The organism is Marinimicrobium sp. LS-A18, assembly GCF_000463525.1.
Classification (GTDB): Bacteria; Pseudomonadota; Gammaproteobacteria; order Pseudomonadales; family Cellvibrionaceae; genus Marinimicrobium; species Marinimicrobium koreense.
In genome coordinates, this window is the sequence record NZ_AWEP01000005.1 from 344,327 (window position 1) to 401,997 (window position 57,671).

53 protein-coding genes and 1 riboswitch (2 of these 54 running past the window's edge) are annotated in these 57,671 nt (G+C 59.7%); of the genes, 31 read left to right on the plus strand and 22 right to left on the minus strand.

The window, feature by feature from the left end; all coding sequences use genetic code 11:
• A protein-coding gene (locus N645_RS0109390) for a nitric-oxide reductase large subunit (RefSeq protein ID WP_024461253.1) crosses the window boundary here: on the minus strand, nt 1-1,731 show its 5' portion. Its footprint begins 636 nt before the window's first position; the window shows 1,731 of its 2,367 coding nt (coding positions 1-1,731); the start codon lies at nt 1,729-1,731; its stop codon lies off the left edge, out of view.
• 389 nt (nt 1,732-2,120) lie between these two features.
• On the opposite strand from N645_RS0109390, the gene N645_RS0109395 reads away from it, so the two are divergent.
• Genes N645_RS0109395 through N645_RS0109405 form a run of 3 tightly spaced genes read left to right on the plus strand, consistent with a single transcriptional unit; the run spans nt 2,121 to nt 4,165 of the window.
• Nucleotides 2,121-2,504 (plus strand): YbaN family protein, encoded by a 384-nt coding sequence (locus N645_RS0109395; RefSeq protein WP_036160749.1) that lies wholly within the window; start codon nt 2,121-2,123, stop codon nt 2,502-2,504.
• A gap of 32 nt (nt 2,505-2,536) precedes the next feature.
• The gene (locus N645_RS0109400; RefSeq protein ID WP_036161029.1) at nt 2,537-3,715 is read left to right on the plus strand and encodes an NnrS family protein; all 1,179 of its coding nucleotides are present in this window, start codon (nt 2,537-2,539) and stop codon (nt 3,713-3,715) included.
• A gap of 12 nt (nt 3,716-3,727) precedes the next feature.
• Nucleotides 3,728-4,165, plus strand: coding sequence for an Rrf2 family transcriptional regulator (locus N645_RS0109405; RefSeq protein ID WP_024461256.1), 438 nt, complete (start codon nt 3,728-3,730; stop codon nt 4,163-4,165).
• On the opposite strand, the gene N645_RS0109410 is transcribed toward N645_RS0109405, so the two are convergent.
• From N645_RS0109410 to N645_RS0109425, 4 genes are all read right to left on the minus strand, one after another.
• Nucleotides 4,148-5,044 (minus strand): sterol desaturase family protein, encoded by an 897-nt coding sequence (locus N645_RS0109410; protein WP_024461257.1) that lies wholly within the window; start codon nt 5,042-5,044, stop codon nt 4,148-4,150. The genes N645_RS0109405 and N645_RS0109410 overlap by 18 nt on opposite strands.
• A 25-nt stretch (nt 5,045-5,069) precedes the next feature.
• The gene (locus N645_RS0109415) at nt 5,070-7,277 is read right to left on the minus strand and encodes a TonB-dependent receptor domain-containing protein (RefSeq protein ID WP_024461258.1); all 2,208 of its coding nucleotides are present in this window, start codon (nt 7,275-7,277) and stop codon (nt 5,070-5,072) included.
• A gap of 14 nt (nt 7,278-7,291) precedes the next feature.
• Nucleotides 7,292-8,521 (minus strand): imelysin family protein, encoded by a 1,230-nt coding sequence (locus tag N645_RS0109420; RefSeq protein ID WP_024461259.1) that lies wholly within the window; start codon nt 8,519-8,521, stop codon nt 7,292-7,294.
• 93 nt (nt 8,522-8,614) lie between these two features.
• Nucleotides 8,615-10,153 carry a DUF4856 domain-containing protein gene (locus N645_RS0109425; RefSeq protein WP_024461260.1) on the minus strand — a complete coding sequence of 513 codons (1,539 nt, stop codon included), beginning with the start codon at nt 10,151-10,153 and terminating at the stop codon, nt 8,615-8,617.
• Between the two features lie 201 nt (nt 10,154-10,354).
• On the opposite strand from N645_RS0109425, the gene N645_RS0109430 reads away from it, so the two are divergent.
• From N645_RS0109430 to N645_RS0109455, 6 genes are all read left to right on the plus strand, one after another.
• On the plus strand, nt 10,355-10,771 hold the full coding sequence (locus N645_RS0109430; protein ID WP_024461261.1) for a DUF488 domain-containing protein: 417 nt from the start codon (nt 10,355-10,357) through the stop codon (nt 10,769-10,771).
• A 30-nt stretch (nt 10,772-10,801) separates the two neighbouring features.
• Entirely contained in the window at nt 10,802-11,521 is a 720-nt protein-coding gene (locus N645_RS16870; RefSeq protein ID WP_024461262.1) for a 3-deoxy-D-manno-octulosonic acid kinase, read from the plus strand.
• Between the two features lie 93 nt (nt 11,522-11,614).
• Entirely contained in the window at nt 11,615-12,499 is an 885-nt protein-coding gene (locus N645_RS0109440; RefSeq protein WP_024461263.1) for a glycosyltransferase family A protein, read from the plus strand.
• Nucleotides 12,496-13,455, plus strand: coding sequence for a DUF6492 family protein (locus tag N645_RS0109445; RefSeq protein WP_024461264.1), 960 nt, complete (start codon nt 12,496-12,498; stop codon nt 13,453-13,455). Before N645_RS0109440 ends, N645_RS0109445 begins: the two co-directional genes overlap by 4 nt.
• A complete protein-coding gene (locus N645_RS0109450) occupies nt 13,452-14,684 on the plus strand; it encodes an O-antigen ligase (RefSeq protein WP_024461265.1) in 1,233 nt (410 codons plus the stop codon). The genes N645_RS0109445 and N645_RS0109450 overlap by 4 nt, the downstream gene beginning before the upstream one ends.
• A gap of 4 nt (nt 14,685-14,688) precedes the next feature.
• The gene (locus tag N645_RS0109455) at nt 14,689-15,588 is read left to right on the plus strand and encodes a glycosyltransferase family A protein (RefSeq protein WP_024461266.1); all 900 of its coding nucleotides are present in this window, start codon (nt 14,689-14,691) and stop codon (nt 15,586-15,588) included.
• Between the two features lie 15 nt (nt 15,589-15,603).
• On the opposite strand, the gene N645_RS0109460 is transcribed toward N645_RS0109455, so the two are convergent.
• The 4 genes from N645_RS0109460 to N645_RS17465 all read right to left on the minus strand — a co-directional run bounded on the left by N645_RS0109460 (nt 15,604) and on the right by N645_RS17465 (nt 20,096).
• Nucleotides 15,604-16,476 carry an FkbM family methyltransferase gene (locus N645_RS0109460; RefSeq protein WP_024461267.1) on the minus strand — a complete coding sequence of 291 codons (873 nt, stop codon included), beginning with the start codon at nt 16,474-16,476 and terminating at the stop codon, nt 15,604-15,606.
• 16 nt (nt 16,477-16,492) lie between these two features.
• A complete protein-coding gene (locus N645_RS0109465) occupies nt 16,493-17,305 on the minus strand; it encodes a glycosyltransferase family 2 protein (protein ID WP_024461268.1) in 813 nt (270 codons plus the stop codon).
• A 78-nt stretch (nt 17,306-17,383) separates the two neighbouring features.
• A complete protein-coding gene (locus tag N645_RS0109470; protein ID WP_036160751.1) occupies nt 17,384-19,492 on the minus strand; it encodes a diguanylate cyclase in 2,109 nt (702 codons plus the stop codon).
• Nucleotides 19,482-20,096, minus strand: coding sequence for a biliverdin-producing heme oxygenase (locus tag N645_RS17465; RefSeq protein WP_193744962.1), 615 nt, complete (start codon nt 20,094-20,096; stop codon nt 19,482-19,484). Before N645_RS17465 ends, N645_RS0109470 begins: the two co-directional genes overlap by 11 nt.
• 127 nt (nt 20,097-20,223) lie before the next feature.
• Here N645_RS17465 and lpxL point away from each other — a divergent pair, with 127 nt between their 5' ends.
• A complete protein-coding gene (gene lpxL, locus N645_RS0109480; protein WP_036160754.1) occupies nt 20,224-21,141 on the plus strand; it encodes an LpxL/LpxP family Kdo(2)-lipid IV(A) lauroyl/palmitoleoyl acyltransferase in 918 nt (305 codons plus the stop codon).
• On the opposite strand, the gene parE is transcribed toward lpxL, so the two are convergent.
• The 7 genes from parE to thiD all read right to left on the minus strand — a co-directional run bounded on the left by parE (nt 21,138) and on the right by thiD (nt 29,360).
• Nucleotides 21,138-23,027 carry a DNA topoisomerase IV subunit B gene (gene parE / locus N645_RS0109485; protein WP_024461272.1) on the minus strand — a complete coding sequence of 630 codons (1,890 nt, stop codon included), beginning with the start codon at nt 23,025-23,027 and terminating at the stop codon, nt 21,138-21,140. The two genes, lpxL and parE, sit on opposite strands and share 4 nt — an antisense overlap.
• Before the next feature lie 192 nt (nt 23,028-23,219).
• Nucleotides 23,220-23,798, minus strand: a complete 579-nt coding sequence (locus N645_RS0109490; RefSeq protein WP_036161045.1) for a YqiA/YcfP family alpha/beta fold hydrolase — start codon at nt 23,796-23,798, stop codon at nt 23,220-23,222.
• Between the two features lie 16 nt (nt 23,799-23,814).
• Nucleotides 23,815-24,597, minus strand: a complete 783-nt coding sequence (cpdA, locus tag N645_RS0109495) for a 3',5'-cyclic-AMP phosphodiesterase (protein ID WP_051174398.1) — start codon at nt 24,595-24,597, stop codon at nt 23,815-23,817.
• A gap of 162 nt (nt 24,598-24,759) precedes the next feature.
• Nucleotides 24,760-25,212, minus strand: coding sequence for a DUF1249 domain-containing protein (locus tag N645_RS0109500; RefSeq protein WP_024461275.1), 453 nt, complete (start codon nt 25,210-25,212; stop codon nt 24,760-24,762).
• A 179-nt stretch (nt 25,213-25,391) separates the two neighbouring features.
• Nucleotides 25,392-26,009, minus strand: coding sequence for an NUDIX domain-containing protein (locus tag N645_RS0109505; RefSeq protein ID WP_024461276.1), 618 nt, complete (start codon nt 26,007-26,009; stop codon nt 25,392-25,394).
• Nucleotides 26,010-26,562: 553 nt separating this feature from the next.
• A complete protein-coding gene (gene thiC, locus N645_RS0109510) occupies nt 26,563-28,458 on the minus strand; it encodes a phosphomethylpyrimidine synthase ThiC (RefSeq protein ID WP_024461277.1) in 1,896 nt (631 codons plus the stop codon).
• Nucleotides 28,455-29,360: a bifunctional hydroxymethylpyrimidine kinase/phosphomethylpyrimidine kinase gene (thiD, locus tag N645_RS0109515; RefSeq protein ID WP_024461278.1), complete on the minus strand. Its 906-nt coding sequence runs from the start codon at nt 29,358-29,360 to the stop codon at nt 28,455-28,457. The genes thiC and thiD overlap by 4 nt, the downstream gene beginning before the upstream one ends.
• Before the next feature lie 84 nt (nt 29,361-29,444).
• Nucleotides 29,445-29,544: riboswitch (TPP riboswitch) on the minus strand.
• A gap of 200 nt (nt 29,545-29,744) precedes the next feature.
• Between thiD and N645_RS0109520 the strand changes: the two genes are divergently transcribed.
• The 3 genes from N645_RS0109520 to N645_RS0109530 are packed head-to-tail and all read left to right on the plus strand — an operon-like array spanning nt 29,745 to nt 32,394.
• On the plus strand, nt 29,745-31,130 hold the full coding sequence (locus tag N645_RS0109520) for a TolC family outer membrane protein (RefSeq protein ID WP_024461279.1): 1,386 nt from the start codon (nt 29,745-29,747) through the stop codon (nt 31,128-31,130).
• Between the two features lie 3 nt (nt 31,131-31,133).
• Complete coding sequence (locus N645_RS0109525) at nt 31,134-32,054, plus strand: hydroxymethylglutaryl-CoA lyase (RefSeq protein WP_024461280.1); 921 nt, start codon at nt 31,134-31,136, stop codon at nt 32,052-32,054.
• 40 nt (nt 32,055-32,094) lie between these two features.
• Nucleotides 32,095-32,394, plus strand: coding sequence for a DUF2288 domain-containing protein (locus N645_RS0109530; protein ID WP_024461281.1), 300 nt, complete (start codon nt 32,095-32,097; stop codon nt 32,392-32,394).
• 350 nt (nt 32,395-32,744) lie between these two features.
• Here the strand turns inward: N645_RS0109530 and smrA are convergent, their stop codons facing one another.
• Nucleotides 32,745-33,338 (minus strand): DNA endonuclease SmrA, encoded by a 594-nt coding sequence (smrA, locus tag N645_RS0109535; protein WP_024461282.1) that lies wholly within the window; start codon nt 33,336-33,338, stop codon nt 32,745-32,747.
• A gap of 98 nt (nt 33,339-33,436) precedes the next feature.
• On the opposite strand from smrA, the gene N645_RS0109540 reads away from it, so the two are divergent.
• Nucleotides 33,437-34,345, plus strand: coding sequence for a GGDEF domain-containing protein (locus tag N645_RS0109540; RefSeq protein ID WP_024461283.1), 909 nt, complete (start codon nt 33,437-33,439; stop codon nt 34,343-34,345).
• A 120-nt stretch (nt 34,346-34,465) separates the two neighbouring features.
• Here the strand turns inward: N645_RS0109540 and ppc are convergent, their stop codons facing one another.
• Nucleotides 34,466-37,081, minus strand: coding sequence for a phosphoenolpyruvate carboxylase (ppc, locus tag N645_RS0109545; RefSeq protein ID WP_024461284.1), 2,616 nt, complete (start codon nt 37,079-37,081; stop codon nt 34,466-34,468).
• A 389-nt stretch (nt 37,082-37,470) separates the two neighbouring features.
• On the opposite strand from ppc, the gene N645_RS17470 reads away from it, so the two are divergent.
• Nucleotides 37,471-39,519 (plus strand): diguanylate cyclase, encoded by a 2,049-nt coding sequence (locus N645_RS17470; RefSeq protein WP_024461285.1) that lies wholly within the window; start codon nt 37,471-37,473, stop codon nt 39,517-39,519.
• A 103-nt stretch (nt 39,520-39,622) separates the two neighbouring features.
• Entirely contained in the window at nt 39,623-40,690 is a 1,068-nt protein-coding gene (locus N645_RS0109555; RefSeq protein WP_024461286.1) for a CNNM domain-containing protein, read from the plus strand.
• Between the two features lie 8 nt (nt 40,691-40,698).
• On the opposite strand, the gene N645_RS0109560 is transcribed toward N645_RS0109555, so the two are convergent.
• From N645_RS0109560 to efp, 3 genes are all read right to left on the minus strand, one after another.
• Nucleotides 40,699-41,073 (minus strand): hypothetical protein, encoded by a 375-nt coding sequence (locus N645_RS0109560; RefSeq protein ID WP_024461287.1) that lies wholly within the window; start codon nt 41,071-41,073, stop codon nt 40,699-40,701.
• A 179-nt stretch (nt 41,074-41,252) separates the two neighbouring features.
• A complete protein-coding gene (gene epmA / locus N645_RS0109565) occupies nt 41,253-42,200 on the minus strand; it encodes an EF-P lysine aminoacylase EpmA (protein ID WP_024461288.1) in 948 nt (315 codons plus the stop codon).
• Nucleotides 42,201-42,266: 66 nt separating this feature from the next.
• Nucleotides 42,267-42,839, minus strand: a complete 573-nt coding sequence (gene efp, locus N645_RS0109570) for an elongation factor P (RefSeq protein ID WP_024461289.1) — start codon at nt 42,837-42,839, stop codon at nt 42,267-42,269.
• A 35-nt stretch (nt 42,840-42,874) separates the two neighbouring features.
• Here efp and epmB point away from each other — a divergent pair, with 35 nt between their 5' ends.
• The 3 genes from epmB (at nt 42,875) to N645_RS0109585 (ending at nt 48,134) form a co-directional block, all read left to right on the plus strand.
• Nucleotides 42,875-43,900, plus strand: a complete 1,026-nt coding sequence (epmB, locus tag N645_RS0109575; protein ID WP_024461290.1) for an EF-P beta-lysylation protein EpmB — start codon at nt 42,875-42,877, stop codon at nt 43,898-43,900.
• Between the two features lie 104 nt (nt 43,901-44,004).
• Entirely contained in the window at nt 44,005-45,810 is a 1,806-nt protein-coding gene (locus N645_RS0109580; RefSeq protein ID WP_024461291.1) for a hypothetical protein, read from the plus strand.
• A gap of 227 nt (nt 45,811-46,037) precedes the next feature.
• A complete protein-coding gene (locus N645_RS0109585) occupies nt 46,038-48,134 on the plus strand; it encodes an EAL domain-containing protein (RefSeq protein WP_024461292.1) in 2,097 nt (698 codons plus the stop codon).
• 216 nt (nt 48,135-48,350) lie between these two features.
• Here the strand turns inward: N645_RS0109585 and serB are convergent, their stop codons facing one another.
• Entirely contained in the window at nt 48,351-49,574 is a 1,224-nt protein-coding gene (gene serB, locus N645_RS0109590; RefSeq protein ID WP_024461293.1) for a phosphoserine phosphatase SerB, read from the minus strand.
• A gap of 200 nt (nt 49,575-49,774) precedes the next feature.
• Between serB and N645_RS0109595 the strand changes: the two genes are divergently transcribed.
• The 12 genes from N645_RS0109595 to N645_RS0109635 all read left to right on the plus strand — a co-directional run.
• Entirely contained in the window at nt 49,775-50,905 is a 1,131-nt protein-coding gene (locus N645_RS0109595; protein WP_024461294.1) for a hypothetical protein, read from the plus strand.
• Between the two features lie 77 nt (nt 50,906-50,982).
• The gene (locus tag N645_RS0109600; protein ID WP_024461295.1) at nt 50,983-52,698 is read left to right on the plus strand and encodes a lysophospholipid acyltransferase family protein; all 1,716 of its coding nucleotides are present in this window, start codon (nt 50,983-50,985) and stop codon (nt 52,696-52,698) included.
• A gap of 227 nt (nt 52,699-52,925) precedes the next feature.
• On the plus strand, nt 52,926-53,324 hold the full coding sequence (locus N645_RS0109605) for a DUF6864 domain-containing function (RefSeq protein ID WP_024461296.1): 399 nt from the start codon (nt 52,926-52,928) through the stop codon (nt 53,322-53,324).
• The gene (locus N645_RS17995; protein WP_152521667.1) at nt 53,317-53,619 is read left to right on the plus strand and encodes a hypothetical protein; all 303 of its coding nucleotides are present in this window, start codon (nt 53,317-53,319) and stop codon (nt 53,617-53,619) included. The genes N645_RS0109605 and N645_RS17995 overlap by 8 nt, the downstream gene beginning before the upstream one ends.
• A 91-nt stretch (nt 53,620-53,710) precedes the next feature.
• The gene (locus N645_RS0109610) at nt 53,711-54,220 is read left to right on the plus strand and encodes a hypothetical protein (protein ID WP_024461297.1); all 510 of its coding nucleotides are present in this window, start codon (nt 53,711-53,713) and stop codon (nt 54,218-54,220) included.
• A gap of 46 nt (nt 54,221-54,266) precedes the next feature.
• Nucleotides 54,267-54,860 (plus strand): hypothetical protein, encoded by a 594-nt coding sequence (locus N645_RS0109615; RefSeq protein ID WP_024461298.1) that lies wholly within the window; start codon nt 54,267-54,269, stop codon nt 54,858-54,860.
• A gap of 106 nt (nt 54,861-54,966) precedes the next feature.
• Complete coding sequence (locus N645_RS18000; RefSeq protein ID WP_152521668.1) at nt 54,967-55,362, plus strand: hypothetical protein; 396 nt, start codon at nt 54,967-54,969, stop codon at nt 55,360-55,362.
• Between the two features lie 114 nt (nt 55,363-55,476).
• Nucleotides 55,477-55,803 (plus strand): hypothetical protein, encoded by a 327-nt coding sequence (locus N645_RS17750; RefSeq protein ID WP_081666005.1) that lies wholly within the window; start codon nt 55,477-55,479, stop codon nt 55,801-55,803.
• Nucleotides 55,793-56,137, plus strand: a complete 345-nt coding sequence (locus tag N645_RS0109620) for a DUF6176 family protein (protein WP_024461299.1) — start codon at nt 55,793-55,795, stop codon at nt 56,135-56,137. Before N645_RS17750 ends, N645_RS0109620 begins: the two co-directional genes overlap by 11 nt.
• A gap of 174 nt (nt 56,138-56,311) precedes the next feature.
• Nucleotides 56,312-56,686, plus strand: coding sequence for a hypothetical protein (locus N645_RS0109625; protein ID WP_152521669.1), 375 nt, complete (start codon nt 56,312-56,314; stop codon nt 56,684-56,686).
• Between the two features lie 71 nt (nt 56,687-56,757).
• Complete coding sequence (locus tag N645_RS0109630) at nt 56,758-57,264, plus strand: GNAT family N-acetyltransferase (RefSeq protein WP_024461301.1); 507 nt, start codon at nt 56,758-56,760, stop codon at nt 57,262-57,264.
• A gap of 118 nt (nt 57,265-57,382) precedes the next feature.
• Nucleotides 57,383-57,671: the 5' portion of a DUF1993 family protein gene (locus N645_RS0109635; RefSeq protein ID WP_024461302.1), read on the plus strand. 200 nt of this gene lie beyond the right edge of the window; 289 of the gene's 489 nt are visible here — the first part of the coding sequence; its start codon is at nt 57,383-57,385; its stop codon lies beyond the right edge, outside the window.

The following is a 57,671-nucleotide window of genomic DNA, read 5'->3' on the forward strand; positions in this document are numbered from 1 at the left end:
GAACTTGAGCCGCCAGTTTTCCCAGGCTTCATAACCGAGCACCACCAGGGGCACAACTTCCAGCGCACTGAACGAGGCCCCTACCGCCATGACCGGTGTGGTGGTACCGGAGAAATACAGGTGGTGGAAGGTACCGGGCACGCCGCCGAGCATGAACAGTGACGCCGATGCCAGGGAGGCGGCGGTTGCCATGGGGCGGGATACCAGACCCATGCTGCAGAAAATGAAGGCCAGTGCGGCGGTAGCGAACACTTCAAAGAAGCCCTCTACCCACAGGTGCACGACCCACCAGCGCCAGTACTCCATGATGGAAATGTGGGCGCGCTCGCCGTAGGCCAGACCGGCACCGTAGAACAGACCGATGGCCACCACGGAGGCGGTCAACAACACCAACAGGTTCTTGTCGCCACCCTGCTTGAGGGCCGGCACGATGCCGCGCATCATCAGGAACAACCAGAAGGCGATACCGGCAACTTTGAGAATCTGCCAGAAGCGGCCCAGGTCGACGTATTCATACCCCTGATGGCCCAGCATGAAGCTCCACTCGGCAGGCATCAGTTGGTTGATCGCCAGGAAGTTACCGGCAAAGGAGCCCACCACCACGGCAATCAGCGCCCAGAACAGAATGTCCACGCCGAGCTTCTGATACTTCGGATCTTTGCCGCCGTTGATGACCGGCGCCAGGAACAGACCCGCCGCCAGGAAGCCGATGGCAATCCAGAACATGGCCGACTGAATGTGCCAGGTGCGCATCAGGGAGTAAGGAAGCCAGTCCGAAGTCTGGATACCGTAGAAGCCCTGCCCTTCAATGGTGTAGTGAGCGACGAACCCGCCCAGGAACACCTGCAGAGTGAACAGTCCCACCACCGCCAACAGGTATTTACCCAGGGCTTTTTGGGAAGGCGTCAACGCAAAAGTGGTGATCGGGTCCTGCTTGGGCGCCTCTGGCTCCTCTTCGTCCTCTTTGCGCAGGAACGCCCAGCCCCAGACCAGACCACCGACACCGGCGATCAGCAGCACCACGCTGGCGATGGACCAGACGATGTTCTCGGCGGTGGGCTTGTTGTCGATCAGCGGCTCGTGGGGCCAGTTGTTGGTGTAGGTCGCTTCCCCTGGGTAGCGCTCGGTCGCGGCGGCCCAGGCGGTCCAGAAGAAGAAATTGGTCATCTGATCCCGGCGCTCTTCGCTCGGCAGGGTGACCTCTTTCATGGCGTAGCTTTCCCGAGTGGTCTGCAACTCCGGGGCACCACCGAACAGACGGCTGTAGTAATCCGCTGTCTGCGCCATCGCCTGAGCGCGTCGATCGGACACCACCAGGGTGTCGGTCTCCGCATCCCAGGTGTTGGTGCGATAGGCTTCCTTCAGCTCGTACTGAAGGGCATTCTGATCGCGCCCATCGAGCTCGTCATAACTGACACCGAAGTTGTCCTGAGCGGCCAACTCCAGCCAGGCCAGCAGCTCCCGGTGCAGCCAGTCGGCGGTCCAGTCCGGCGCCTGATAGGCGCCGTGCCCCCAGATGGAGCCGAGCTGCATACCACCCACGGATTGCCAGGCGGTCTGACCGTCGAGAATACTGGTTTCGGTCATCAATGTCTGACCACTTTCGGTGACCACCTGATCCGGAATCGGCGGCGCCTTGCGGTACACCTCGACCCCAAAGTACCCCAACAAACCGAAGGTAACCGCCAATGTGCCAATCAGCGTCCACCATAATCTTTTGTACTTACCCATGTGCCGCGGCCCCCTTTTCATCAACATTTGTAAACATAGTGTCGAACACTACCCCGGTGGCCCCGGGTAATTCCCGGGCAATATCTCCCACCGATTGTGTCAGCCAGTTCATAGGCAGCTCCCCTTGTGCGATGACCAGACAGGAATGAACCGGTTAAAAGGTTCATTTAAATTACTTCTTTATCAAAGAATAACGGCCTGAGATAAAGATGTAAAATAAATTCATCTTTTTGGACGCCATCTACCCCTTCAGGGATAGTCGGCCTCCCCTGAATGGCAGAGCACGCATCATTCACTCCTACTCAGGGGTGGGAGGGTTGATTGAATACCTCCGCAAAAAGATATATTGTTAATACATGTTTTGTTGGCGTGAGTATCCGAAGGTTTCCATGAGTCCCACCTCGATTTGGCGACACCCGCAGCGACTACCCTGGCTGTTGGTGACCTGGAGCGGCGTTGCACTGGGCGCGCTGGGCGCCCTATTACCCCTGCTACCCACCACACCGTTTCTGATTCTGGCGGCCTGGGCCGCCCCCAAAGGCTCACCCCGGTTGCATCACTGGCTTTGCCACCACCCGCACTTCGGGCCGGCGCTGGAGGCCTGGCGCACCCGGAGAGCCATTCCCCGCCGGGGAAAGTGGTTGGCCTGCACGATGCTGACCGCCAGCCTGGTCTGGCTAATCATTTCCGGCGCAGCACCGACCGTGCTACTGGCGTTGACGATGCTGTTCTGCGCCATTGCCCCCTTTTTATGGAGCCGGCCCGACGCCTGATCCGTCGGCTCAGCGAACTAGGAAATCTGATCATGTCGCAACCATCGGCCCTCTTTTCTTATGCGTTCCGGCCATTTTTCATTTTGGCGGGGGTGTACGCCATCGCCATCATCCTGGCCTGGATTGGTTTTCTGTTTGGCGGCTGGCCCCTGCCCCTGGGCTGGTCCCCGCTCCAGTGGCACAGCCACGAGATGATCTACGGGTTCGTCAGCGCTCCCATTGCCGGGTTTTTGCTCACCGCCATGTGCAACTGGACCGGTGCCCCACCCCTGCGCGGCGCCGGTCTGGTAGCTCTGGTGGCGCTCTGGCTCGCCGGGCGGGCAGTGTTCTGGTTCGCGGGCTGGTTGCCGGGCTGGCTGGTTGCGGTGGTTGATCTCGCCTTTCTGCCCGTGGTGGCGCTCTATGCCGGGCGAGTCCTGCTGCGCTACGGCAACAAGCGCAACCTGATTCTGGTGGCCGTATTGGCAGCGCTGACGGCGGGCAACCTGCTGATGCACCTGGGTTTTGTGAACGGTGGCGTGGGCCTGCTCAAACTGGGCCAAGGCCTGGGCCTGGATGTGATTACGCTGATGATTGTGGTCATCGCCGGGCGCATCACCCCGGCCTTCACCGCCAATTGGCTGAAAATGCATGGCGGACGCCCGGAGCGAGTCACGCAGTCAGTGCGTGTCACTCAGTGGGCGCTGGCAAGTGTGTTGGCACTCACTCTGGTGGCCCTGCTGCCATTACCGCTCTGGACAGAAGGCGCCGTGGCCCTGCTGGCCACCATCGTTAACGGCGTACGTCTTTACCAGTGGTCCGGCTGGCAGACCCGACGTGAACCCCTGCTGTGGATTCTGCACCTGGCCTATGGCTGGATTGTAGTTGCTCTGGCGCTGCGCGGCCTGGGCGCCTTCCTGCCCGCGCTGTCGGACTCCCTTTGGCAACACGCCCTCGCCGTGGGCGGCATTGCCACACTGATTCTCGGGGTAATGAGCCGGGTGGCCATGGGCCACACCGGGCGACCTCTCGCCCTGCGCCCATTCGGCCGGCTGATGTACGCCGCCATCATTGCCGCCACGGTGTTTCGGCTGCTGGCCGCCAATCAGTGGCTGGACTACCGGATCGGGATCACCCTGTCCGCCCTGGCCTGGATTCTGGCGTTTGCCTTGTTTGTGGTACTTTATGCGCCGATACTGTGGCAGCCCCGGGCCGACGGCCGTCCCGGCTAGACGAGGTTAATCATGCACATTACCCGCTATACCGATTACTCCCTGCGCGTACTGATGTACGTTGCACTCAAGGGCGACGAGCTGTCGACCATCCGGGAAATTGCCGAAAGCTACGACATTTCCAAGAACCACCTCATGAAGGTAGTACAAGAGCTGAACAGCAAGGGCTACCTGCACGCCATTCGAGGCAAAAATGGCGGCTTACGCTTACGGGGAAAGGCTTGGGACATAAACCTGGGGGAGCTGGTACGCAATACGGAGCAGGATCTGACATTGGTAGAGTGCTTTGGCCGAGACAGCCAGTGTGCTCTCACCCCCAGTTGCCGACTAAAAGGCGTACTTGCCGAAGCACTTGAGGCCTTTTTTCGGGTACTCGACAGTTATACCTTGGCCGATCTGGTGCGTCCCGATAACACTCAGGAGATGAAACAGTTACTGCAGTTGACCTGAGCCTGGGTGCCTCAACCCAAAACGCAGTCGGCGCGGGCGCTCGCTCGCCGGTAGATGGCTTCCGCAGAGCCTGTCCCACAGTGTCAGGCAGGTGCCGAAATTTCGATCCCGATGCTCAGGCGCCGCACTGTGGTGTAGCTGGTGCTGGGCCGGGCTGATCAGCCAGCGTTCCAACCGCCCGAAGGTGAACCAGATATGACTGTGGCGTAGGTTGGCACCCAGGAGGTTGAAAGCAAAGCCCAACACATCCACTCCCAGCACATCCAGACCACTCAATTGCCCGCCGAACAGATAGACAAACACCCCACTCACGCCCCCAAAAACCAGCAGACCCCGCAGATAGTATGCGGTCATTTCCAGAGGATGTACCCGGAATAATGTCAGCGGCGTAAGTCGCTTGGCACTGTGGTGGACCCGGTGAAACCGCCAGAGCCAGGGCACCCGGTGCATGGTACGGTGCAGGGCGAAGCGACTGAGGTCTTCCACCAGAAAAAACACCAGGGTGTAACTCAGCGCAATAGCCAACCAGTGCCACTGGAGCGCCGGGGCGTTGCCCAGATGGGTCTGCAGGGTGCGGGCCACCCAGAGCGTGGCCATCATATGACTGCCCAACAGGGGCACAATCAGCAACAGCCTCAAGGTGCTGTTGCCCAGCATCAACCCCAGATCAGTGGCGGTCGAGCGGTTGAACCAGTGACGGCAGGAGAACAGACTTCGGCGCAGACCGCGCCAGAAGCCGACGTTGTCGTGTAGGCGGACTTGCAGGTATAACGCCGCCACCGCCATCACGCCCGCCGAAACCCAGAATAGCCAGTACATACGGCTGGCCGGATTCAGCGGGTAGCTCAGGGGCGCGGTCAGCGCCTGCCACCAATCCACCTCAAACACTCCGTTCAAGCCTTCTTCAGAAGCGGTAAGTCACGCCCAACTGCACCGTTCGCGGCGCGTTGGGACGGGCACCGAAGGGACGGCGGGAAACCAGCTCACGCTCATCGGTGAGATTGTCCGCCACCAGCTGCAGGCTCAGCTCCGATGACAGATCGTAGCGTGCGGACAGATCCAGAGTGGTGTACGCCGAGAGTCGATCGCGCCCGGTGGGCTCACCTCGCCCGGGCCGATCGCGCATTTCACCGGAGTACTTCACCGCCAGATTCAGCTGCCAGTCCAGCGCCATCAAGCCGATGCCGAGTCGGGCCTGGTGGTCAGGGGTGTAGGTCAGCTCGTCGCCAGCACGCACCGTGCCCCACTGGGAAAAACCCGAGGTAAAATCGCTCTGGAAAGCGCTCTCGGTGTAGGTATACGCCAGGCTCACAGGCACCTCGAGCCGATCAGTGAGCGACCAGACCAGATCACCGGTCAACTCCAGGCCGGCAATTTCCACGCGGCCACCGTTGAATTCCTCACCGGGTTCGCAACCGACATCGGACACCCGACAGCGGCCCAACAGGTTGTCGTAATCACTGAAAAAACCGATGGCGTCCAGGGTCAGGTCCCCGGCCTGATAGCGAAAACCATATTCGAGATTGATGCTCTCTTCAGGGTCGACTGAATCCGCAGCGCCCGGCCCACTCGGGGAGAAACCCTTGTTTACGCCCACCAACAGGCCCAGGCTTTCCGTCCATTCATAGAACACGCCCGCCCCGGGTATGACAATATCCTGGGTATTACTCCGGCGGCTGCCGTCGGCGCGGTTTTCCACCTCGCCTTCGATGCGCTCCGCGCGCAGGCCCACGTTAATTTTCCAGGGGCCACGCCGAATTTCATCGCTGACAAACAGTGCCCAGGCATCGGTTTCCGCCCGGTTATCGGTTTTCAGCGCTCGGTCGGTAACGCCATCAAACACCAAGGTCCCGTCCTGTACCCGATAGCCAAAAGGCTGATGAGCACGATCGACATAGTCGTGATGGTAACGCAGCCCCAACGTCAGATCGTGCTGCCAGCTGCCAACCCCCAGTTCGTGCTGAACCTCGGTCTCCACCCCCTGAGAGCCATACTCTCGAGCGTTGTCAGTCACATCGAGTCGATCTGAAAGCCGATCACTGGAATCGATCTCTCCGCGCAACAGGGCTAATGGCCGGGCGAATATCTCTGGCCGATCAAAAACACTGCTCGCACTCAGGTTGGCAGAGTAATCTCCACCGCTGGCCGGAGAGGCAAAGAATCCATCCAGCTTTTCCCATGAGCGGTCAAAGCGGTTAACGTACAACTTGTTGACCCACTGCCAACCGGTGAAAAAATTGGCCTGATGCAACAGGTGCGCCTGGGTGTGCTCAGACTCGAAACGATCAGCGGCACTGCCCAGGTAGCGGCGATCCGGATTGATGTCGAAATCCGCATCGGTCAACCCCAGGTAGGTTTCATCGGAAGTCTCGTCGGCGTAACCCAGCTTCAGTGTGAGGCTCTGGGCAACGGGTGCCCCGGAGCGGGATTGCCAACCCAGTTTGAGGTTGAGGTCGTTGCGCTCAAAGCCGGTATCTCCACCACTATCCAGTTCCTTGAAGCCGTCGGCACTGTAGTTGAGCAGGTCCACCTGGTAGCTGAACTGCTCGTGACTATCACCGTAGACCAGGCGCCCTTTTTGATAGCCATCAGTGCCGGCACTGAGCGACACTTGGCCTTCACGCCCGGACGGCAGCGGCGTCGTCACCAGATTGACTGCACCACCGACGGTGTGGGGACCGTAGTGAATGGCCGAAGGGCCTTTGAACACTTCCACCGCGCTCATGCGATTGACGTTGGGCACATAGTAGGCCGCCGGAGCCGAGTAGGGTGCCGGCGCGATCAGGATGCCGTCTTCCATCAGTGTGATTTTCTGACTGCGCTCGGCCGTGGCCCCGCGAATGCCGATATTGGGCCGCAAGCCGTAGCCATCCTCGGTGCGAATATAAACACCCGGCACCTGGGTCAGCAGTTCATTGATGTCGGTCTGGTCAAACCGGGCGATGGCGTCCTCATCAAGAAAGCTCGCCGAACCCGCCGTGGAACGCACGGCATCGGCACCGCCAGTCACCAATATTTCCTGATAGACCAGTTCGGGCAGCTCGATATCCTGAGCGCTGGCCAGACCACCAACCAATGCCAACAGCAGCGGTGTGTGTTTCAGTCGAGTCATGTTCATCCCCGCGATCAGTCGTTGTCGGATTGCCCACGCTCGGGCAAGTCGAGATTAACAATGGTGATGAAGTCCGTACGCAGCCGGTCAGTAACCCGCTTGACGAAGCCGTGGGCCGCGCAGGCACTCCCCACATGCACGTCCGGATTGGCGGCCGCATTGCGACAGTCGGCATCACTCCCCGACTGGGCCTGCGCACGAGTTTCCTCCAACAACGACGGGCGACTGTAGTCGGTACCAGCGGTCGCTTTGATAATGGTATCCTCAAACTCGTCGCGTACTCTGGCAAATCCCTCTTGGACGAAAATGTCGTCGAACCCCAACCCATTGCCGCCGGTAAAACCAACCAGAAAAGCATCCAGGTTGGCATTGATATTGCGCATGGAGCTTTCACTGAAAGGGGATTCCACGGCATCCGGACAGGCGGCGGCGCTACAGCTAGCGTTTATGCCGGTGGGCACACCAAGCTTGCGGTCCTTGGTTTCCAACTCGATGTAGAACAATGCATCGGACAGGGCTTTGAGGTTGACCTCCTGGTTGGCGGGGTTAACCCACTCAAAGCGGTAGTCGCCCCCTTCCGGCTCCCAGGCCTCCACCAGCGTCTGTGATGCCGCCTCGATGTCGTCGGCCAGGCGTTGAGCATAGTCACAGCGCTGCTCACGACGAGTCTGCTCCGGCAGATCATTCCAGCCCTGGGTCTCGTTGATCTGCGAGGGACAGTGATAATTGAGATCTTCAGAGAACAGCAAGTACTCCAGCGCATCCAGACCGCGTGCATTTACCGAGCGGGTCATCAGGTCAAAGTCCTCGCGCTGGGCAAGCACCACTCCCTGATCCACCGCACATTGGCTCAAGGGCGCAGAACTTCCAAAAGAATAAATACGGTTGCGCAGCGCGCCGCCGTTGGCCGCCAGCGGACCGACCTGAAACAGTTCCACCCGTTGCCACCGGTACATCGCTCTACGCCACTGATCACGAACCCGTTCAACATCCGCCATGCCTTCAGGGTTGTACAGCCGGTCGCAATAGGACGCGACCGAGCCCGGCCCTTGAGCGAGCGCCTCCGCCTCCTCGGCAAAGTTCCGGTACTCCGGCAAAATCACATTGTCCGCGTAATTCGCCATCATGCCCTGATAGTCAAAATTCCGGGCGGATTCAGACTCGGCATTGCTGGATTGATCATCACCAACGCAACCACTGACTATCAGCGCCAGTAGAGGCAAGACCGCGCGATTGATTCGCATCACTCTAGAACTCCTGATTGTGTCGTACTCACAACGCACAACAGGCGAGCCCCCACAACGGGGGCTCGCCTGTTCGCGCGGGGTTAAAAGGGCTTACCAGTTCTCAACATTCTCGGTATCGAAACCATAGGCGTTTTGCATCAATGTGCGGGCCGCCAAGAGGTCAGCGATGTACTGATCCACGCCGCCATCGAAAGGCATTCCCGCCTGAGTGCCATCCGCCAGCACGGGGGCATCGCCCATTGCGGAGAGAATCTCCTTGAGGTCCGCCAGTGATTCAGCATCGACTCGGAACGGTGACACGGGGCTGAACTGCAGATTCAGGGCAAAGCCTTTCATTTCCCCCCAGTGCTTGGCCAGATTCTTGAAGTGGGCCAGATCCTGGAACTTGCCATTTTCCACCGCTTCCAGATCCGCCACGGTATCGTTGATGTAGTGCACCACGGTGGCCGCAACGCATTTTTCCCAGGTCAAAGCGGCAATTTCGATCTGCTCATCCAGTTCGGCCTGACGCTCCGCGCTCAGCTCACCCAGTTCGGCCGCCTCGCGCAAAATAGCGCGGCCCGTCAGGAAGGCGGCAAACACTTCGCTGGTGTAGTCGGTGGGGCTGCTGTTCTCGGCCGTGCCGGCGTCACGCTTGGCACAATTGGTGGCATTACCGAAGTTGAATTCACTGCGGATATCAATGGCACTATCGTCGTTGCTGTCCATATAACCGATGTTGCGGATCTCATCATCGGTGTAGTCGCCATAGTCACGTGCGGCGCCAAAGTAACCAAAGGCTTCATCCCAATTGTGTTCACCCTCGGTGAAGGTATTGTCGCCCTCGGTCTCCAACATGTTGGCAAAATCAGCCTGCAGGTAGTCGTTGGTACCCTGTGAGAAGGCTACTGCCCCCAGCAGAAACTTCTGGGTCAGCTGACGAAGATCACGCCCGTAGGCATCGACGGTAACAGTGTCCAGTTGGACCGTGCCGTCCAATGTCTCAACTTGCGGAGTGGTGCCATCGGTAGCCTGTTCAGCCAACTCGGCGAAGTAGTAATCCACCAGATCCACCGGCAAAGCACCGGACTCCAGCCCTTCTTCCCATCCGAAGAATTCGCCATCAATCAACTTATCGGCCTCACCATTGCCCTGACCATCACCACCGGCAATTTTGCCGATCAGGTCTTTGCCATCGGCGATGGCGCCGTAGGTCAACTCGCCGGAGTCTTGCGGAAGAATGTTCATGCCGCCGAGGTCACGGGCATTGAACTCGGACGTAATATTGTCCGAGGTGGCAGAATCAAAGCGAAAGTAGAAATTCAAGCGCGCTTCAACACTGTCCTGAGCGGCGTTCTCTTGCAAGGTGTTCATTGCAACCACGAGGTCCTCTAGCAGAATATGGCGCTTGGTCTGACCGGTATACGACACAGTGGATTCGCCGTCGGCATTGGGGAATAGATAAGTGGTTGGCACCTCGAGACTATCACCACCTTCAGAATCGCCGTCGTCATTGCCGTTTTCGTCGTCACCCCCGTCTTGCTGCTCCTCTTCGACCGGTGCAGGGTCATCACTGCCACCGCCACCGCAGGCGGTCAGCGCCATGGCCGCAACCAGAGCCACAAACAAGGCATACCATCGAACGTTCACAAGCTTCTCCTATTCAATACGGAAATCACAATCAGGTGGGCAGTTGAGTGTCCGGGCCAGACCGCCAAGAGCGCCACTCACTATCCAGGCAAATTCAATTGTGGATATTAATGATATTGATTATCAAGATCAATGCTTTTTGCTGTGAATTCTCGATCCACTCTCCTGCGACCACCTCACAATCAGTGCTATGATGGGCACATGAGCTACAACATCGTTTTCAAACGTGTCTATGAAGCAGCGGAACGCTCTGACGGAGCGCGAATCCTGGTCGACCGACTGTGGCCTCGGGGCAAACGACGGGAGGACCTTCAACTGACCGAGTGGTACCGGGACGCGTCACCTTCCCCAGCCCTGCGGCGGGCGTGGCATCAGGGCGAGATCAGCGACCAACGCTTTGCTGACGACTACCGCAAAGAACTGGATGCGCAGCCCGAAACATTAGTCCCGTTAATGCGTCACGCGCGCCAGAGTCGTCTGAGCCTGTTAACAGCGTCGCGGAACCCCGAACAATCTCATCTGCCCATTCTGAAAAACGCCCTGCTGGACCAACTGGCTCGCGAGGACGACGAGGCCGATGACCGCGCACCCAGCTCGCCAACTTGCTATAACCGCTAGCGAGTACTCACAGACACAGGCCGCCCCCGCATGACCAACGCCACCCACTGCTTGTACTCCGACGGCTCTCAGCACGCCCTCGTTCACCCGGCGCAAGCCGAGGCCTTTCAGTTTCAGTGGTTTGATCCCGCCGCCTGGGGCGCCTCGGCCGAACTCATCAATAGTGGCGGTCGAGGGGCCGCCTGGTTCCTGAACGGCGACCGGGGCCGCTGGGTGTTGCGGCATTATCGCCGCGGCGGTCTTCCCGGCAAACTGCTGGATGACCGCTACTGCTACCTCGGCTCGTCCCGGGTCCGCGCCCTCTGGGAGTTTTCCCTGCTCCAGTCGCTCAGTGCCGAGGGGCTGCCCGTTCCCACCCCCATCGCCGCCTGGTACGAACGTAAAGGACTCACCTACCGGGCAGCCTTGATCATCGAGCGGCTGGAGAATACCCAATCGCTGCTGAGTCTCGACCAAACCGGGCATCTTCCTCTCTGGGAGGCGGCGGGCCGCTGCATTCGGCGCTTTCATGACGCCGGGGTTTATCACGCCGACCTCAATGCCACCAATGTTCTGGTCCGCCCAAGCTCGGGCGAGGTCTTTCTGATCGATTTCGACCGGGGGGCTCAACACGCCAGCCATACCGCTGACGCGCCCTGGAAGGCCGCCAACCTGGCCCGCCTCGAGCGCGGCGTCCACAAGCATTGGGGTGCCGGGACCGACAACACGCCGGAACCCTTTCTCAAAGCGCTGAAGCAGGGCTATGCCTGACGGTCAGCGGTCATCCACACCATGATTCTGGCGGGCAGCGCCGCCTGTGCCGTGATAGAATGCCGCGGTTTTTTGATCCGAATGGCGCACCTTATGTTTGACGCACTCCGCCTCGCTTTTTATCGTCTGGCCGCCAAAGGCTGGGTCCCGGCCCGCTGGTTCGAGCCGGACCTGCCACCGGTGGCCGCGCGGACGGCGAAGACCGGGCCGCTGGACCTGGAGATCGTCAGCCACTGCTGGAATTACTCGCATTTTCTGGCCTATCAATTGAGCTCTCTGGTGCTGTTCCCGCCCACCAGACTGAACGTCACCATGACCGTGTTTTACGCCCCCGAGGACACCTGGACCGCGCAACTGCTGGAGTTCTTTTCCACCCAGTCGGTACCCGGTGTCACCTGGAACTGGCGGGCACTGCCACGGCAGGAGCTGTTTCGCCGGGGCATAGGCCGCAACCGGGCAGCGCTGGAAACCCGGGCCGACTGGGTGTGGTTCACTGACTGCGATCTGATGTTCCGCGACGACTGTCTGGATACCCTGGCCGAATTGCTTCAGGGGCGCCAAGACGCGCTGATCTTCCCCGAAGAAGAGCGCACCACGGATCTGCTGGCCGAAGACAATCCCATGCTCACCGCCGCCCATGAGCCCGCAGTACTGGATATCGACACCGGCTCATTTACGGTCAAGCGCCCCTCCAAGGCGACCGGACCGCTGCAGATCGCCCACGGGGATGTCTGCCGGGCGGTCGGTTACTGTCGCCACATTGCCCTGTACCAGCAGCCCAGCGAGCAGTTCGCCAAGTGCCACGAAGACCGCGCCTTTCGCTGGCTGGTACAGAGTCAGGGGGAGCCGCTGCCCATTCCCGGCGTGTACCGTATTCGGCACATCAGCAAAGGGCGCTACACCGGAAGCAAGACCAACACCGGGGTACGCACCGCGCTGCGTCGCCTTCAGTCGCGCTTGAGGGACCGCAACGGATGACGGCCGCCATCCCGTCCAACCCCATTCTACTGACCCCGACCTGGGCCGGAGATCTGGAGCACTTCCGTCTGCTCCGGGCCTCTCTGGCGCGCTCCCCCCTGGCCGGGCTGAAGCACCACGTCGTGGTACAGACCGAAGATCGGCACCTCTTCGAAGCCTACGCCGAAGAGCCCAATCTGGTGCTGCGAACCACCGCCGAGGTACTGCCAACGGACGTAGAGCGCGAGCGCATCAAGGCGCGTCACATCAGCGCCCGCACCGGCCGCCACCTGACCCGTATCAGCGGCAGCCTGCGCCGAACCCTGGGCTGGCCGCGCTGGCCCGCCTATACCGGCTGGCATACGCAGCAGCTGTGCAAACTCGCGGTGGCCAGTGAAGCGGGCCACGACACCACCATCGTTCTGGATTCCGATGTGGTGGTCACGCCCTCGGCCCAATTGGATGACTTTCAGACCGCCGACGAGGTGGTGTGCTTCGCCCAGTGGCAGCCACTGGGCGAACTGAGCGGGAAAGTACGCAAGTGGGTGGACAACGCCGCCAAACTGACCGGGCCCGGAAAACTGACCGAGGCTCAGCCGGTCAATACCTATTTCGACACCCCTTTCGTATTCGACGGGGCCGCCGTGAATGCCATGCTCCAACATCTGGAGCAACACAGCGGCCGCCCCTGGTGGCAACACCTGCTGAACCAACCGCCCAGACGCTGGTCGGAATTCGGGTTATACAAACAGTACCTCGCTCAGCACGAGACGCGCCCCGTGCAGTGGCGGGCACCGGATGTGATGCACTATATCTTTGACACCCGCGATGCCACGGCCGTGGTGCAGCAGGTCAAGGCGCTGTTCGAGCGCCCTGACATTCACTATATTACCCTTCACTCCCAGAGCAGCGGCAAGCACGACTGGAATGCCCGCGACTTCACGGACCTGTTGCTAGAATGGATCACCACGCAATGACACCCAGTGCTCACGAGCAAACCACTTCCGGCTATCAGCGCCGCCTGCCGACCCTGTTTCTGATCTGGATTGCCCTGTCGGCCATCTCCCCTCACCCGGACCTTTTCAAGGCCTGGTTTCACCTGGCGCTCGGCTTACCGGTACTGATTTTTTTCAGCATGGGGCGGCTCCGCATTGATAGCGGTGATCAACTGCTGCGCCTGTGTGCGGGTTTTCTGTTCTATGTGACCGCCAGCTCGTTGATAGTGAGTCAGGCCGACGGGGGGCAGCATCTCCATGCGGTGCGCTGGAGTTTTGAAACCTCCCTGCTGGTCATGGTGCTCTTTGCCGCTTTACCGGCTCTGCTGCTCAACCCCCTGTTTCTCGGCCGGTTTATCCTGGGCAGCGTCGCACTTGGCGGGCTGTCCGCACTGCTCATCTTTGGTGTATTCAACGGCTTCTCGGGGCGGCTCTACGGGATTGGCGCCCTCTACCAACCCATTGAAGGCGTGTCGGTACTGATCATGTATCTGTGCATTGGGGCCTTTCTGTTCTGGCATCAGCGCCACGCCCTGACAGGGAAAGATATCACGCTGCTGTTATTGGCACTGTTGATCACCTGCACCTGCACGCTTCTGTCCGGCAGCCGGGGCCCCACCCTGGCGCTGGCGTTAGCGGTTGCCTACTGCTTTGTGGTCAGTGCCATCGCCTACCGACACTGGAAAATACTGTCGCTGGCAATTGCCTGCCTGGTACTCGCGCTCGCCGGCGTGCTCTGGCTTTACGGTATTGAAGAGTTCATCCAGTTTATGGCCGAGCGCGGTACCTCCTACCGCCTGTTACTCTGGACGGCTCACCTGGAGCATCCTCCCGAGTCGTTCCTGTTCGGCCACGGTGCCGCCACGGATCTGGAGCAGACCGCCGCAGGGCTGAAAATCTACTCCGAATCCGGTCTGGGTACCGCCCAACCGCACAACCTGTTTCTGGGCACCTTTGTCCAAACGGGGCTGATTGGCCTGAGCACCCTGATGGCCCTGTTGGGGCTGATACTCAGCGGCATTTATCAAGCCAACACAAGCCGGATCGCCAAGCTGTACCTGCTGGGGATTTTCGGCACTGTGATCATGTTGGTCACCACGAACACCTACACCCTGATCATCTCGGTCAAAACCATGTGGCTCTATACCTGGCTGCCGCTGATACTGGTGTGGTTGTGGTGCCGGCAAACCCACCAACGGGATGAGTCGTGATTTCATGATTTTCTGTATCTTTTCCTTCAATCGGGGCCCGTTTCTGCGCAACTGCGTGCGCTCCATTGAGCAGTGCCGGCCCGATGCCCGGATTCTGGTGTTTGACGACGACAGCTCAGACGAGGAAACCCTGACCGTGTTGAAGGAGATAGAGAAAGCGCACCGGGTGGTCACACCCGACAAGGCCGGCTCGACCAAGCACGGCGGCCTGTACGACAACATGCAGAGCGCCATCGAGATCTTGCGAGATGAACCGCTGGTGTGCTTTTTACAGGACGACACCCAGGTGGTGCGCCCAATTCTGGATCGGGAAATCGACTCGTTACGACGGCTGTTTGCCGAAACCCCCACGCTGGGTTTCGTCCAGCCCTGCTTTCTGCGCGCTTCGGCAAAACATCGTCGCCCCTTCAGATCCACTGGCGACCAATCGACCGAGCTGCTGTATCGGGAGAATCGAGGGCAAAGCGCGGGCGTACATTACTCGGACCTGCTCATCACCTCGCCGGCACGCCTGCTCAAGTCGGGCTGGCAGTTCCAGTCCTCCGAGCCGGACAACGATCGACAGGCCAGCCGCCTATTCGGGCCTATGCCCTACCTGTACTCGCCTTTTGCGATGTGGCTGCCCGGCGTTCCCGCTTACCGGGGAAAGAAAAAAACCTGGGCACTGAAATTGGCAGAGAAACGTGGCGACTGCGGGTTCTATCCATTCGAGATCTGGTCTCAGGAGGCGTCTGAAGCATTTCTGGCACGCCCCCCTCAGCAACTACCGATCGCGGAAGATTACCTATCCTGCGCAGGAGCGGCGCCCAGAAAACCCTGGAAATACACGCCGCTATCGGGACATCGGTGGCTCAAAAAACTCAACAGCATTGAAGTGTATTTATACCGCCTTTTCGGCAAGTGACGCCCGTGTGAAAGCTCAACTCTCGAGCGCGAAAATTGAGTTCAAACGACTCGCAAATATCCTGCGGTAGCCTCGGCGCTCAAGCCGTTCAAAAAGGTCAATGGACCATATATGCTGAGAGTTTTCGATAAAAATGTGCTTCGCCAGTAGCGAATCAGGAGCACTCTCTAAATAAGGGGCCAGCGCCAGGTCTTCCGCTCCTTCAATATCGATCTTAAGAACAGTGATGCGGTCCATCTGCAAGTCTTCCAGAACATTCAACAGGGGGCGACACTGCACCGTCACGCCTGTGGAGACTTCTTTTTTACCCGAGTATCGCCCACCATCGACAATACTGCACTCACCGAGGTTGGTCGAGTCCACATGCAACGTGAATTCCGTCGCTTGATCCGCAATCCCGATCGGCAAAATTTCCAGCGTAACCGCCTCTCCAAACAGTTTACGGTTCGCCGCGATATTTGTTTTCAAGCGCTGTAACGTCACCGGATTAGGCTCAAACGCCACGATTCGGCCGCCCTTGTTTCCAAGGGCAACAGCCGCTGTAAGCGTATAAAGGCCTATATTGGCCCCGATATCGAGAAAATCACCACCTTGCGCAAGACACTCCGCCAACATTCTTCGCTCATGCGCATCGTACCGCCAGGGTGTGAAAACAAACTTTTTCTCAGAGTAGTTATCGGTGAACTGGCAGCGAAGCCTGAAATCCTTCAACTCCAGATCGACCGGCAGGGCGGCCGGCTGGCTGAGGACCACTTTACGTGCAAAGGGGGCCAACAACCGACCTACCCAAGAGAGTCGCGAGCTTTGACATAAGCTTATCAATGCCTGCCACAACCTGGGCGGTGCCTTGGCGCCAAAGCCCTCGCTACCGGTGATTTCGTCAGTCATCGTGATCCGTTATTTTTTAGAGTTGGTCAATGCCGTGCTCTGTGCGCGTCAGCCTCTCTTTTTCACTGCGGACTCGCAACGCTTTGTTGGCCGCCACTTTGTCCGGGTCCTTGTAACCGCGAGGGTGGTCCAGGTGGATCACAATCGCGTTGTAGCGAACGTGTTTGGGACGAATCCCGGAGTTGATCAGGCGCACCCCGAACTCACGATCCAGCCCGCCCCAGGGCATACGCTCATCAAATCCATTGACGGCCAGCGCATCGCGCTTCCAGACCGAGCCATTGGAGCCTTTGAAATTACAGGCGGTGGGGGTAATCCGGTTGAGCAATTTCGCCTGCCCGGGAGTCGCGGTCAGCTTCAGGTTCTTGTGACTGCGTTTTAGCCCGTGTGCTTTTAACCACGCCAGATCAAAGCAGCGCCCGCTGATGATGTCGTCTTTGGTGATTTGCTCACTGGTGGCCATGGGCAGCTTGTGGTAGCCCCCCGACAGGTAGGTTCCGGGGCGGGCTTCCGCCACATGTACGGCCAGAAAGTCGCGCCGGGGGATGCAATCCCCATCGGTGAATACCAGATAGTCTGAGTCCGCTTCGAGAATACATTTATTCAGGATCCGGCATTTGCGAAAGCCCTTGTCTTCCTGCCAGATGTGTCGAATCGCCAGCCCGGTCTGGGCTTTTACCCGCTCGATCACCTCGCGGGTTTCATCCGTTGAACCGTCGTCGCCAATCACGATCTCGAAATCCTTATGGGTCTGTACGCTGTACCCCCACAGGACCTTTTCCAACCACACCGGCGAGTTGTAGGTGGTCATGATGACAGAGACTTTCAAACGCTGTTCTCCAAACCTGGCAAATGAGGAGGCCATATTATCATTTCGGGCCATTCCGGGGGAGGCAAGGCCGGGACACTACTGATCGATGCGCCCGAGACAGACCCGGTTGCGCCCGGAATGCTTGGCTTCGTACATGGCCCGATCGGCGCGCACCAGCAGAGTTTTCATGGTATCGCCCTTGCCCCACTCGGCCACGCCGATACTGATGGTGACCGGCTCGTCCAATCCAAATTCAGTGCCGAGTACCAGCCCACGCAGACGTTCGGCGAAAATCGCCGCATCTTCCAGCACGGTATTGGCGGCGAGCACCAGAAATTCCTCTCCGCCCCAACGCCCCAACTGGTCGCCCTCACGCAGCCCGTCGGTCAGCGAGTTGACCAGGGTTTTCAGGATCCGATCACCGACATTGTGGCCGTAGGTATCATTGATCTGCTTGAAATGGTCGAGATCAAACAACAACAGTGAGAACGGCTGGCCATAGCGTTCGGCGTTGGCCATGCTCATCTGCACCAGATGCTCAATCCGATAGCGGTTCAGGGTACCGGTCAGGGAGTCCGTATTGGCCACTTTTTCCAGGTGCTGATTCGCCTCCGCGAGCGCCTTGCGTTCGCGCCGCAGGTATTCATTCAGCCGGGTAATTTCATGGGCGGCGGCAATGACCGCCAGGTCATCCCCCAGATCCCGGGCGGCGTTGATTTCGGCCGGGTGCCAGGACGAGCTTTTGCCACTGACCTCTTCAACCCAGGATGCAAAGGACGTTCTCGGCGACAGAACCGTGCGTCCGTCGCGCACCTCGGCGACCTTCTCGGGTTTGCCCGCCCAGGGAATCATTTCAAACTGCTCTGGACGAAACAGCAGTAACCAGCCCCGGGCATCCATGTCAATCAGCAGGGGCATGGCCAGCAGTCCGCAGCACCAGCTCTGTATCGCCTCCGCACTGGGGTAGCCCGAGGCGCTGAGCGAGGTGGTGGCCCAGGGCTCCGGCTCTTTGAGCTCAGCGTCAAGCCAGTTGGTCAGCTCGCGCACCTGATCCTCGTCGGGGGTCTTGCCGGAGCGGGTGATTTCGCCAAGATACACCAGCGCAATCCCCTCTACCCGGAACAGTTGCCGCCAGTGCTCGGCGTGCTGTTGCACCAGGTCTCGCGGCGCGTGACGTTCCTGAACCCCGTGGGCGAGCTGAACCCGATTATCGTGAATCTGTTGCCGGTAATGGGCGTCAGCTTCGGCTTTGAGCAGGAACAGGCGTTGGCTGGCCACTTCAACCAGGGTGGCAACGCTGTCCCGGGCAGACGGCGACAGGGACAGGGGCGTCTGGCTGTGACAGCTGACCAAGCCCCAGAGCCGGGAGTCGGAATAGATCGCAACCGACAGAGACGATCGGACCCCCATGTTCTGCATATAGTCGCAGTGAATCGGCGATACCGCCCGCAAATAGCCCTGGCTCAGATCCAGCGGGCTGCCGTTGGCCGGATTCATCGCCGGTACGAGCGGGGCGGCCTCAGCCTGAGCATCGGCAATGACGCGAATGCGATTATTGCCGTACATGGCGCGAACCTGAGGCGGGATATCGGACGCAGGGAAGTGTTGCCCCATCAGGGAAGACAGCACCTCATCGCGGCTCTCGGCAAGCACCTTGCCATTCCAGTCGTCATCAAACGCGTAAATCAGCGAGCGGTTGTAGCCGGTAATGGACCGGACGGCATCGCACAGCCGATTGAGGACCTCATCCTCGGTGCGGGTTTCCACCAGCTTGGCAATCCAGTCGTTGACCAGGGACAACCAGCGATAGCGCGCCGAACCTTCCAGTTGTTCAAGCTCCACGATCACCGCATCGCCGCTGCGGTAGGCGACCACGTGCAGCTTGCGGCTGATGCCAGCCAACTTGCGGGTGACGGTCATCGCCCCCGGGAGACGATCGGAATTGGCCAGCCCGCGCCGAATCCTGCCCAGCAGGCTGCTGCCCAGAATGCCTGCGGCACTGGCCCCGAGGCACTCGTTCACCGTCAACCCCAGGTGCTGGCGAACATTGGCGCTAACCTGCCAGACCCGCCGAATTGACGAATCGAAGCTCAACAGCACTCCGAAGCTCTGTACGGCGCCGGGAATATGGATGGGCTCGCGCGCGCACTCTTCCTGCGCTGCCTGAAGCTCGTCCGCAAAAAACGTCGGGGTTTCAGCGGTCACTCAGTTGCCTCTGCCAATGATCAAAATGGGCCTTCAGCCCGTTAAAGGTTGCCTTGGCGCCGGTCAGCGCGCAATGCCATGTTGCATCCGGAGGAATGGTTTCCAGCCAGGGGCAAAGACGGGCCCACCCGCCCTGGGTAACATGGCAATGAAAAAAGTCGGCGCCATTACCGCTCTCCAGACCCAGGGAACGGTTCAATGCCCTGGCGATGACCCGCCCCCCTTGGCTGGCACCTTCCAGCACATACAACACGCCGAGCGCCTCCTCCGTAGAGTCTAGCGGAGGCCGCCAACTCGCGCCCGGGCGGATATCGTGATCATCCGGCAATTGCAGCACGCAGCAGTCCTGCTCCAGTGACGCCAGGCGAGACTGGTAGCGATAGCCCACCTCGGGGAAACGCTCTCGAAGTTGCTGCTCAAGGGGCATTAGCGCCGGTTCCAAGGCACGGTAGTATGCCCGCTGAGCCCGCAGGATCTGACCGTATTCGATGAGGGTGAGTTCCGGGGAGAGCAGTCGCTGCATGAGCGGTTGGGCCTCGAGTGCCTTATGCTCCGCACGAGTGGCCGCACGCAGCGCCTCTCGCAATGACTGATGATGGGACAAGGGCCGTCCTCTTACTCCCGGTAAAACATCAAATGTGGCGTCTATATTAACATAGTTCACAGGCACCCCCCGCGCCATCATACACGGTAGAATAGCGCCTTTTCTGTGTGTCTGAGGATTTATCGAAATGCCGCGTGTCTCCCGCCAACTGTTTCACCCTCGCTACTGGCTGACCTGGGTCGGCTTTGGCCTGTGGTGGCTCATGGCCCTGTTGCCCTACCGGGTTCAGATGGCCATGGGGCGAGGGCTGGGACGGCTGGCCTGGCGTCTGGCCAAAAGCCGGCGCCGCACGGCGCTGCGCAATCTGGCGCTGTGCTTCCCGGAGATGAGCGACGCCGAGCGCCAGGCGCTGGCACGGCGCAATTTCGAGTCGACCGCCCAGGCGTTTTTTGAAACGGGCATCTCCTGGTTTTGGCCCCGGTGGCGAATGTGCCGGCTGTATTCGGTCGAAGGGCTGGAGCATCTGCAGGCGGCCCAACAGGCCGGCCAGGGCGCGGTCCTGTTGGGCATGCATTTCACCAATCTGGACTTGGGGGGCAAGTTGCTGTGTCAGAGCCACCCGGTCGGCGGCCTGTACCGGCCACACAACAATCCGGTATATGACTATATGCAGTTGAAGGGGCGCGAGCATCTGGCCGAACCCGGCAGCATCATTTCCCGGGACGACATGCGCCAGATGGTGCGCCGACTGCGCCAGGGCGGGGTGGTCTGGTACGCGCCGGACCAGGATTACGGCCCGCGCCGGCCTCATGTGTTTGTGCCCTTCTTCGGTATTCCGGCGGCGACCATTACAGCAACCAGTCAACTGATGCGTATGGGCCGGGCGCAACTGATTCCCTTCACCCATCACCGCCGGGCGGATGGTTCGGGGTATGACGTGAAGGTGTACCCGCCGCTGACGGAGTTACCCTCAGGCGATGAGACGGCGGATGCCCGCCGGATCAATCAGTTTATCGAAGAGAGAGTACGTGCCTGCCCGGAGCAATACATGTGGGTGCACCGGCGCTTCAAAACCCGCCCGGAGGGTGAGCCTTCTCTCTATTAAACCGCGATATCGGCCAGGTTGCCTTTGCTTTCCAGCCAGACGCGGCGATCCGAGGCGCGTTTTTTGCCGAGCAGCATGTCCATGATCTGCATCGTGCCTTCGATATCGTCGATACCCAGCTGAACCAGCCGCCGGGTATCGCGGGCCATGGTGGTTTCGCGTAGCTGCAGGGGGTTCATTTCACCGAGGCCCTTGAAGCGCTGCACGTTCACCTTGCCTTTTTTCTTTTCCGCCTCAATGCGGTCGAGCACGCCGTTCTTTTCACTCTCATCCAGCGCGTAGTACACCTCCTTGCCCACATCGATGCGGTACAGCGGCGGCATGGCGACAAACACATGGCCGTTTTCCACCAGCGGGCGGAAGTGCTGGACAAACAGCGCACACAGCAGCGTCGCAATGTGCAGGCCGTCGGAGTCGGCGTCGGCGAGAATGCAGATTTTGTGGTAGCGCAGCTGGCTCAAATCCGCCGCGCCGGGGTCGACCCCCAGAGCCACGGAAATATCGTGCACTTCCTGATTGGAGAAAATATCCCCGGCATCGACTTCCCAAGTGTTCAGAATTTTCCCGCGCAGCGGCATGATCGCCTGAAACTCCCGATCCCGGGCCTGCTTCGCCGAACCGCCGGCGGAGTCACCCTCCACCAGAAACAGCTCGCTGCGAGAGGGATCCGAGCTGGAGCAGTCCGCCAGCTTACCCGGCAGGGCCGGCCCCTGGGTCACTTTTTTGCGGGCGACTTTCTTGCTGGAACGCACCCGACGCTGGGCATTGTTGACGCACAGCTCCGCCAGTTTGTCGCCATCTTCGGTGTGCTGATTGAGCCACAGGGCGAAGGCGTCTTTGGCAATGCCGGAGACAAACGCCGCCGCCTCGCGGGACGACAGGCGCTCTTTGGTCTGACCGGAGAACTGCGGGTCGGCCAATTTGGAGGAGAGCACATAGCTGCAGTTGGCCCAGACATCCTCCGGGGCCAGTTTGACTCCGCGGGGCAGCAGGTTGCGAAACTCGCAGTAATCGCGCAACGCATCGAGCAAGCCGGTGCGCAGTCCGTTCACATGGGTGCCGCCCTGGGCGGTGGGGATCAGGTTGACGTAACTTTCCTGAACCAGCTCGCCCCCTTCCGGGAGCCACTGGACCGCCCAACTGACACCCTCGGTTTTACCGGAGAACTCGCCGACAAAGGGCTGTTCGGGCAGGGTTTCCCAGCCCTGGGTTGCGCCCTGCAGGTAGTCCCGCAGACCGTCCTCGTAAAACCACTCATCGGTTTCGCCGGACTGCTCGTCTTTAAAGGTGACCGTCAGCCCCGGGCAGAGCACGGCCTTGGCGCGCAGGTTGTGGCGCAGGCGGCTGACCGAAAATTTGTGCGAGTCGAAGTATTTCGGGTTGGGCAGAAAGCGGATACTGGTGCCGGTGTTGCGTTTGCCACAGGTATCGATCACTTCCAGATCGGTGGCTTTGTCACCATCCTTGAAGCCCATGCGATGAACCTGGCCATCGCGCTTGATGGTGATTTCCAGCATCTGGGAGAGCGCGTTCACCACCGACACCCCCACCCCGTGCAGGCCGCCGGAGAACTGGTAGTTCTTGTTGGAGAATTTGCCCCCGGCATGGAGGGTGCTCAGAATCACCTCCACCCCGGGTTTACCCTGCTCGGGGTGCATATCCACCGGCATGCCCCGACCGTCGTCCGAAATAGAGATCGAATGATCTTTGTGCAGCACCACCTGAATGCTTTTCGCATGACCGGCGAGGGCTTCGTCGACGCTGTTGTCGATCACTTCCTGGGCCAGGTGGTTGGGCCGGGTGGTGTCGGTGTACATGCCCGGGCGCTTTTTGACGGGGTCTAGCCCGGTGAGTACTTCAATATCTTCCGAGGAGTAGTTCGCCATATCGGATTATTAACTCTGTAATCGGTCTTGTTGTTGGATTCGGGTTGTACCGCCTTGGGTCGCGGTTTTGAAAACGTCGCGTGCGGTAACGGCGGATGCGCTGCGCTTATCCGCCCTACGGGTAGTGCGGAGGTTGCGTAGGGCGGATAAGCGCAGCGCATCCGCCGTTACCCAAACCTCTGCCACCCGCCGTTACCGCCCTTCCAGAAACGCCAGGGCATCGGGGATATACCGCTCGAAGCCCTGAAAACCGTGGTCGCCGCCGGGCTCGATCGTCTGTTTTGCGCCCCGGTATTTGGCCACCGCCTGCCGATAATCCAGGGTTTCATCCCCGGCCTGAACCAACAGCCACAGATTCTCGGGGTGGTTCAGCGGCTCGACCTCATAGGCCCGGATTTCATCCACATGGTGGGCGCTCAGGCGGTAGGTATCATCGGTGTGATAGCCCTTGAGGTCAACCTCCAGATAATCCGGCATGAACTGCCAGGGGCTGACCGCCGGGTTGATCAGTACCGCTCGGGCGCTGTATCGCTCGGCCAGCCAGGTGGCCCAGAAGCCGCCCAGGGAGCTGCCCATCAGGTACAGGGGGCCATCGGTATCGGCCAGGTTCGCCAGATGCTCGGCCGCCAGGCGGGGATAAGGGGACAAGTGCGGACAACGGTAGTCGATGTCGGGGCGATGCTCGGCCAGCCAGGCCTGCATCTGCCGCGCCTTGAAGGAGGCCGGCGAGCTGAGAAAACCGTGGATATAAATCAGACGAGGCGTGGACAAGCCCAAACCGCCACCATCAATAGCCGGCCGACTGATAGTCGATCTGGTACTTCTGGTCCTCTACCCGGGATACCCCGGTGTCCAGGCGGCCATCGTCGTGCAGGTCAAACCAGCGGTAACCGGGCATGGCCCGATCCACGGCAAACGACTCACTGCCCGGCTTGAACTGGATACAGGTGGCCGGCGTAGCAAACAGCTGCACCCCGTTGCGCTCGCCGTGATAGAACTGGTGCACATGCCCCCAGGAGACACCCTTCACCTGCGGGTGCGCATCAATGATGGCGAAGAAATCATCGGCATTTTTGAGGATGTATTCATCAATCCAGCGACTGCCTACCGGCACGGGCTGGTGGTGCAGCATGACGAGGGTTGGGCGGGGGCTGTTACTGGCGAGAGTCTGGGACAGGAAATCGAGCTCGCTGTCCGCCAGGTGGCCGTATACCTGTCCCGGCACGGCGGAATCGAGCAGAACCACCAACCACTCCCCGACACTCATGACCCGGGACTCGGGCACAAAGTCGCTTTCCAACTGGGCCATGATTGCCGCTGAATCGTGGTTGCCGGGCAACCATCCAAGGGGAACAGAAAAGTGATTGCGAACCGTGGTCACAAAGCGCCCGTAGCATTCTTCGTGGGCATCACTGGCAATATCGCCGGTACACACCATAGCATCCACGGACGTCTGCTCCCGGGCTACCAGGCGCAACACATCGTCCAGGCTCTGGTCGGTGTTCAACCCCAATAGCGAGGGGTCAGACAGCGGGCCCAAATGGCAGTCGGTAATTTGAATCAGGCGCACGAACGTCTCGATAATCCGGTTGATTCTGCTTCTGGCCACTAGACGGGAGTAGATTCAAGCGCCGCCGAATGGCTGAAGTTTTTTCGAGAATAACCACAAGTGGGAGGCGGTGCAAGACGCATGCGACCGGTGTCGGAACATTTATCAGAAAAATGTGATCTTCTACCAGACCGTTTCCAGAGAGTGGCCCTTCTCCAGGCATAAGCCCAGCCATTCACCCAGAAACCGGTTCAACTGGGCTTTTTCGTCCTGGTGATACATCGCCTGGTTGGGGTACTCGTAGCGCGGCTGCAAACGGCGATGCCGCTCCCAGGCCAGAACCTCCGCCAGCTCGGCATCCTGGTAGAGGCGGACCGTCAATTGCGGCGCGCGCAACCACTCCGCTCCCGGCTCATCCGTCTGAACCTGGTTCAACTGGACGGTCGTGGTGTAGCGGGAGCACTCAATGACCGTCACCCGTGTCTGCCAGTGCCGCTCGCCGCTGACCACCGCGAACTGCCACTGCGCACCCGGCGTGAGCGAGTCCTCGGGCAACAGCTTGCGCAGACGCCAGTAATTGGCCTCGCACTCCGCCAACTGGCGCGACAGGTTCACTTTGTAACGGCTTTTGACCATGCCCGGTCGGTCTCCGAGTGAGTTTGAGTTTCCTGGTACCGCCCTCCCGACACCCACAATAAAAGCCCCTGGAGCGCACCGCTGAGAGGCGATGCACCCTGACACAATCATGGGTGGGGCGGCGGATCGACAAGCCCGCCGCAAAGGATCTAAAGCGCAGTCTACCAGAGTTTATCGATTCAGCCTTGCTTCAGCCGGACGTGGTTGAGTTGCAACCACTGCAGACACAGCAATACCGCGGCGCTGTTAAAACGTCCATCATACAGGTGGGCGAACACCTCCGAAGCGGCCAGAACGTGGACCTTGATGTCTTCGTGCTCTTCGTCCAGCCCGTGAATACCACCAGCCTGACTGAGATCCGCCAAGCCGCAGAGGATGTGCATTTTTTCATCGCTGCCACCGGGGCTGGGCAGGTAGTTGGCGATATATTCCATATGGTAGGGCTCGACACCGGCTTCCTCGATCGACTCCCGACGGGCAACATCTTCGCAGGTTTCGCCGTCTTCGATCATGCCGGCAACGATTTCCATGCACCAGGGCCCGCCGGGTTCGGCCAGGGCCCCCGCGCGGAACTGTTCGATGAGGCCGACGGTGTCGTGCTTGGGGTCGTAGAGCAGGACCCCGACGGCGGGGCCACGCAGGAACAGCTCCCGGGAGAGCTCTCCGGTCCAGCCGCCCTGAAATAGTCGGTGTTTGAGGGTGACTTTGTCGACCCGGAAGAAGTCTTTGTAGAGGGTTTCCCGCTGGGTGATCTGGACGTCGTCACGGGTGAAAGGGGGTTTTTGCCAGTGGGTCATGAATGGCTCTCGTTTGAGTTGTCAGTGCTTCGTAGTGACCACGGTCGTGGTGAAGGGGAGGCCCTATCGGAAACGCATAAACCCATCCCTGGGGCTCCATCGTTTCTCCCTGAAACGACGGTTCCGATAGGGCCTCCCCTTCACCACGCCCTTCGGAGTCAATTCAGCCTTCTATACTACGTAGCCCAGAACCATTCGACCACCTTTTGATGGGCGGGGAGGTTCGGAACGGCGGATGCGCCTTCGGCTTATCCGCCCTACGGGTAGCTCGGCAGGTCGTGTAGGGCGGATAAGGGCGTAGCCCGCATCCGCCGTTACCAAAACGTGAAGCAGCGTAGGGCGGACCGGTCCGACACATCGGAGCCGTAGGCGCATCCGCCGCTCCCATAACGTGACGCCACCACGGAGGGCGCGATGTCAGGTGGGTTGTTTCGGAACCCTCGCTTCAGGGATGAAGCGAGGGAGCTATAGGGACATATTCATCGCGGTTCCGAAACAACCCACCTGATAGCGCGCCCGGACCTTCTGGAGGATCCCGACTCAACCGTGGGAATCAAACCTTCTGATACAACTCCGCGCCCTGCTCGCGGAACTCCCGGGCTTTGGCCTGCATCTCAGCCTCCACATCCACCATTCGGACGGCCTCTTCGACCACCTCATTGCCTTGAGCCGCCGCGTAGTCCCGCACCTCCTGGGAGATCTTCATGGAACAGAACTTGGGCCCGCACATGGAGCAGAAGTGGGCCACCTTGGCCGACTCCTTGGGGAGCGTTTCGTCGTGGAAAGCGCGGGCGGTGTCCGGGTCCAGGCCCAGGTTGAACTGGTCTTCCCAGCGGAATTCGAAGCGCGCCTTGGACAGGGCATTGTCGCGCAGTTGCGCTCCCGGATGGCCTTTGGCCAGGTCCGCCGCGTGGGCGGCGATTTTGTAGGTGATGATGCCGGTCTTGACATCGTCCTTGTTGGGCAGCCCGAGGTGCTCTTTTGGGGTGACGTAGCAGAGCATGGCGCAGCCGTACCAGCCGATCATGGCGGCGCCGATGCCCGAGGTGATGTGGTCGTAGCCCGGCGCGATGTCGGTGGTCAGGGGGCCGAGGGTATAGAACGGGGCTTCGCCGCAGACCTCGATCTGCTTGTCCATGTTTTCCTTGATCATCTGCATGGGCACGTGGCCGGGGCCCTCCACCATCACCTGCACGTCGTGTTCCCAGGCGCGATGGGTCAACTCGCCCAGGGTTTCCAGCTCGCCGAACTGGGCTTCGTCGTTGGCGTCGGCCACCGAGCCGGGGCGCAGGCCATCGCCCAGGGAGAAGGCGACGTCGTAGGCCTTCATGATCTCGCAGATATCGTCGAAATGGGTGTACAGGAAGTTTTCCTGATGGTGCGCCAGGCACCACTTGGCCATGATCGAGCCACCACGGGAGACGATGCCGGTCACCCGCTTGGCGGTCAGCGGCACATAGCGCAGGAGCACACCGGCGTGAATGGTGAAGTAGTCCACGCCCTGCTCCGCCTGCTCGATCAAGGTGTCCCGGAACACCTCCCAGGTCAGATCCTCGGCCACACCATCGACTTTTTCCAGCGCCTGGTAGATCGGCACCGTGCCAATCGGCACCGGGGCGTTGCGCAAGATCCACTCGCGGGTTTCGTGAATGTGTTTACCGGTGGACAGGTCCATCACGGTGTCCGCGCCCCAGCGGGTGCCCCAGGTGAGTTTGGCCACTTCCTCCTCGATGGAGGACCCCAGCGCGGAGTTGCCGATATTGCCGTTGATCTTCACCAGAAAATTGCGCCCGATGATCATCGGCTCGGACTCGGGGTGGTTGATATTGCAGGGGATGATGGCCCGTCCCCGGGCCACTTCCGAGCGCACAAACTCCGGGGTGATTTCATCGGGAATGGCCGCACCAAAGGCTTCCCCGGGATGCTGCACCTCGCCCCGCTCCCGCGCCTGGGCCAGAGCCATATTCTCCCGAATGGCGATGTACTCCATCTCCGGGGTGATGATGCCGCGGCGGGCGTAGTGCATCTGGGTGACATTGGCGCCGGCCTTGGCACGACGCGGCGGTCGGTGCAGATCAAAGCGCAGCGCTTCCAGCTCGGGATCCTTCAGGCGCGCCTGGGTGTAGCGGGCACTGGCCTGGTCCAGGACTTCGGTATCGCCGCGTTCTTCAATCCACAGGCTGCGCAGCCCCGGCAGACCACGGCGCAGATCAATCTGTGCCTGAGGATCCGAGTAGGGGCCGGAGGTATCGTAGACCCGTACGCTCGGATTGGCTTCGCCACCAAACTCCGTGGCGGTCTGGCTCAACGCAATTTCCCGCATGGGTACCCGCAAATCGGGGCGGGAGCCCTGGACGTACACTTTGCTGGAACCGGGGAGGGGCGCGACAGAATGGGGGTCCACCTGGGCCGAGCGGCTCAGCGGCGAAGGGTTGGCGGTATGACTCATAGCAGAGGTTCTCCGTGAAGGTGACTGGAAGATACAGAGCGCGGCACCGGGCCAGATGGGGCGCGGCGGGGGTCGGCCAGAGGCGCAACGCCGTGATTCAGCGGGCCCGAACCCCGGCCAAGCCGCCAGTCAGCGGCGCTGACGAGCGCCCGGTGCACGTAATCTTTGGCGGCCCGAACGGCGTCGCTCAGGTTGAGGCCCGAAGCCAGGTAGGCGGTAATGGCTGCCGACAGGGTGCAGCCCGAGCCGTGGGAATTGCGGGTGTCGATCCGGGGGCGGCTGAACACTTCCGAAAAGTCCGGTCCCAGCAACAGATCCTGCGCCAGCGGCCCACTGCCGTGCCCACCCTTGAGCAGCACCGCTTTGGGGCCCAGCGCCAACAGCCGCTCGGCCTGGCGCCAGAGGCCGGCGGGGTCCGAGGCCAGAGGTTCGTCCAGCAGAGCGGCCGCTTCCATCAGGTTGGGGGTCAACAGGTCAGTGCGAGGCAGCAACTGCTCACGCAGGGTGGTTTCGGCGTCCCGGTCCAGCAGGCGGTCACCACTGGTGGCCACCATGACCGGATCGACCACCAGCGGCGTGTCGGCGCAATGCGCCAACGTCTTCACCACCGCTCGAAGCGTGGCGGAGTCGGCCAGCATGCCGGTTTTGATGGCTCGCACCGAAAAATCACTCAGCACTGAATCCAATTGCGCGGTGACGAACGTCGAAGGAACTGAGTGCACCGATTGCACGCCGAGGGTGTTCTGCGCGGTCAGCGCAGTCAGCGCGCTGCAACCGTACACACCGAGCGCGGCGAAGGTTTTCAGGTCGGCCTGAATACCCGCGCCACCACCGCTGTCGCTACCGGCAATGGTCAGTGCCACCGCGGGTGCGGGTCTGGATGGGTTCAAAAAGTCGTTCACGCGTTCCACTCCCGAAGACAGTGGCGCGGGAAACGTCAGCTATAAGCCATGAGGAGATAGAACAATGGTGGCAGGCACCAGAGAGGCTGTTGCGCTTTCGTTCCCTACGCCGGTATTAACCGGATCAGGTTCTACGGGTAAGATCTCAGCCGGCCTTTCAAGGCGGGCACCCCGACGAATGCGCCACAGTCTAGGCGAGTCATCCAGCGCTGTAAAGCGAGCGTATCCTCGGCGCCCGATGACAAACCCGGTTTACACGTTTTACCCTTTTTTACAACTTCATTCATGCACAGGCTCGACCTGCCGCAGCCGAGTGAGTAAACTCGCAGACTGCCTACCATTCGACGGTGCCCCAACTCTGGATTGCAACGGACAGGAACTCACATGAAAACAACCCGCTCCCTCTGGTTTCTCGGTCTGATGGCCCTGGTGCCCTTTACGGCCAGCGCCAACTCGCTGTTGGACATTTATGAACTGGCGCTGGAAAACGACGCGCAGTTGAAAGCCGACGAAGCCGCCTACGAGGCGGGACTGGAAAACCGAACCCTCGGCCGCGCCGGCCTGTTGCCGCAGATTGATGCCCGGGTGTACTACTCCGACAGCAGTCAGGACACCACCGACAACATGGAAGACGTGACCCAGGAGACCGAGCGGGAAAACTCCGGCTGGGAAATTTCCCTGAATCAGCCGCTGTTCAACATGGCCGCCTGGTACAACTACCAGCGCGGTGGCACCCTGAGCGAGCTGGCGGAAGTGCAGTTTGGCGCTGACCAGCAGGCGCTGATCGTCCGTGTTGCTGAAGCCTACTTCAACGTGTTGCGTGCAGCAGAAAACCTGGAAACGGCTCTTGCCGAAGAAAAGGCCCTGGAGCAACAGCTTGAACAAACCCGCCAGCGCTACGAAGTGGGGCTGACCGCCATTACCGAAGTCCATGAAGCCCAATCCGTTTACGACAGTGCCGCCGCCGCGGCTTTGCAGGCGCAGGGCAACCTGGGCATTGCCTATGAAGCGCTGGAGGTGCTGACCGGTCAGCCACACGATGCTATCGCTCCTTTGGAGGAGGACTTCCCGGTGGTGAGCCCTACGCCCGCTGATCGTCACGCGTGGGTTGAATTCGCGCTGAAAAACAACTACGTCCTCAAGGCTGCCCAACTCAACACCCGAGCCTCCGAGCAGACCGCCAAGGCCGCCAAGTCACAACACTTGCCCACCCTGGGCGCCTCGGCGACCTACAGCGATACCGCCACCGAGGGGTCCCAGTACTTTGGTGGCCAGATCGGCAGCATCCAGAGTGACACCGAAACGGAAGGCAGCAGCATCATGCTCAGCCTGAACGTACCGCTGTTTTCCGGTGGACGCACCTCTGCCGAGCGCCGCCAGGCGAACGCCCAGTACCTGCAGGCCCGCGCCGAGCAGAATCGGACCGAACGCACCGTGATCCAGTCGGCCCGCGCCCTGCACCTGTCGGTGGAAACCGGCGTGGCCCAGGTCAAGGCCCGGCAACAGGCCATTGTCTCCGCCCAGAGCGCCCTGGAAGCCACCCAGTCTGGCTACGAAGTGGGTACCCGGAACCTGGTGGAAGTACTGCTCGCCCAGCGCGCGGTGTACCAGGCCGAGCGGGATTACCAGAACGCGCTGTACGACTACATCATCAACAGCTTTGAGCTGCGTCAGGTCGCTGGTATGTTGACCCCCGCCGATGTACAGCAGATCGACCGCTCTCTGAGCCACGCGGAAATGCTGCGGCGCAGCGATTTCGACATCAACTGATTCGTGGTTGAGCAACACCCCCAACGCCCCACGCGGGTCCGGCTGATCGAAGTCGGCCCGCGTGACGGGCTGCAGAACGAACCCCACCCCGTCCCGCTCACCGCTAAACACCAACTGCTGGAGGATCTGGCGGACGCCGGGCTCGACTATCTGGAAGCCGGCAGCTTCGTCCACCCCCAGCGGGTACCGCAGATGGCGGACAGCGATGCGCTGCTCCAGGCCATGAACCGCCGTCCGGGCGTCACCTACGCCGCCCTCACCCCCAACATGAAAGGGCTGGAGCGGGCACTGGCCGTCGGCGCCGATGAAGTGGCTTTATTTGCCGCCGCCTCGGAAACCTTCAGCCAGAAGAACATCAACTGCTCCATCGCCGAGAGCCTGGGGCGGTTCGCGCCGGTAATTGCCGCCGCCACCGACGTGGGCCTGCCGGTGCGCGGCTACATTTCCTGTGTGCTGGGCTGCCCCTATGAGGGCGCCGTTACCCCGGGTGCCGTACTGACACTGACGCGTGAGCTGCTGGCCATGGGCTGCCGGGAAGTCTCCCTGGGCGACACCATCGGCGTCGGCACCGCGGGCGATACCGAGCGGCTTCTGGCGCACCTGCTCCCGGAAGTTGGCCCGGAACGACTGGCCGTGCACTTTCACGACACCTACGGTCAAGCGCTGGCCAATATTCTGGTGGCGCTTAATGCCGGTATCGCCACCATCGACAGCGCCGTGGCCGGCCTGGGCGGCTGCCCGTTCGCACCGGGGGCCGCCGGGAATGTGGCCACGGAGGATGTGGTCTACCTGCTCAACGGCCTGGGTATCGAGCACGGCGTGGACCTGGACAAGCTCATCCTGGCCGGAGAGCGCATCTGTTCCGTGCTGGAACGGGACAACGCCTCCCGCGTGGCCCGCGCCTATCGCAACCGTCGCACCTGACGGTTTTGTCTGAACCGACTTAGCAAAGCCGAAGTACTTTATGACTGACGACTCTCTACCTCTGGAAGCGACCCTGAATCTGGAAACGGCCACCATCCCCTGGCGAGAGCTGCAGCGTTTTTTCGCCGCCGGCCGGGCCATTGCGGTGACCCCCGGGCTGGATCTGGTAAAAGTCGGCGCGGAGCTGTCCCGGGATAATGCCGATCAGTTCAAGGCCTGGATGGAGGAAGGCAAGGTGGATGCGGTCAGCGACACCCAGGCGCAGGCATGGTTTGAGGCCGATGCCGAGGTTTGGGCTTTGGTGATCAAGCCTTATGTTTTGGTGCAGGGACACGAGTAGTTACGGCAATTTGGGTAACGGCGGATGCGGGCTCCGCCCTTATCCGCCCTACGCAGACCTCGGAGCCACCCGTAGGGCGGATCGGTCCGACGCGTCGGAGGGCGCAGCCCGCATCCGCCGTAACCCTGAGGGACGGGAAGGGGAAGCCCTCCCCGTCCCTCAGTGCCACACTCAGACATTAGCGCGGTAGCTAGTTCCCGAAACGTTACGTTGGCACCGCGGAGGCTGGGTAACCCCTTGTGAGACCGTCGCCTGCCTGGACGGCAGGCGATCGAGCCTACATGGATGTATTTACGGCGTGTCTCACAAGGGGTTACCCAGGCGGAGCATTCCAATACGAAGTCATTCCACTATCCGCGGCGCTTATGTTGGCGCTCCCAGTTCTCCTGGCGTTTTCGCTCGCTCTTGCGCAGGAGAATATACGTTGCCCCACTGCCGCCGTGTTGGGGCTGGGCCGAGTGCATCGCCAATACCTCGTGCATCTGGGGCAACCAGTGCGCCACGCAGCTTTTCAGCAACGCCGGGGTTTCCCGTCCCACGCCCTTGCCGTGAGTGATCAGCCCGCAGCGAATATCCTGCGCCATGCAGTCCTGCACAAACTGAAACACCGCCCGACGTGACTCCTCCACCGTCATCCGGTGCAGATCCAGACGAGCATCCACCGTGTATTTACCCAGGCGCAAATTCCGATACACCCCGTTCTGCACACCGTCACGCTTGAACGCCAGGTGATCGTGCGGGTCGACCGGAGGCACGTAATCCCCGGACAGAAAGTTACTCTCCGCCCCCACCACTTCGCGCACCGCCATCTCCCGGCGTTGCGCCAGGGTGTCGGCCGGCGCGTCCGACTTGTTCAGAGGAACTTTGGGCTCACTCTTGATCGGGCGCACATCGCGCATTTCCCGCTCAAACAGTGCCCACTCGTCACGTTCATCACTGCTCATAACCATTTCTCACTCTAATACACCGCGAGCTGATCATCAGCGCCGCGCTGTGGCGCCTGCTACACTGTCTATAAACGACCTCGGACCCTGACAAGATCATGCTCAGTCGCTTCTCGCTGGCGCTACTCACCTTGTTGTTGACCGCACTGCTGGCGTTTGCCTGGGCACTGTTGCTGTTCTACACCAGCCCCTCGCTTCGCCCGGAGAATGTGGACTGGCCCCGCACCCTGCGGGACCTCAGCCTGTGCCTGGCCGCTTTTCTTCTGTTTGCCACGGCGGCGTACCTTCCAGTGCGTCGCACCATCGTCAGTAAACTCACCATCGGCTTCGGGCTTAACTTTGTCGGCGTCTGGCAGGCCCTGATCAACGACCTGGTGGAACCGCACTGGTGGCCGGCCGAAGCCATCAGCTTTCTGTGTATTCCGGTCGGTTTGCTGATAGCGGCCCTCGGGTTGTACCAGCTCGGACGCGCCTATCGTATGAACCGCCTGATTCTCGGGAGCTACCAACAGATCGAGCGGGATCTGGCAACCGTCGACCAACTCACTCAACTCTACAACCGTCGCTATTTCTTTACCACCTGCGGACCGCTGTTTGAGCAGTCTCAGGAGGATGGTCAGCAGCCCGTGGTGCTCGGCCTGCGGGTCCTGAATCTGACCGAGCTCAACCAGCGGCTCGGGCTGGAGGCCGGAGATGACATTCTGCAGCGGGTTGGTAAGGCCATACGCCGCTATCTGCGCCACGGACAGATCGCCGCCCGGATGGGCGGCCGACGGTTTGCCGTGTTTCTACCGGACAGCACGGAGCATGATGCCGATCACCTGGCCCGGCAGATTGTCGCGCGGCTGGAGCATGTGCTGATGACCGACGCCCGGGGCGAGGATCTGCTGGTGCAGGTTCAGATCAACTACCAGGTCGGCCTGGCCCAGGAAGAGGACACGCTGGAGACGCTCGTCCGGCGCGTCGGTAGGGACGATGCCGACACCGGAAAGAACCCGGTGCTGTAAAACGCAAGCACATTTCCCGAACGACGCGTCGTGACAGAGGGGCCTTGGTGGATGACGGCCTTTGGCCTTATGCCACCCTACCGACCAACGTCGGGGGTGACACAAAGCCGGGTCGCGGGATCAGCCGGTGTTGCGCATGCCCGCGGCGATACCCGCCATGGTCACTTTGAGCGCCTTTTCCAGCTCCGGACTGATTTCCTTGCCGCTGCGATAGCGCTTGAGCAATTCAACCTGCAGATAGCTCAGCGGGTCCATGTAGGGTTTGCGCACCCGCAGGGCGCGCTGCAGCATTGGCTCTTCGCTCAGCAGTTCGTCCTGGTGTTTGATCCGGTTGATCAGCACTTCCAGCGCGCTCAGGTCCGCCCGCAGTTGCTGCCCCAGACCATGCAGCTCCGATGGCACCAGCTCTTTCTCGTAATAGCTGCAGATCGGCAGGTCGGCCTTGCCCACCACCATTTCCAGCAGGTCCAGGAAACTGGAGAAGAACGACCAGTTTTCCAGCATATCCACCAGAGTGGATGGCGCATTCTCCAATGCGTATTCCAGCGCCTGGCGGGTACCGAGCCAGGAGGGCAGGTTCAGACGCACCTGCATCCAGGCAAACACCCAGGGGATGGCCCGCAGGCTGTCCACCCCACCGGTGGCCTTGCGCTTGGCCGGGCGACTGCCCAGGGCCAGGAGGTTCAGCTCTTGCTCCGGTGTCAGGCTGCGGAAATAGGGCACGAACTTCGGATGGCCGCGCACCACATTGCGGTAGGCCTCCAGGCTGCTCTGGGCCATGCGCTCGATCAGGTCCCGCCACTCCTGGGACGGCCCCTTGTGCGGCATCAGGGTCGCCCGAAGGGTGGCCGACACATAGGTGGAGAAGCTGCTGAACGCCACGCGGGACTGGCCGAACTTGTAGCGGATCATCTCGCCCTGCTCGGTTACCCGGATCTGCCCTTTCACCGAGCCTGGCGGCTGGGAGGCCATGGCTTTCTCCACCGGGCCGCCACCGCGACCGACGGTGCCGCCGCGGCCGTGGAACAGGACCAGCTTGACGTTCTGTTGCTCGGCAATGTTTACCAGCTTTTCCTGCGCCTTGTACTGGGCCCAGGTCGCGGCGAATTTGCCGGCGTCCTTGGCGGAGTCGGAGTAGCCGATCATCACGGTCTGGCGGGCGCCGGTGTATTCCTGGTACCAGGGAATCTGCCACAGCCGCCCCATCACCTCGGGCGCCCGATCCAGGTCGTCCAGGGTTTCAAACAGCGGCACGATGGGCATATTCCAGGTCATGCCACATTCGCGCAGCAGCAGCGCCACCACCATCACGTCCGACGGTTGTTGGGCCATGGAAATCACGTAGTGTGACAGGGTCTCCCGGGGCTCCTGAGCGATCACCTTGCAGGTGGCCAGCACCTCTTCGGTTTCCTCGCTCATGGGCCAGTGCGTTGGCAGCAATGGGCGCTTGTTGTTGAGCTGCTCGAGCAAAAATTCCTGCCGCTGCTCTTCGCTCCACTCCAGGTAGCTGCCCAGCTCCAGATACTGGGTCAGCTCGTCCATCGCCTTCACATGGCGCTCACCATCCTGACGAATATCCAGCGGCACCAGGTTGATACCAAAGCTCTGCACCCGGCGTATGTTATCCAATACCGGGCCGTTGGCGATGTGCGGGAAGCCCACTTCGCGCAGCGACTCGAAGCACATCAGCAAGGGCTCGAGCAGGTCTTTGCGCTCGGTGATCACCGCATCGTTCCATTCGGGAGAGCGGCCCTCCAGGCGCGCCTCGGTCCACTCCAGGGTGGCCTGCAGACGCTGGCGCAGCTCACTGAGCAGATCCCGATAGGGCGTGACACTGCCCGGGAAACGGGCACTCAGTTCGGCACCAGCCTCGTGCATGCTCAAATCGTTGCTCAGGCTCTGAATATCCTTCAGGTACAGGTCCGCGGCCATCCAGCGGCCGAGCAACAGGACTTCGCGGGTCACGCGGTGGGTCACATTGGGGTTGCCGTCCCGGTCGCCGCCCATCCAGGAGTAAAAGCTGAACGGTTGCAGGTCGACCGGCAGGCAGTGGTCGAGATGACGGCAGCAGAGCCGGTCCAGGTGACGAATGAAGTCCGGCACCGCCTGCCACAGGCTGTTCTCGATAACCGCAAAGCCCCACTTGGCCTCATCCACCGCTGTGGGCCGCTCAGAGCGGATTTCATCGGTGCTCCAGATCTCTTCCACCAGCCGGTGCAGCCGGCCGCGGTGCTTATCCTGCTCGTAGGTCAGCAGGTTGCCGCGCTGGCGGTCGCTCAGGGTGTGAACAATCTGGTCGTATTTGCGAATCAGGGTGCGCCGGGTCACTTCCGTGGGGTGTGCGGTGAGCACCAACTGAATATTCAGGTCGCCGATGACCTCGCTCAGACGCTCCTGCCCGTAGGTGTCTTTCAGCTCGAGCAGCAGACTCTTCAGGCCGTCGTCGGGCTCCGCTTCGGCACTGGCGGAATACTCCTGATCGGCGATGTTGGCCAGATTCAGAAACTGATTGAAGGCGCGCACAATCGGCAGAATATCCCGATCGTTCAACTCGCCCAGCCGCTCCACCAGAGGCGTGGAGTCCTCTTCTTCGGATTGTTGAATGGCTTTGCCCAGTTGGCGGATGTCTTCGATTTTCTGGAACAGGTCCTCGCCTTCGTGGTCGCGAACCGTATCCCCCAGTAATTCGCCCAACAGCCGAACATTTTCCCGTAAAGTCTCGGGCAGGGTTTCCATAAAGCTACCTCCAAATGGTCAGTTAGCGGGCCATTCTAACGTAATCTTGCGAAGTGAGCAGCGCCACACAAGATATCCACAGGCCAGACGCTATCCACAGAATCTGTGTAAAAGGGTGTGAATGAATGCTGGGTAACTGGCGCAGACCACGACCACAGCGGGGTTCAGCGATGGCGTTCAGTTTCTGCACAGGGTTCATAACCCTTGCTATTTTGCCCCAAGACATGAAAAATGCGCCATCCTGGCGGGCAGCGCGCAGGCGCTCTCCTTTGGGCCCGGATACCGAATCCATTTGCCAGCGCGCCAATTCTGGCCAATGCTTGTTACAGTGGTCCCGACCGCCACCCATCCGAGCCACCGAATATCACGAGGACGTCTGCTTGCTGAGAGTGTCATTTGTTGTCGGGCTTTGCCTCAGCCTGCTCACGCTGTGGGCACCGCTGGCCGCCGCCGAGCCCGGCACTTCTCTGCACCAGACCGGCCGCTGGGTCGAGCTGCCCCCCGACAGCGACCTCTCGATCTCGGCGCCACCCCGCCACCAACTGAACACGGTTTCCGTCCAACCGGCCGGCGGTGGTGTTCTCTGGTACGAACTGGACGTGACGCTGGATGCACCCGCCGAGTTGGTACTGGATTTTGCGAGCTCATCCACCCTCAATGAATTTGTGCACCGCATCTACGACGGCGACGACCGACTGTTCATGACGCTCAGCGGAGGCCTGCAGCAGAATCAGGATTACCAGTACTTCCTGCGCCACGGCCGCTCTCTGGAGCTGCCCGCCGGCAAGTACCGGATCCTCACCCGGATGGAGAGCCCATTCTACCTGGCCCTGCCCGAGCCCCACCTGTTTGACCGTCAGGACTACGAGCGCCGCATTCCCCTGACCCAGAGCCTGACCCTGGTCGGTCTGGGTATCTTTTTCGCCCTGATGTTCTATTACGCCGTCATGGCGGTGTGGCGACAATCCCGCACAGACCTGCTGTACGCTCTGTTCATCCTCGGCAACCTGCTCTACAACGGCGCCGCCCTGTTGGTGTATAGCCAGTTGTTCGGCTGGACCTGGTTCTACCTGATCAGCACCCCCATTCTGTTTTCAAACGTCGTCTATATCGGGTTTGTCATGCGCCTGTTGCGCATAAGCCGAGACACCCACCCGGCGCTGTTCTGGCTGGGCATGACGGCGATCGGGGTGTTGGTCAGCTTCTGGCCCCTGGCGTTGTTCGCGCCCAACTGGTCGCTTGAATTCTGTCGGGTCGGGGTCGCGATTTTTGCATTGTACGGACTGACCTGTGGCGTGGCGCGCAGCCTTCAGGGGAGCAAGGTGGCCCGCTTGTACCTGTTTGCCAACGCCGCCTTTGCGGTGCCGGCGCTGCTGGCCATCTCCATGAAGAGCACCAGCAACCCGATCTTTCTGGTCGAGCACCTGGGCATGGTGGCGGTGTTGATCGAGGTATTGCTGCTCGCCCAGGTGGTCAGCTATCAGATCGGCCAGGTGTACAAGGCCCGGGCCGAGGGCGAGGCAACCCTGGAGCGGATTCAGCTGCTGGACAATCTGACCGCTCAGGCCCCGGGGGTCATTTACCAGTTCGAAATGGCCCCGGACGGTCGCTTTCGCATGCCCTTTTCCAGTCGGCGCATTGAGGAGTACCTGGAAATCACGCCCACCGAGGCCAGCGAGGATATCCAGGCGGTCTTCGATCGGGTGCACCCCGAAGATTACAACGACCTGTTTGCCTCGATCATCCAATCCGCTCGCCACCTTACCACCTGGCATACCGAGTTCCGGGTGGTACTACCCATTCAGGGAATGCACTGGCTTGAAGGCAATGCCCAGCCGGAACGGCTGGAAGACGGTACCACCCGGTGGTACGGGTTTATCAGCGATGTGACCGAGCGCAAACAGATTGAAGAACACATGCGCCACATGGCCCAGCACGACCCGCTCACCAACCTGCCCAACCGGGCCCTGTTCGCCGACCGGCTGGAGCAGGCGCTGCGCAGCGCTCAACGCCACCGCACGCAACTGGCCCTGATGTTCATCGACCTGGATGACTTCAAAGTGGTGAACGATCACTACGGGCATGAACTGGGTGACGAGCTGCTCAAGCAGGTATCCCAGGCCATGACCGTCAACCTGCGCGCGGCGGACACCGTCGCCCGCATGGGCGGCGATGAGTTTGTGGTTCTGCTGGACGACATAACCGGCCCCGAGGAAGCCCACATGGTGGCAGAGAAAATCCGTCACGCCTGTGCCCAGCCATTTCAGGTCCGACAGATTCCCATGCACATTTCCACCAGCATTGGCCTGGCGCTATACCCGCACGATGCCCTCACCGACGCCGACCTGATTCGCGCTGCGGATCAGGCGATGTATCAGGCCAAGGAAGCCGGCGGCAATCAGATCCGCGCCGCCTCCGAAAACTATCCCAAAACATAAGCTTCAATCGGCGCCGCCCGCCGTATAACCCCTCCTATGGGCAGGCCATCGAGTGCCTGTTATCATCCGGCACAACACGCCATTATCCGACCCGAGTCATACCATGACACTGCTGATAGTCTACGTTCTGATCGCCCTGGGTATCTCGTTCCTGTGCTCGGTGGCCGAAGCGGTACTGCTCAGCGTGACCACGGCCTACACCAGCCTGAAGCAGCAGGAGGGCAAGCGCTCCGGCCTGTTATTGGCCGAACTGAAAGCCACCATCGATCGTCCCCTGGCCGCGATTCTGACCCTGAACACCATCGCTCACACCGCGGGCGCCGCCGGGGCCGGCGCCCAGGCGACGGTCGTTTTTGGTAGCGCCTACCTGGGTCTGTTCTCGGCAGTACTGACCTTGCTCATTCTGGTGTTGTCGGAAATTGTGCCCAAAACACTGGGCGCTTATTACTGGCGTTCACTCGCCCCAATGACCGCCTACGGTCTGCACTACCTGATCATTGTGCTCTACCCGTTTATCAAGCTGTCCGAGTTCATCACCCGCCTGATCACCCGGGGTGGCAGTCAGTCGGCCGGGCTCGATCGGCACGAGCTGACGGTCATGGCCGACCTGAGCTCGGAAGAGGGCCATCTGGACGAGCGAGAATCAGGCATCCTCAAAAATCTGCTCCTGTTGCGCCACACGCCGATCAAGGACGCCATGACGCCTCGCACCGTTTTGTTCTCGGCGGACGAGGAGCAGAGCATTCACGACTTTCTGACCAGTCACCACTCGGTGCCCTTTTCCCGCATTCCGGTGTATGCCGGTGACCCGGACAATATCAACGGGATTGTGCTGCTGGATGACCTGCTACTGGCGGAGGCCCGGGGCGAAGGCGATCAGCTTTTGCGACGTCATCGCCGCGCCATTCCCGCGCTGCTCGACAGCATGCCACTGACCCAGGCCCTGGAAGAGTTTCTGCGCGAGCAGACGCACATCATTCTGGTGGTGACGGAATACGGTTCGGTAGTGGGCATCATCACCCTTGAGGATGTGCTGGAAGCACTGCTCGGACTGGAAATCGTGGACGAAAAAGACAAAACCCGGGACATGCAGGAACTGGCCCGACGTCGCTGGCGCCGTCAGGCGGCTCGCCTGGGCGTATCTACCACGCCCGACGACGGTGAGCGCTAGTTCCGCGCCTACCAATCCAGGTAGACGTCCTTGGGATCAAATTTGTAGCTGACCGGAAACTGCTGGTGTGCGTCCCGCAGGGCATTGATACACCGCTGAGCCTCCAGGCACCACACGGGGTGAACATCATCACTGACCCGGTAGCCCTGAACTCGCAAAGCGGCGGCTATCGCCCGCCGGGCGCCATTGGCCTGACCCAGGCAGTGATAGGGGCCCTGCTGCTGGGTTCTCGCCGGCCGGCGATGATCTCCGGCGAAGGCGAACAGCGTGTAATGTCGCTGCTCATCCTGGCGTAGATGCATCTCTACCCGTTCGTGATCGCCTCGAGTCATGACCAGGGGCTGGTCGTTGGCGGGAATCGACTCGTCGTAAATAATCTGCATGACGGCCTACCTCACTGAATTGTCGTTGTGAGGGTGTCGTCCCGTCTGCACGCGCTTTTGTTTGTCTCAACGTGCAGCCCACAGGGAACTACCGGCACCTACTATTAAGCGTATCAGGTGCCAGGCGGTTCACAAGCTAATGTCGTCATAGTATGACGCTATGATGACAGTTTCCTGCGTTACAGACGATCAACGTCGAAGGCCAGGACATCGGCAATATGGGACGCGCCGCTCAAGCACATCAGCAACCGATCCACCCCCAGAGCCACGCCGGCGCTGTCCGGCAGGCCGGCGGCCATGGCGGCGAGCAGTTTGTCATCCGAAGGGTAGACCGGTAAACCCAGGGCACGGCGCTTTTGCTGATCGGCGAGGAAGCGACCGCGCAACTCGTCGGCATCGGTCAGCTCCCAATACCCATTGGCCAACTCCATGCCGCCGATAAACGCCTCAAAGCGCCGGGCCACAGTCTGCCCCTGGTCGTCGGTGGCCAGGCGGGCCAGGGCGGCCTGACTGGCGGGATAGTCGTACACAAAGGTCAGGCCGTCGCCGAGGGAGGCCTCCAGCTCATGGGTCACCAGCAGATCGAGCCAGAAGTCCCGATCCTCGTCCTCCGCCTCGATAGTGATTCGCGCTTTTGCCAGCGCCGCCAGCTCAGCCACCGAGGCGGTGTGCGGATCGATCTGCAGGTGCCGCTCAAACCACTGGCGATAGCTCAGGTAGGTCACGTCCAGGCCCGGTATCAACAACTCGATGAGTGCCTGAACTTCCCCCATCAGCGCCCGGTCATCCCACCCGGTGCGATACCACTCAAGCAGAGTGAACTCCGGGTTGTGTTTGCGCCCCCGCTCACCGTTGCGAAACACTTTGCCCAGGGCGTAGATCGGCCCCGCCCCCGCCGCCAGCAGGCGCTTCATGGCAAATTCCGGTGAGGTCTGCAGATAGTAGGTGCGTCCCGCGCACTGAGCGGTGACCGAGTCGATAAACGGGTCGGTCACCGCCGCGGCGCCCATCACCGGCGCTTCAATTTCCAGCACCTCGCGCTCGGCAAAGAATTGCCGGATACGCTGGTACACACTCGCACGCAGACGCACAAGTTCCAGTGAGGCGGAAGGCTGCCAATCAGTCATGGGCGGAACATCAGGGAGGAGAAAGGAAAGCACCACCCGACCGACGTCGGGTGGTGGAGGCGGACATCAGTCTTTGGACGCACGCCCCAGGTATTCGCCGGTGCGGGTGTCCACACGGACCACATCGCCCACGTTCATGAACAACGGTACCTTCACCACGGCACCGGTGCTCAGGGTCGCCGGCTTGGTGCCGCCCTGGGCGGTGTCGCCCTTCAGGCCCGGATCGGTTTCGGTCACTTCCAGCTCCACGTGGTTGGGCGGGGTCACCGCCAGCGGCGCGCCGTTGAACAGGGTGATCACGCACTTGTCCTGCTCCTTGAGCCACTTGGCCGAGTCGCCCACGGCGCTCTTGTCTGCCTGGTGTTGCTCAAAGGTGGTCGGCTCCATGAAGTGCCAGAACTCACCGTCGTTGTACAGGTATTCCATATCCAGGTCAGTCACATCAGCGCCTTCGAGGTTCTCGCTGCCACGGAAGGTACGCTCCCACACGCGCCCGGTTTTCAGGTTGCGCAGCTTGACCCGGTTAAAGGCCTGACCCTTGCCCGGCTTGACCAGCTCGTTCTCGACAATGTTACAGGGGTCGCCATCGAGCATGACTTTCAGACCGACGCGGAAATCGTTGATAGAATAGGTGGCCATTACGCCCTCTCGCTTCTCTGGATTAAAAGGCGCACATGATACATCGAACCGCTGCCACTTGGCAGGCCCCTGCCGGCAAAAGTGCCTCCCGCTGGCAAAACGAGCTCGCCGACCTGATTCGCTCGCCCCAGGAGTTGATCTCCCTGCTGGAACTGGACCCGGCCCAGTTGCCGGCGGCCCTCGCCGCCAGCCAGGACTTCGCCCTGCGGGTGCCCCGCGCCTTTGTCGAGCGGATGCGCAAAGGGGACCCGGACGACCCATTGCTGCGCCAGGTGCTGCCTCTGGGCGAGGAGCTTCAAGCGGCCCCGGGCTACAGCCAGGACCCGCTGGGCGAAGCCGACGCCAACCCCCATCCCGGGCTGATTCACAAGTACCACGGGCGGGTGCTGCTGATTGTGTCCGGCGGCTGCGCGATCAACTGCCGCTACTGCTTTCGTCGCCACTTCCCCTACGCCGACAACAACCCCGGCCGGGCCCGCTGGCAGGAGGCGCTGGATTACATCGCCGCCGACCCGAGCATCACCGAAGTAATCTACAGCGGCGGCGACCCGCTCAACGCTCCTGACCGGCAACTGGCCTGGCTGACCGAGCGGGTGGCAGCCATCCCCCACGTCAAACGCCTGCGGGTCCACTCCCGCCTGCCAATCGTGCTGCCCAACCGGATTGACGATGACTGCCTGGACTGGCTCACCGGCCATGGCCTGCAGACCACATTGGTGATTCACAGCAACCATCCCCGGGAGCTTGATGACAGCGTGGGGGCCGCGCTGGGCCGGCTGCGCGGGGCGGGCATCACCCTGCTCAATCAGGCGGTGCTGCTGCGCGGCATCAACGACCAGGCGTCCACGCTGGCCGCGTTGAGCGAAGAGCTGTTCGACCGGGGCGTCCTGCCCTATTACCTGCACCTGCTCGATCCGGTTGCTGGCGCCCACCACTTTGACGTTCCTGAGGCTGAAGCACGTGCTCTGATGGACCTCCTGCGCGCCCGGCTGCCCGGCTATCTGGTACCCCGGCTGGTGCGGGAAATCGCCGGGGAGCCGAACAAGACCCCCATTGCCTGAGCCGCCCGATCTGCTACCGGCGGAGCGATCTGCTATAGTCAGGACAATTCAAGCCGGACCGCCGCCCCCCAGTGCCGCGGCGGCCGCCTCAGACAGGATAGTGAATGACCGCCGACATGCCGCCGAACGAGCTGCTGAACCGTTTCAAAGTCCCGCCCCAGGACCTGGACACACTGTCGTTTTGTGCCCCCAAGGCCGCCAAAGTCGCCGACTGGGTGCGCGCCTTGCCCATGACCCGCATCAGCTTCGTGAGCAGCCTGCTGTATAAAGCACTGCCTGAAATCGGCCGGCTCAAAACCACCCCCCAGGTACGCCTGGACATGCTTGAGGCACTGCGCCCCGCGGTTCAACAGGCCATTCAGGGGCTGACACCGCAGTTTCTTAACCAGCCCCTGATCCTGCCCGACACCGCCCGCAAAACCGCCACCGTCGCCCAGGCTCTGCAAAAGCACATGAGCAACGCCTATCTGGTGACGGTGCGCGAGCTCGGGCAAGCCACCAAAGGTGATGCCGAGGCCTTGCAGAACCAGCGCGCACTGGCGCTGCACCGGGCCATGACCGGCCTGGGCCTTCTGCTACTGCGCAGCTACCAACTGTACACCCCGGTTCCCAGCCGACTGTGGCTGGAAATTCATACTCTGTACCAGCTGGCCGAGGCGTGGCAGGTCCACCGCCAGCCAGTGACCGAACCTCTTCCCGGCCACCAGCAGACCAACACCATCGAGCGCTGCTACCAGCGTCTGCTGCTGCTCGCCAGCGCCCGTCCCAACCAACTGCGGCAGACCGAGGTCAGCAACACCTACGACGCCCTGGAGCAGTTGGCTCCACTGGCGCACATGGTGGCCTACGATCCCGCACAGGAAGACAACCTGTTTGCCGTCGTGCTCGACAGCGACAGTGCGCCTCTGTACAAGTCCCGTCTGCCCGAAGCCCCCGGCGGGGCCATCCGGGAGCTGGATACCGGACCGGTGGTCACCGCGCTGGAAGAGGCCCGGGCATCGCTCGGTACTCGCCCGGGCGGCGGCCGGGACAACCTGGGGCTGACGCTCTCGCTCAACGAGCACCTGAGCCACTCCTGGCACCTGCTCGCCCAGCGCAGCTTCGAACGGCGCGTCAGCGGCGGGCAGATGAATGTCACCATCGGCCTGTCCAACGTGCACTTCCAGATGGCCGGCGGCCAGCCCTTCAAGCTGTTCATGAATCAGGCCACCCATGTACACCGGGAGGACGACAGTCTATTTGGTGGGCGCCTTCCCACTGCCGCCACCGCCGAACCAGATCCCTGGGGCTCTGCGTTCGATGCCGGCGGCGGCAAGCTGGCCGGCAACCACCTGGCCACCTTCAATATTGAGAACAACATCCGCCAACGCCAACAGCAGGATTACCGGGGCGAACACCCGACCTTTCAGGTGCCCATCGTGGATGTCAGCCTGGGGGGCTACTGCCTGGAGTGGCGCGAACAGGTGCCCACGCAACTGAAAGCCGGCGAACTGCTGGGCCTTCAGGAAGTGGGGCGGCTGAAATGGAGCATCGGGGTGGTGCGCTGGGTACAGCAATCCCGGGAGTCCACCCTGATTGGCGTTCAGACGCTCGCGCCCCAGGCGACCCCCCTGGGGGCCGCGGTGATCTACAAAACCGGCGGGCTATCGGAGTTCTTGCGCGCCCTGGAAATTCCACCGCTGAAAGCCATCAACCAGCCGGCCACCCTGATTACCAACGCGGTCACCTTTCACGAATACAGCAAGGTGCGCCTGTACCGGCGCAACAGCGGTCAGCAGGAAGACAATCATCGAACCCAGGTCACCGTACAGCTCACCCGGCGCCGCTTTTCCACCGGCGCCATCAGCCAATTCGAGTTTCGTGAGCTGATGCCCGGCCAGAGCGATGCGGGTGACAGCGACGATTTATAGCGTCGTCACCCCGAGAACAGAAGGCTGATTCACAAATATCGCCATCAATGAACGGTTGTTGGCGGATATATCAACATTGGTATTGAGGGTATTTGTCAATCAGTTAATATAGCCGAAACGAACAGGATCAAAGGGATGACAACCCCTGTCCGACGCACGGAAGCATTCATCGACCGAGCGGCCTCACAAACACGGGTCAGGCTTGCAAGAGAGTGCAGTAACCTTTTATGGATCCCAACGAGACAATCCGCCTGCTGATTTTGAACGACTCCCGCTCAGAGGCCGAGCGGTTGACCAGCATGCTCCACAACGCCGGTCGCTCCAGTCGCGCCCAGCACGTCGACAGTGAGGAACGCCTGGGAAAGCTGCTACAAGAGCAGACCTGGGACCTGCTCATCGGTCATGACAAGACCACCAATGTCACTCCCGAGGCCGCCATCCGGCAGATCCGGCGCCTGAACCGCGATGTCGCCGTCGTTCTGCAAACCGACGATGAAAGCAGCGCGGCCGTGGTCGAGGGGATGAAGCTCGGCGCGGCCGATGTGGTGCGCCTGGACGAAGACCAACACCTGCTGCTGGTCATCCAGCGCGAAATGGACAACCGGGAGCAGCGCCAGCAACGGCGCATCGCCGACCGCCGTTTCCGCGAAGCCGAGCGCCGCAGCCAGGCCCTGCTCGATAGCTCCCGGGATGCCATTGCCTACGTGCAGGACGGCCTGTACCTCTACGCCAACGAATCCTTCGCCGAACTGTTCGGCTATGAGGATCGCGATGATATCGACTGCCTGCCGATCATGGACATGGTGGCCGAGAAAGATCACAAACAGCTCAAGCAGTTCCTGAAAAACTTCACCCTCAAGGGCGATGACTCCGAGACCACCAAGGTCGAGTTCGAAGGGGTCAAACACAACGGCGAGACCGCCCATATCAGCCTGGAAGTGTCCCGGGCCACCTATGACGAAGAGCCCTGCATCCAGTTTCTGGCCCGCGCCGGCGTCGCCGAGACCAGCGAGGAGCTGGAAGCGCAGATCGCCCAGATCAAGTGGCAGGACCTGGCCACCGGCCTGTACAACCGCCAGTACCTGGTGGATCGCCTGGAAAAGATGCTCACCAGCGAGGCGGGCAAGCAGCCGGCGGAAGCCGGCCTGATCTATATCGATATCGACCACTACGCCGAGCAGGTCCAGTCCGCTTTCGGTGTCGCCGGTGCCGATATGGCCCTGAGTGACATCGCCGCACTGCTGCGTGAGCACGCCCAGGATGGTGACCTGCTGGCCCGCTTCGGTGACAGCGCTTTTATTCTGCTCGTGCCCAACATCAAACCCGACGCCGCGGTCATGCGGGCGGAGAAAGTCTGCAAGGCCATCGAAGACCACATCGTCGATGTGGATGGCAAAACCATTCAGTTGACCGCCAGCATCGGCGTCTCTCTGATCAACGACACCAGCTCCAGCGCCGAGTCGGTGATTGAGCAGGCGGTCAGTGCGATGGAGAAGGTCCGCACGGAAAACCAGGGCAACGCCGCGCGTCTGTACGAGCCAGAAATGACCGCCGATGAACGCAAAGAGCGGGATGTGATGGCCGAGGTCCAGCACGCTCTGGACAACGACCGGTTCCGCCTGCTGTTCCAGCCGATCATCAACCTGCGGGGCTCGGACGACGAGTACTACGAAGTGTTGCTACGCCTGCTCAACGCCGACGATGAAGAGGTTTCCCCCACGGAGTTCCTCGACGCCGCCGCGAAAATGAACGTGATTCACAAGATCGATCGCTGGGTGATTCTGGAGTCGATCAAGATGCTGTCCCAGCATCGCAACAAGGGCAACCACACCAAACTGATCATCAACCTGAGCGGCCAGTCCCTGTGCGACGACAGCCTGCCGCCCTGGCTGCGGGTCGCTTTCAAGGCCGCCAAGCTGCCCACCGATGCCATCGTCTTCCAGGCCAGCGAGGTGGATATCACCAATCACCTCACCGCGGCCAAGGCGTTCGCCAAGCACCTGGAGAAATTCAACAGCTGCCTGAGCATCAGTGGGTTTGGCTGCTCACTCAACCCCTACAACGTCTTCAAACACGTGCCACTGGGCTTTGTGAAAGTGGACGGCTCATTCACCCAGGATATCCAGAACAACAATGAAAGTCCGGATACCCTGGTAGAGCTGATCAAGAAGTTGCACGAGGAAGACGTGACCACGGTGGTGCCCTTTGTGGAAAACGCCAGCGTGTTGGCGACCCTGTGGCAGGCCGGGGTGCATTACATTCAGGGGTATTATCTGCAGGAGCCGAGCAAGTCGATGGATTACGATTTCAATATGGAGAGTTGAGTTCGGCAACGGTAACGGCGGATGCGGGCTTCGCCCTTATCCGCCCTACGCGGATTTTCGGATTGTCGTGCACTCATGGTTGGGGGACGGCGGATGCGGCGTCTAATCGCTGCGCTCGGCCCCTACGCGGATCTATACCGCTGCGCTCGGCCGTAGGGCGGATAAGCCGAAGGCGCATCCGCCGTTACCGTTGTCCGAACATCCGCCGTCACCAACCTACGACAAATCCCCATGCTCCCGATCCCGAAAGCCCAACAAATACAAAATCGCATCCAACCCCAAGGTCGAAATCGCATGCTCCGCCGAGGCCTTCACCAACGGCTTGGCGCGAAACGCGATGCCCAACCCGGCGGCGTTCAACATGGGCAGATCATTGGCGCCATCCCCCACCGCAATCACCTGCTCCGGGGTAATGCCCTCGCGCTCGGCCAACTGCTTGAGTAGCTGCGCCTTGCGCGCGCCATCCACCACCGTGCCCGATACCTGTCCGGTCACCTTGCCATCGACAATCTCCAGCTCGTTGGCGTACACGTAATCCACACCCAAACGCTGCTGCAGAAAGCGGCCAAAGTACTCGAAGCCTCCCGAGAGAATCGCGGTTTTGTAACCCAGCTTTTTCAAGGTGGCGATCAACTTCTCCGCCCCTTCGGTCAGACGCAGGTTGCGAGCGATGCCCTCAAGCACCGACTCATCCAACCCTTTGAGCAGGCTCAGGCGCTTGGCGAAACTCTGCTGAAAATCCAGCTCCCCGCGCATGGCCGCTTCGGTAATGGCAATCACCTCATCACCCACGCCGGCGGCTTTGGCCAGCTCGTCGATCACCTCCGCCTCAATCAGGGTGGAGTCCATATCGAAACACACCAGGCGGCGATTGCGCCGGTAGGGGGTGTCCTTCTGAAACGCAATATCCACCTCCAGACGGTTGGACAGCTCCATCAGGTCCGCTCGAAGGGCCTGGGTGTCCGCCGGCGCGCCGCGCACGGAAAACTCCACACAGGCACTGCTGTGGGTATCCAGCGCATCCAGCGGCACACGGCCGGACAGGCGGTTAATGTGGTCAATATTGAGCCCGTGGCGCACGGTCACCGCCGTCAGCTCGGCAATCTGCTCGGCCATCACCTGGCGGGAGAGCAGGGTCACGATATGCCGCGGCTTGCCCTGCTGCTCCACCCACTCCTGATAGCGCTGGTGATCGATATTCTCAAAGCGTACCCGCACCCCGAGATCGTCGGCGCGGGAGCGAATGGCGTTCTGCAACGTCTCGGCCGTGGCCCGGCCGGGCTCCAGCGCCACCAGCATGCCGAGCGCCAGATCATCGTGAATCACCGCCTGGCCGATATCCAGGATGCTGGCGCCGAAGCCGGACAGCTCGGCCGCGAGCGAGGAGGTCACCCCGGGTTTGTCATCCCCGAAAACGTTGATCAGTACGATGTCTTTCACGCGGACTCACTTGATTGGCAATAAGGAATGGAACGGGCGGCAATTATACCGGTTCCCCGAGGACAGATGCCATGCGTTGATGTTTCTGTGGTCTTTATCAAATCCCCGGGCCAACGCGCTGGCATCCACAGGAACAACGCCCGTAAAATAGGCCACTTTGAAACGGGCGCCCCGACGGGTACCCACACTCAAGGATCTGCATGGCCCTCTACGCTCGACTCAAGCCCCACTGGCAACCGATTGCCGGCACCGCCCTGATTGTGCTGCTCGGCCTGTTGGCCGCCGGGTTACACACCCGAGCCAGCCTGCACACCCAGAGTCAGCAACTGGACAGCTTTGGCCAGACCCTGGCCCGCAGTACCGCCCAGCGCGCCGTGGACGCCACCCTGAGCCAGGACATGATCAGCCTGCAGGTGGTCCTTCAGGAGCTGACCCGCCACCCGCAGGTGATCGGGGCCACCATCCACGATGTGGAAAACCGCCTGCTGGTACAGAGCGGCTTCCCGCCCGGTGAGGCCGAGCCCGGTCAGTTCCGCCGCTACACCGCCACCATCGCCCTGGCCGACAATATCGCCGGGCACCTCCAGGTGGCCATGATTCCACCGGCCCTGAGCGGGGCCGACCGACAGTTTCTGCTCCTGTGGAGCCTGCTGGTCCTGGCGGCTGCCGCCCTGCCCTGGCTGCCCGCGCTGCGCCGACCACCCGTGATCGTTCAGGGCCCGTCAACGCCCGATGTGCAAAGCCCCCAGGTCCCGTCGGACGAATCGGCCGATGACGATGGCGACAAGGCCGATACCCCGCCGCCGGCCCAATTGCGCCTGCGACTGAGACTGCTGAATATGGAGCTCCTCAGTCGGCAACTGAACGAGGAGAGTTTCGCTCAGCAACTGAGCCAGTTCGAGCAACAACTGCGCAACATCCTGTCGCTGTACAGCGGCAAGCAGGTCGCCCTGTCGGGCGATACCCTGCTGATCGATTTCTTCGGCGAAAGCGACAGCGACTGCGCGTTCCGCGCTCTGTGTAGCGCCCAGTTGCTGGGGGAGCTGTCCCATCTGAACCCGGGCCCGAAACTGAAACTCGCCGCGCGCATTCACCCGCTGCCCCACCGCGACCTGACCGCCGCGTTCCAGGATCAGCAGAGCGCCGCAACGCCCGGCGCCAGCGGCATTGAGATCGCGCCGGAACTGATTGACGACGAGTTGCACCAGCACCTTGAGCTGGATGCAGACACTGGTGTACTGATCGGGGTCAAGGCACCCTACCGGCAATTGCTCGACAAGCAGCAGGCGCAGCTACAGCGACTGATAGGCGCCGACCCGGACGGTCATTAATCCTTCATCGCTCCGTCACCGGAGCGTCACAGTTCGGCCCTAGCCTCGGCGGAAGAGTCCACCGAGGTCAGCCGTTCATGCTCAATATCGAAGAATCCCTCAACCACAAATTCCCGCGCTTCGCCCGCAGCGCCCCCATGTTGCGCAAACCCACCCTGGGCCTGCTGCGCAAACTGGTTCACGAGCGCACCATCAACCAGTTTCTGGAGGAGCACCGGGGCGCCCGGGGCCTGGACTTCATAGAGCGGATCTTCGATTACTTCAACTTTACCTACAGCGTGCCCCAGCGCGAGCAGAACAATATCCCCGCCCAGGGGCGAGTGGTGATCATCGCCAACCACCCCATCGGCTCGCTGGACGGACTGGCCCTGATTCATCTGGTCAGCCGGGTACGCCCCGATGTCAAAATCGTCGCCAACGACCTGCTCAGCGCCTTTGAACCACTGCGCGAATTGCTGCTGCCGCTGGACAATATGACCGGCGGGGCCTATCGCCAGAGCTACAAGCGCATTCGCCAGGCCCTGGAACAGGACCAGGCGGTGATCATCTTTCCCGCCGGAGAGGTCTCCCGCGCACGCCCCACCGGCATACGCGACGGCGCCTGGCGCTCCGGGTTTCTGCACTTCGCCCGCAAGAGCGGCGCGCCCCTGCTGCCGGTCCACATTCAGGCAAAAAATTCCTGGCTGTTTTACAGCGCCTCCGCCGTGTTCAAACCTCTGGCCACCGCGCTACTGGCCCATGAAATGTTCAACAAACGCTCCGCGGAAATTCGCTTCCGGGTGGGCGAGCCCATTCCCGCCCGCGCTCTGGAAGCCAAAAACCTCGCGGACAAACCGCTGATTCAACGCCTCAAAAAACACCTGTACAAACTTGGCCGGGGCAAGAAAACCCTGTTCGTCACCGAAAAAACCATCGCCCACCCGGAGCACCCGCTGCAACTGCAACAGGAACTGGCCCGCGCCGAAAAGCTCGGCCACACCCGGGACGGACAGACCATTGTGCTCTGCCAGTGGGACCAACACCCCACGGTCATGCGTGAACTGGGCCGCCTTAGGGAAATTGCCTTTCGCAAAGTGGGCGAAGGCACCGGCCGGCGCCGCGACCTGGACCGCCACGACCAGAGCTATCAACACCTCGTCCTCTGGGACCCGAACCGCCTGGCCATCGCCGGCGCCTATCGCATCGGCGTTACCGGCAAGTTGATCGCGAAAGCCGGACTGGAAGGGCTCTATACCGCCGAGCTGTTCCATCTGCGGCCGGCACTGAGACCCTACCTGGAACAGGCACTGGAACTGGGCCGCAGCTTCGTCAATCCGGACTACTGGGGCAAAGCCAGCCTGGACTACCTCTGGCAGGGCCTGGGCGCCTACCTGCGCCATCACCCGAACATCCGCTACCTGATCGGACCGGTCAGCCTGAGCGCCGACTACCCCAAACCGCTGCGCGACGCCCTGGTGGCCTACCACCAGCGCTACTACGCCATGCCCGCCGCCCTCGCCAGCGCCCGCCACCCGCACCTGATCGACCCGCAAAGCCGCATGGCCCTCAACCGCCTGTTCGTCCCCATGGACCGCGACGCCGCCTACGAGCACCTGAACACCAGCTTCAAAACCGCCGGGCATCCCCTACCAGTGCTGTTCAAGCACTACCCCGCCCTGTTCGAGGAGGGCGGCTACCACCTGCTCGCCTTCAGTGTCGATTCGGATTTCGGGGAATGCCTGGATGGGCTGTTCCTCGCTGACCTGAGCAAGATGAAAGCGAACAAGCGGAAGCGGTACCTGAGCACTGATTGATCCGAGAACGCCCTTTCCACCTAACTCCCCACACACGGAAAGTTTCCGTATTTTGTGCTAGCCTCGTTATAGCGATGCGTTCTAAGCGTTGAGTGACGGGGCTTTCCGGACATGTTATAAAAGCAACCAAATGTGAAAGGCGGAAAATTTCCGGGTTTAAATACGGAAATTTTCCGTCTAATAATGTTGTTAGAGATCGAGTAGTTTAACCACGGAGTTCGATTAGAATGAATGAAGGCAACTCAACGATTAATATTACGGGCGGTAGTGCTATTCCGCCCGTAAAAGTAAAAACATCTGGAAAGGATGTTATTGCATCGGGGTCAGTAAATACCTTCTCGTCTGACAATCTTGAAGTACAGATTGCACAGTTCAAGTTTGTTTTCAAATTTATTACGAACGGTTCGGATCAAAAAATTGAGTATCGAAGCTCTGGTTCTGAAACTCTAGTTCTAGACATCTACAATTTTAACAACTCTATTGGGACCGGACTGAAAACACCTGTGAAGCTTGGGACGCTAATGGATAGAGAGTTGTTCCTTGGATTCATGGTTTATACTCTCTCTCCTACAGATAGCAAGTTGGTTCACTACACATTTATGCTCGGGGATAAAGTCAGTGAGTAATGACGCGCTATTTGCCCCGAAAGCAACGGGAGATAAAACATCTAAAGATAAGTTGGAGCCTTCTCAAGGACAAATATCGAGAATAATTGGATCAGGAGAAAACGCTCAGAATTCCATTGTTTACAAAACAATTGCCTGGAGTTTTCTTTCAGGGGTTTTGTTTTCTTCGATCGTTTTCGGCTACATTGCCTATAGCGGCAACGGAAATCCTGTTGATTCAATAAAAAGTGTTTGGTCTATCTTCGTTCCCGTTATAACTCTTTCTCTTGGTTACATATTCGGCAAAACGAAGTAATCTCTAACAATCCAAGGCAGCGGGAAATATTTTGCTTCGATGCGCTCAAAACACAAAATATTCCCCTACTTGGGGCGTTTAGGAAATCGTAATGATTGAAGAGCCAGATTGGTCTACGCATGCGATAAATTCAGCAATCTCACCGAGATTCTTGGAACTGTATGCTTCCATAATGATGCAACAGGCCGTTATCGAGTATGAGTTGCAGATCTGCATAGCACTCCTTTTAAAATTAGACTTTGAAAGAGTGCAAATTCTGACCGCAGAGCTCTCTTATCGCCAACTCGTGGCATTAGTTTCATCTTCAATGCTCAAGTTTAACGATTCTTCTTCTGAGAGATTCAAGGAATTTAGGTACGCATTGGCGAAGCTTGATGAATTTGAAAAGCTCAGAAACGATTTAGCTCACTCGATTTGGATGCATTCTCCTGATGGTATCGGAAAGCCCGGTGCAAAAAGGATGAAAACCACATCGAAGCGAAAAGCTGGCCTCAAAGTGCTGGAAGAAGAGTATTCTGAAGAAGAACTTGAGAAACAGTGGAAGCGTGGAAACTTCTTTATTCGGGAGCTTAGGAAAAGGGTTGAAGCTACCGTTTTCTAATAATACTGTTAGGCTAGCGGAGCACCCACAGATCTTAGGAGAAGTAATGAAGCATTTTATAATGTTACTTGGGCTCACAATATTTACCTACGGATGTGCCGAAGATCCGGAATCAAATCAAACCAAGGAAAAGACTGATTTCGCCGACGATCAGTTCTACTGGGATGACAAAACTGAGCCCTACAAAGAGATAATTGTGAAGGGCGTGAACCAGGTTTATCAAAACAACTCAAGATGCCAATCTCTTGATCCTTCATCTGCTTACATTTCTTCTAGCAAAGGGTCAAAGTCCGACCCGGTATTCTATGTAACATGTGCGCGAGGTGCGGAGACGTTCAATGTATTCTTTTCCAAATCGGATGTACAAGAGAGCGCAGACCTTTCACCGAAACCGCATATCGAAAGGAATAAGGCCATTGAGCTATGTGAAGAGTACGTGAAGGAAAACTCTGTACTACCTGAAACTACTGAATTCTCTCGAATCTTAGGCCTTTCCGTAAAAGAGCATGGAAATGGGAGAAGCAGTGTTTTCTCTACCTTTAGTGCTAAAAACAAACTGAATGAAGAACAGAGCTTTAACGTTAGGTGCTCAGTTGATCCGAATGGATTAATTGAAGGCAATATCAATCCAGCTAGTTGAGCCTAACAATCCAAGGCAGCGGGAAATATTTTGCTTCGCTGCGCTCAAAACGGAAAATGTTCCCCTGCTTGGGGGCGTTACGCAACAATCTAGAGCAGGAGGAAAAATGAGCGATTCAGGTGAATACATAACGATAGATTCTTATGCAAACATTAAGAGAATTCCTGTTGATGTTGCGGTTGAAGATGTAAAAAGTGGAAAGGTAGAAGGGAAGGAAATAGATGGAAAGTGGTACGTCAGTGAAAAAGAGGTGGCGGGCGACAAGAGCGTGAGCCCAGGAATAGTAACTCTCTTATACGTATCTTCTGTCTCGGTGCTCGTTCTTGCATTAATTGTTTCGATTTCGTTTTGGCCAACCGGGTACGGAATTCCTTTTGATGCATATATATTTCCTTGTTCGATTGTGGTGTCTGGGATCTTAAGTGCCCTCACTCTGGCTGCTATGGCAAAAGGACTGAGCTTATTACACTCAATAAGCGTTTCAGTCCGTGGCAATGCGTAACAAAACGCAGCATTTCACCGCCGCAGGCGGCGGGACACTCGGAAACTCGCGCCCATGTGTACGGCGTCTACCTTTAAGCTGAAATGAAGCTAGACATTTTTTGGAAAGCAAGAAATGAAGGTTGTTCGTCGTGATGGTGAGTGGCTGGCTTTATATTGTGGGAGCGAAGGCATGAAGAGGAAGGCCCAAGGGGTCATCATTCCAGGCTCGTTGAGCGAACGTGAAGTTAATGAATACATTGATGGTCTTTTTCATGAGCAGGCAACACCGGGAAACTCATCAGTCAAGGTGGCTTCAAAAGTAGAAAAAATGATTCAGGATTTTAAGAGTGCACCACAGCTAACCAGCAAAGGCAATGGAACATATTTTTCTTCGCCACGCTTAAAATGTAAAAAATGCCCTGTCCTTGGGCATCACGAAGGAACTGATTATGGATGTTAGTTGTGTCATAGTGGAGCTAAAACCAGATAGCATTGGCCGTGTTAAAGAGTGGGCTAAATTCATACTGGACAACCGGGAGGAGGCCCTTTCGACCCTGGAAAATGAAGGGGTCACTATTGAAAGCTTTTTCCTCCTCACGATTGAATCTAAAGACTATTTAGTTGGCTATATGCGCGCCAAATCAATGGAATATGCCCATGAAGTTGTAAAGCACTCATTGTCCCAGGTCGATGCATACCATCAGCAGTTTAAGAAGGATACTTGGATTGGTGGCATCAGAGCAGAGCTAATGTTTGACCTATCAAGATTGAAAAATGAGTCCAACTTCGCCTAATCAGGACAATCACGGCGAGTTTAGAACTAGAGGAATAGCATGCGGACAATTATAGGATTTTCACTATTACTGATTTCCATAAGCTCTTGGGCTTGCCAGCCCACGACACAGGGCGAGCGGTATTGGCCTAATCCAACCAGAGGTGACTCTAGGCACTTCTTTGATCATATTAGCGTGAATTTAGTTGAGGTTTCTCGTGGCGGTCCAGATGCACCGTGCGGTGATGCCGGGATAGCAATCTTTGAAGTCTTGTACACCGAACAAGGTATAGACGATCTTGATCTGATAACTGATATAGCGCTTTCCGACATTGGCATCTATTTTTTGCCGAAATCCGAAGATGTGTACGGCATACTTCCCAACATCCCAATAAAGGCGAACCAAGCCAACGATGGAAGATACTACATCAGCTTTGCATGGGTAGATCATCAGCCTGGAAGCCAACTAGACATAAGCTTGAACTATGACATTCAATTTATTTCAAACCAATTGAATCTTAGCGGTGTAAGATCAAGCGGAACCATAGAAGCGAAAAGTATCAAACAGTAAAGGCAGCATCGCCACTTCGTGGCTGCCCCCCTTTCAACCAGCCGGTGGCTTATTCTCTAGAGCAATATCACATGTTACGAGAAGCAGAACCAACGGACGCGGAAGCAATTGGCCAAGTAACGGTCGCTGCATGGAGAGCGGCCTACCAGCCGTTTATGCCAAAGGAATTTCTCAAAGCGATGGACGCCACCAGAAACCTGTCCGAGCTGAGAACACGGCTTGTCAACCAAAATTCTCACTTTACCCTATCCGTAGCAGAAGAGTGCGGACAGGTGGTGGCGTTTTCCATTATCGGAAAACCTCGCTATGAAGCGCCCCCAAAAACAATAGAGCTCTGGGCCTTGAATGTTCTACCCGAGTACTGGAGAAGGGGCATCGGAACCAGCCTTGTTGAGCGGGCAATCGCTTTTTCTTCCCGGTCAGGGTTCAATAGCATTGAGTTGTGGTGCATCAAGGGCAACACGCGAGCCCAAGAGACTTATAAGAAGCTTGGCTTTATCGAGTCCGGCCACGAAAGGTCGTCATCCCGATTGACTGGAAGCACATTGCATGAACTGCATTATTCCAAAGCGCTCTAAATTCCAGGAGGTAGCGGTCCACATTATGAATCGCTGCGTTCGAAGCAATACTGCACCACTTTGACGAATAATAGGCCATCACTTTAAAAATGGAAGAACATTCACACCAGGAACCCCAATGAACCATAGTATTAAGAAGGTGTTTCAACACTACCTGTCCCAGATGGAGACAGTAGTTGCCAAGATCCCACCGGAAACGTTCGCATCGTCACTCGCCGACGACATGTTCAATCTGGAGACGAACGCCAAAATCGCGGCCAACTTTATACTTCGAGGGTATTGTCCGCTGATAAACAGGAAAGTCGCCTCCTTCACCAAGGAGGAATCAGGCAAAGCGGCTGTTCAAGCCCAGATAGCGGAAACGGCAAATTACCTGAACGGTCTTCCAGAAGCTCAACAGCTCAACG

Excerpts from the sequence above, each read along its gene's own strand:
- N645_RS0109450 (WP_024461265.1), top strand. The coding sequence starts at position 13,452 with ATGACACCCAGTGCTCACGAGCAAACCACTTCCGGCTATCAGCGCCGC.
- N645_RS0109620 (WP_024461299.1), top strand. The coding sequence starts at position 55,793 with ATGGATGTTAGTTGTGTCATAGTGGAGCTAAAACCAGATAGCATTGGC.
- N645_RS17750 (WP_081666005.1), top strand. The coding sequence starts at position 55,477 with ATGAAGGTTGTTCGTCGTGATGGTGAGTGGCTGGCTTTATATTGTGGG.
- N645_RS0109520 (WP_024461279.1), top strand. The coding sequence starts at position 29,745 with ATGAAAACAACCCGCTCCCTCTGGTTTCTCGGTCTGATGGCCCTGGTG.
- N645_RS0109415 (WP_024461258.1), bottom strand. The coding sequence starts at position 7,277 with ATGACTCGACTGAAACACACACCGCTGCTGTTGGCATTGGTTGGTGGT.
- N645_RS0109600 (WP_024461295.1), top strand. The coding sequence starts at position 50,983 with ATGCTCAATATCGAAGAATCCCTCAACCACAAATTCCCGCGCTTCGCC.
- N645_RS0109615 (WP_024461298.1), top strand. The coding sequence starts at position 54,267 with ATGAAGCATTTTATAATGTTACTTGGGCTCACAATATTTACCTACGGA.
- N645_RS0109395 (WP_036160749.1), top strand. The coding sequence starts at position 2,121 with ATGAGTCCCACCTCGATTTGGCGACACCCGCAGCGACTACCCTGGCTG.
- N645_RS16870 (WP_024461262.1), top strand. The coding sequence starts at position 10,802 with ATGACCAACGCCACCCACTGCTTGTACTCCGACGGCTCTCAGCACGCC.
- thiC (WP_024461277.1), bottom strand. The coding sequence starts at position 28,458 with ATGAGTCATACCGCCAACCCTTCGCCGCTGAGCCGCTCGGCCCAGGTG.
- smrA (WP_024461282.1), bottom strand. The coding sequence starts at position 33,338 with ATGAGCAGTGATGAACGTGACGAGTGGGCACTGTTTGAGCGGGAAATG.
- epmB (WP_024461290.1), top strand. The coding sequence starts at position 42,875 with ATGATACATCGAACCGCTGCCACTTGGCAGGCCCCTGCCGGCAAAAGT.
- N645_RS0109430 (WP_024461261.1), top strand. The coding sequence starts at position 10,355 with ATGAGCTACAACATCGTTTTCAAACGTGTCTATGAAGCAGCGGAACGC.
- N645_RS0109445 (WP_024461264.1), top strand. The coding sequence starts at position 12,496 with ATGACGGCCGCCATCCCGTCCAACCCCATTCTACTGACCCCGACCTGG.
- N645_RS0109555 (WP_024461286.1), top strand. The coding sequence starts at position 39,623 with ATGACACTGCTGATAGTCTACGTTCTGATCGCCCTGGGTATCTCGTTC.
- N645_RS0109595 (WP_024461294.1), top strand. The coding sequence starts at position 49,775 with ATGGCCCTCTACGCTCGACTCAAGCCCCACTGGCAACCGATTGCCGGC.
- parE (WP_024461272.1), bottom strand. The coding sequence starts at position 23,027 with ATGGCGAACTACTCCTCGGAAGATATTGAAGTACTCACCGGGCTAGAC.
- N645_RS0109455 (WP_024461266.1), top strand. The coding sequence starts at position 14,689 with ATGATTTTCTGTATCTTTTCCTTCAATCGGGGCCCGTTTCTGCGCAAC.
- N645_RS0109610 (WP_024461297.1), top strand. The coding sequence starts at position 53,711 with ATGATTGAAGAGCCAGATTGGTCTACGCATGCGATAAATTCAGCAATC.
- N645_RS0109630 (WP_024461301.1), top strand. The coding sequence starts at position 56,758 with ATGTTACGAGAAGCAGAACCAACGGACGCGGAAGCAATTGGCCAAGTA.
- lpxL (WP_036160754.1), top strand. The coding sequence starts at position 20,224 with ATGCCGCGTGTCTCCCGCCAACTGTTTCACCCTCGCTACTGGCTGACC.
- N645_RS0109530 (WP_024461281.1), top strand. The coding sequence starts at position 32,095 with ATGACTGACGACTCTCTACCTCTGGAAGCGACCCTGAATCTGGAAACG.
- N645_RS0109420 (WP_024461259.1), bottom strand. The coding sequence starts at position 8,521 with ATGCGAATCAATCGCGCGGTCTTGCCTCTACTGGCGCTGATAGTCAGT.
- efp (WP_024461289.1), bottom strand. The coding sequence starts at position 42,839 with ATGGCCACCTATTCTATCAACGATTTCCGCGTCGGTCTGAAAGTCATG.
- N645_RS0109605 (WP_024461296.1), top strand. The coding sequence starts at position 52,926 with ATGAATGAAGGCAACTCAACGATTAATATTACGGGCGGTAGTGCTATT.
- N645_RS18000 (WP_152521668.1), top strand. The coding sequence starts at position 54,967 with ATGAGCGATTCAGGTGAATACATAACGATAGATTCTTATGCAAACATT.
- N645_RS0109440 (WP_024461263.1), top strand. The coding sequence starts at position 11,615 with ATGTTTGACGCACTCCGCCTCGCTTTTTATCGTCTGGCCGCCAAAGGC.
- N645_RS0109540 (WP_024461283.1), top strand. The coding sequence starts at position 33,437 with ATGCTCAGTCGCTTCTCGCTGGCGCTACTCACCTTGTTGTTGACCGCA.
- N645_RS0109500 (WP_024461275.1), bottom strand. The coding sequence starts at position 25,212 with ATGGTCAAAAGCCGTTACAAAGTGAACCTGTCGCGCCAGTTGGCGGAG.
- N645_RS0109400 (WP_036161029.1), top strand. The coding sequence starts at position 2,537 with ATGTCGCAACCATCGGCCCTCTTTTCTTATGCGTTCCGGCCATTTTTC.
- epmA (WP_024461288.1), bottom strand. The coding sequence starts at position 42,200 with ATGACTGATTGGCAGCCTTCCGCCTCACTGGAACTTGTGCGTCTGCGT.
- N645_RS0109460 (WP_024461267.1), bottom strand. The coding sequence starts at position 16,476 with ATGACTGACGAAATCACCGGTAGCGAGGGCTTTGGCGCCAAGGCACCG.
- N645_RS0109505 (WP_024461276.1), bottom strand. The coding sequence starts at position 26,009 with ATGACCCACTGGCAAAAACCCCCTTTCACCCGTGACGACGTCCAGATC.
- N645_RS0109585 (WP_024461292.1), top strand. The coding sequence starts at position 46,038 with ATGGATCCCAACGAGACAATCCGCCTGCTGATTTTGAACGACTCCCGC.
- N645_RS0109580 (WP_024461291.1), top strand. The coding sequence starts at position 44,005 with ATGACCGCCGACATGCCGCCGAACGAGCTGCTGAACCGTTTCAAAGTC.
- ppc (WP_024461284.1), bottom strand. The coding sequence starts at position 37,081 with ATGGAAACCCTGCCCGAGACTTTACGGGAAAATGTTCGGCTGTTGGGC.
- N645_RS0109560 (WP_024461287.1), bottom strand. The coding sequence starts at position 41,073 with ATGCAGATTATTTACGACGAGTCGATTCCCGCCAACGACCAGCCCCTG.
- N645_RS0109405 (WP_024461256.1), top strand. The coding sequence starts at position 3,728 with ATGCACATTACCCGCTATACCGATTACTCCCTGCGCGTACTGATGTAC.